This window comes from Staphylococcus rostri (assembly GCF_002902145.1).
GTDB lineage: Bacteria > Bacillota > Bacilli > Staphylococcales > Staphylococcaceae > Staphylococcus > Staphylococcus rostri.
Genome location: NZ_PPRF01000026.1, coordinates 1 through 49,027, shown reverse-complemented (window position 1 = coordinate 49,027; position 49,027 = coordinate 1). Strand labels below are relative to the sequence as shown.

Genomic DNA, 49,027 nt, shown 5'->3' with positions numbered 1-49,027 from the left:
GAAAATGATTTAACTGTATCAATTAACAATACGCTTAATATAAGAGTAACAATGAGTGCTAGGGCTAAAATAATTTTTTTCATATTCCATACCTCATAAAGATGAAAAATCTTTATCCTTTCAAAGTGTACACAAAACAAAGAATATAGAGATATAGCGCTATCTAAACCCAATAAAAGCAATAATGTTCTTATTTAGTTCGTAATTCTAACAAGCGTTATATCTCTATCTTGCGTATAAAATTGAAATACTTTTACGTAAATATCAAGTTTAATTATTTGTGATCATAATAAGTCTTATTGTTACTAAATGTTTTTTCGACAGAGCCTTTTGAAAAAACGCCCGCCTTTTTCCAGCCACCACTACCTACATAACCTTTGCCGTTAATTGCTGTACCTTTACCCATTTTTTTATAATGTTTATAGTGAGAAATTACTATAGACCCTCTAATACCTCTTATCCAGTACCCACCTGCTTTCGGACTCGTAGTAACCTTTCTTAACGCTGTACTATCTGTTGCAGTATTTTGATCAGGAATTTCTGAGCGTACTAATCCATTATAATTGTCCACGTTCTCTGAGCCACCGTTTATGCTTGTCACATCTGCATTTGCGATGCCGCCAACTGTTAATCCTGAAAGTCCAATTGTTAACACTGAAGCTAAAATAAAATTCTTTTTCATCTAAAAAACCCCTTTTTAAAGTTTATTTTTTATGAGTGAGTGTAATGGGCTGTAGCTTTCCCTTTAATTTTAGCTGTAGAAAATACGCCTGGCTTTTTCCAGCCCCCACTTACAACGTTGCCTCTGCCATTTACTAAATACGCCTGAGCAGATTTTGTATAATGCTTATAGCTAGAAATGGTATATCCACCTTTAGTACCTCTTATCCAGTACCCACCTGCTTTTTTGCCTTGTGTAATCTTTCTAAGCGCTGTACCATCTTGTGTACTCGGTTGATCTAAAACTTCTGATCGTACTAAACCATTATAGTTGTCCACATTCTCTGAACCACCATTGATGCTTGTCACGTCTGCATTTGCGATACCACCAATCGTTAAACCTGAAAGACCAATTGCTACTGCTGATGCTGCAATAACATGCTTCTTCATAATACTTTTCCTCCAAAGTTAGTTTTTGTAAACCTAAACTTAGAAAGCGCTTTCTTGATTTGGATTATATTTTAGTAATATTTAATGTGTCAAGTTATTCCAATATTATTTAATTATAATTTTTTCAATTATTTCTTTTTTTGTTGATTTTCTGCCATAAAAAAGACGCATACGTTGAACGCATACGCCTTGTATTGCTATTATTCTGTTTCTGTTGGTTTATCTATGTCAAAATGAATGGCACTGTCTTCAAGGTAACCATGTACGTGTGTGCCTTCTGGTAAGTTATCTTTAATCATTAGACGTGCTAATGGTGTTTCAACATGACGTTGTACAAATCGTTTCAATGGACGTGCACCGTATTCTGGTTCGTAGGCTGTTTCGCCCATCCATTTTTTCGCTTCGTCTGTTAAGTCTAAAGTAATGCGTTGATCCATGAGACGCATATTCAAGTTTGTTAAAATTTTATCGACAATCATTTGCATATCATCAACTGAAAGCGGACGGAATAATACGATATCATCCATACGGTTCAATATTTCAGGTTTGAAGTATGCATTCAAGCTTTGCATCACTGCTTTTTCCGTTTCTTCAGTAATTACACCTTCATTTTTTACATTTTCTAATAAGATTTGTGAACCGATATTACTTGTCATAATGATAATGGTATTTTTAAAGTCAACACTGCGTCCTTTAGAATCTGTTAAACGTCCTTCGTCTAAGATTTGTAATAAGACGTTGAAAACATCTGTGTGTGCTTTCTCAACTTCATCTAACAAGATAACTGAGTAAGGATTACGTCTTACTGCCTCAGTTAATTGACCGCCTTCATCGTGACCTACATAGCCTGGAGGGGCACCAATCAATCTTGATACGGCATGTTTTTCCATGTACTCACTCATGTCGATGCGAATCATATGTTTTTCAGAATCGAATAGTGTAGACGCCAATGATTTGGCAAGTTCTGTTTTACCCACACCCGTTGGTCCTAAGAATAAGAATGAACCGATTGGGCGGTTAGGATCTTTAATGCCCGCTCTCGCACGGACAACGGCGTCTGATACGAGATCAACGGCACGGTCTTGGCCAACAACACGTTGATGTAGAATATCAGACAAGTTCAATAATTTTTCTCTTTCTGTTTCAACAAGTTTAGATACTGGAATACCTGTCCATTGACTTACAATCTCGCCAATTTCTTCATCTGTGACGACTTCACGGATAATGCGGTCACCGTCTTCACCTTGTGTTTCTTGAAAAGCCGCTTCTAATTCTTTCAATTCTTTTTCAAGTTGTGGAATTTTACCGTGTTGTAAGACAGCTGCTGTTTCAAGGTCGTAGTTGTTTTCCGCATCTTCCAATGCTTTTCGACTTTCATCTAATTCTGCACGTTTTTCTTGAACTTTAGCAATTTTTTCTTTTTCTTGTTCTACACGTGCTTGTAACTGCGCTTGTTTTTCTTTTTCTTCGGCAAGTTCTTCTTGTAATTCTTGCAAACGTACGCGACTTGCTTCGTCAGATTCTTTCTTCAATGCATTCTCTTCAATTTCTAATTGCATCACGCGGCGATTTGCTTGGTCTAATTCTGTTGGATTTGAGCCCATTTCAGTGCGAATCGTTGCTGACGCTTGGTCGACAAGGTCAATCGCTTTGTCTGGTAAGAAACGATCTGTAATATAACGATCTGATAGTTCTGCAGCTGCCACTAATGCACGGTCTTGAATGCGTACGCCGTGGTGCACTTCGTAACGTTCTTTCAAACCACGTAATATTGAAATGGTATCATCAATGTTTGGTTCTTTAACATTAACTTTTTGGAAACGACGTTCTAATGCAGAGTCTTTTTCGATATATTCACGGTATTCGTTCAACGTTGTCGCACCGATGCAGTGTAATTCACCACGTGCTAACATCGGTTTCAACATGTTACCTGCGTCCATGGCGCCGTCTGTTTTACCTGCACCAACGAGCATATGAATTTCATCAATAAATAATAAAATGCGACCGTTAGAATCTTTGACTTCTTTTAATACGGCTTTAAGACGTTCTTCAAATTCACCGCGATATTTTGCACCGGCTACTAAGGCACTCAAATCAAGCTCAAATACAGTTTTGTCGAGTAATGAATCTGGGACGTCTTTTTTCACGATACGTTGTGCCAAGCCTTCAACAATGGCTGTTTTACCAACGCCGGGTTCACCGATTAGTACTGGGTTGTTTTTCGTTTTACGACTTAAAATGCGAATTGTGTTACGAATCTCTTCGTCACGTCCGATAACTGGATCCATATTGCCTTTACGGACTTCTTCTACTAAATCTCGACCGTATTTAGATAATGCTTCATAGTTTACTTCAGGATTTTGTGTTGTCACATGGTTTCCCCCTCTGACTTTTTTAATAATTTCTTCAATCACTTGTTCTTTATATTTCACGAATGATGCCGTTGTATCGTCAACTTCCATAGCTGCACGTAAGATGTGTTCCATTGAGATAAACTGGTCATCATATGCCTTCATATATTCTTCAGCTTTGTTAAATAATGTGTTCGTTTTTGGTGCTAAATATTGTCCATATTGTACGTTATCGCCTGACACTTTTGGGTACTGTGTCATTTTTTGATCATACGCTTTTGCCAATGCATCTGTATCAACTTCTGCACGTTCTAAGATTGTCTTAAATAAACTATCAGGTGTTTCAAGGACCGCTTTTAACACGGCTTCTACTTCAATGTTTGTTAATTTATATGTTTGTGTAGCTTCTATTGCTTTCTGTAAAGCATTTTGTATAGAATGCGTCATTTGATTAATATCCAAAATGCGTCACTCCTTTATTTTCAAAATAGGTCTTATTTGACTTTGACTTTCTTTGACCTTAATTAAATTATAACGCCACTATGTCATAAAATCAATAAAAAAGGATAGCAACAAATGAATTTTTTCATCTGTTTCGCTATCCTATTTTTGCGCTTATTTTATATTTTGTTTCATCGTCTTGATCATTTCGTCAATCAGTGCGTTGACCCCATCTGCTTCTAAATGAATGCCGTCGGGCGCGAAGTATTCCGTATGCCCTTGTGATCGCGCATGCCAATCGACAAGATGCACGTTCCCTCGCTCTTGTGCCGCTTTCTTAAATAGTTCATTCACATGTGGTTGGTAGTCGCGCGGTACGCTTGTATTCACTAAATAAACTTGCGCTTTTCCAAAAAGATCAAGTAATGTATCCAATTGCTCTTCTGTAAAGTCCCCATTCGTTCCAAGTTCTAATACGACAACATCATCTTTATCTTTATAGTCCGGGTAGTTTTCTCGTACCAATGGAATCGCCTGAACAAGTTGACGTCCAATCAAACCGTTAATACTCGCATTCGGCACTTGTTCTTTAAACGTATCACCAATGTCGACCATTACAGAGTCCCCGATTAACAATGGTTTCCAGTGCGCATACGGTGATGTTTGACCTTTCACTTCAAAACCATCTATTTTCATCGGGCCGAGTGGTGCAGGAACCGTGACGTATTTATCAATGTCATCTGTATTGATTGCTGTCGTATGCGTTTTTTCCTTCGACAAGCCGTTAAATACGCCTGACAAGATTAACACGGAAGGCAACAATAACACAATAACAAGCCATGCACGTTTGACGTTCAACGAGCCCCATTGTTTCAAGTGTCGGAAATCAAATATTTGGAAACCGTGGCGACGGAATGGCGTTTCGATAAAGCGGTATGAAAACTCTGCCATCAGCACCATCAAGACACCTTCCACAACATAAACGTATGTTGGAATTTGACCTTGTACAAAATGATGATGAATCAATACAATGATTGGATAATGCCATAAATATAAGCTGTATGAGCGCGAACCAATATACAAAAACAATGGATTTCCTAGCAGTTTGGCAAGCCCACCGTTAGGCAAGACTGCACTTGCGATAATGACCAGTGTCAGTATACTAATCAAGCCAAAACCACCATAGTATAACGCGTTTTGCGATTCATTCACATATCGGAAACAAATCAATAAGCCAACGAGCGCAATGCCCCCGATACCATCAATAATAGCGCGTGATTGTAATGCTGTTTGTGCACGCAACTTAAATGCCGGCCATACAAATGCAAGTACCACGCCAAGTAGCATCGTTTGTAAACGTGTATCAGTTCCAAAGTAAACACGCGCAACATTTCCTTGTGGTTCGTAAAGCACGCCCATTGTAACGATGGAAACGACAATCAAAAAGAACATGGTATATAAAATGGGTTTTACACGTTTGATAAAATACAACAAACCGAACAATATAATAGGAAAGAATAGATAAAATTGTTCTTCAATCGCAAGTGACCATAGATGTTTAAGTGGGGCCACTTCAAACTGTGCAAAATAGTCAACACCTTGCAAAATATACCACCAGTTGCTGACGTATAATAAAGCAGCGAATGCGTCACTACGCACAGATTTAATTTCTGTAGGTGCCATGATAAGCGTTAATATTAAGACGCCCATAATAAGAAAAATCACTGCAGGCAGTAATCGTTTCAAACGTCTTATCCAGAACGACACCAAATCAATACGCTGCGTGTTATGATATTCTGTTAATAATAAACTTGTGATGAGATAACCTGAGATGACAAAAAAAGTATCCACACCTAAAAATCCACCTGGTAACCATTGTGGATTAAAGTGATAAATAATAACTGCCAGCACCGCAATCGCACGCAAGCCATCAAGCCCTGGCATATAACGCGTTTCCAATTGCTGATGCGGTTGTTTCGTAAAATTCCACATGCTTATCATTCTCTTTTCATAGTTTTATCAACATAAATTTTAACTGTATTCGTCAACTTTAGCAATATCACAACGTATGCGCTTATAAAAAAGGACTGAAACTTTTTCTCCAAGTTCAGTCCTTTATATCGCCTATCCATATTTCATATGTGGCGCGCTTAGCTTACGCCCAATGCGATTTTCGCGTAACGTGACATCATATCTTTATTCCATGGTGGATTCCATACGATGTTCACTTCTGTTTCTTTAATTTCAGGTAGCTCACCTAATGCTGTTTTAACTTGATCCACGATTTGTGGTCCTAGTGGGCAACCGATAGATGTTAATGTCATCTCAACAGTACATAATCCATCATCGTTCAAGTCAACTTTATAAACAAGGCCAAGATTGACAATATCGATCCCAAGCTCAGGGTCGATAACGTTCTCTAATGCACCTAGAATGCTATCTTTTAATGCTTCTTCCATGCCTTTTCACCTCTTTTTATATAACTACTATCAATATATCAAAATCATTACATTTCCACAATAAAATGCTATGATATTGTTACACTGAACATTAGAATTTAGGAGAATAACATGAAAAAACATTTAATTTGTTTAGATTTAGATGGAACATTATTAAACGACAATAAAGAAATCTCTGACTATACATTTCGTGTCCTTAAAGCATTACAAGCACAAGAACATGCTTTAATGATTGCGACAGGACGTCCGTATCGTGCGAGTAAGTTGTATTACGATCAACTAGACATGGACACACCTATCGTTAATTTCAACGGCGCATACATTCATCATCCAAAAGATACAAACTTCCCTATCTATCATGAGCGTTTAGATGAAGGGATAGCGATGAGTATTATTGAAACATTGAAGAAAATGGATATTCAAAATATGATAGCGGAAGTCGGCGACCAAGTATATATTGACCGTCCAGACAATCGTTTGTTCGATGGCTTTAGTATGGGGAATCCTAATATTAAAGTGGGCGACCTTGAAACCTTGTTACATGAAGATCCGACAAGCCTATTGGTTGAGGCGGAAGAAACAATGATTCCGCGTGTCAAACAAGTGTTAACTCGCTTCTATGCTGAAAATATTGAACATCGACGCTGGGGTGCACCTTTCCCAGTGATTGAAATTGTCAAACGTGGTATTAGTAAAGCAGTCGGCATTGACATCGTTCGCAAACATCTCGGTATTGAACGCAATGAAATTATTGCCTTTGGTGACGAAGATAACGACCTTGAAATGATTAAATACGCAAAACATGGTGTCGCAATGGGCAATGCAATTTACGACTTGAAATATATCGCCAATGACACGACGTTATCGAACAATGAAGATGGTATTGGTGTCTACTTGAACGACTTCTTCAAATTAAACATTCCTAAATAACATACACTTTTAAGGAGGATGTAACATGACGAAACAGAAAATTATTGTTGTCGGAGCAGTTGCAGGTGGCGCAACAAGTGCGAGCCAGATTCGCCGACTCGACCCAGAAAGTGATATTACCGTTTATGAAAAAGACCGCCATATGAGCTTTGCGAACTGTGGTTTACCTTACTATCTTGGCAATGTCGTAGCTTCACGTGAGCAATTATTGCCAATGACACCTGAGAAATTTAAAGATAAGAAAAACATCACGGTGAAGTTACAACATGAAGTCATCGCAGTCGATACAGAACAACAAATTGTTAAAGTTAAAGATCACACAACCGATACTATCATTGAAGATCACTATGATATTTTAGTCCTAAGCCCTGGCGCACGTGCACGACGTCTTAACTTCGATGTACCACACCTCTTTACACTGCGTAATATGGAAGATACGGATGCGATTGAAAACTACATCACAACACATAATGTTCAGCGCGTTTTACTGATTGGTGCAGGTTATGTCAGCTTAGAACTATTAGAAAATATGTATGAACGTGGCTTATCTCCAACGCTCGTTCATCGTTCAGAAGCGATTAACAAGTTGATGGATCAAGATATGAATAAAGCTATTTTGTCTGAACTTGATGCACGTAATATTCCTTATCGTTTGAATGAGGAAGTCACTGCCATTGATGGGCATACGGTTACTTTTAAATCAGGAACTGTTGAAGATTACGATATGATCATCTCCGGTGTTGGTGTGCAACCCAACTCGGAGTTCCTACAATCATCGGGTATTACAATGGATGATAAAGGCTATATTCCAGTCAATGAACGTTTTCAAACGAACATTCCGAACGTCTATGCGGTTGGTGACATCGCGACAAATCATTATCGCCATGTCGACTTACCAGCCCACGTTCCGCTTGCTTGGGGTGCACATCGTGGTGCAAGTGTCGTTGCTGAACAAATCGCCGGCAATCCAGATGTTGTATTTGAAGGCTTTGTTGGTGCAAATATTGTTAAGTTTTTCGACTATACACTTGCAAGTACCGGCGTCGCACTTACAGACCTAGAAAACTTTGATTACGCGATGGTGGAAGTGGAAAATGGTACACATGCGGGTTATTATCCGAACAATACATCCGTTCACTTGCGCGCATACTACGACAAGCAAACGAGACGTCTTTTACGTGCAGCAGCTGTTGGTCAATCAGGTGTTGATAAACGTATCGATGTGTTATCCATGGCAATGATGCATCGTGCAACGATTGACGACCTAACTGCTTTTGAAGTTGCATACGCACCGCCATACAGTCATCCAAAAGATTTAATTAATATGTTGGGTTATAAAGCCCGTCCATAGAACCAAAATAAAAAGCGTCGAGATTGGGAACCGCTAATCGGTCACCTAACCTTGACGCTTTTATCATTAATGGAATAACGCTGTGATTGGTCCCCAAGGTAGAATTGTACCTAGAACCGCTGTAATAATCACAATAATCCATGTCCAAACAAACAATTTTCGACTTGATGCTTGTTTCTTTTTACGTGCAATCGTTACTTCCATTAAACCGATGATACTGAGACCACCGACCATTTTTAATGTCAATAACATATGGCTGGCATCTGCACTTGTAAAAGCTTTTGCGATGAGCCAGAAACCAGTAACCAACACGAACAGCATGAACAAACGTAATGTCATGTGTAATGGTTTAAATAATTGTGTTGGCCCTTGTTTATTTGAAAAGTTTTCATATGTCGCAAAGAACAATATCAATAGCACAATAAAACTAATAATGTGTAAGTTAATCAATACCATATAAAATATCCTCCTATTATAAATTGCCCTACATATCATAACATATCCCATTTGCGCAACGCATCGGAATGCTTGCAAATTTAGACAAAAATAAGAAGAGGTTCGGACATTAATAGAAACATTCAATTTAAGTATGCGTATTTATGTAAATGGCAGTAGCTGACTGGCGTGAAAATACGCTTTTACAAGCTTTTTTCACACCTACTCAGCCTTGCCGGGGTGGGACAACGGAATCTTTTTTGTTAAATGAGATTCCTGTCCCACTCCCTATTTCTCAATAAATGTTGTTAATGTACCGATATTATCGATTGTGACTTTCACTTCATCGCCAGGTTGTAAGAACTTCGGTGGGTTCATACCTGCACCAACGCCTGCTGGTGTACCTGTCGCAATAATGTCACCTGGGTGCAATGCAACATATTTTGAAATTTCTTCAATCAGTTCATCGATTTTTAAAATCATTTGTGATGTATTACCATCTTGACGAATTTCATTGTTAACTTTTGTCACGATGTTTACATTCTCAGGTGTTGGCAACTCATCTTTCGTTACGATATAAGGACCCATTGGGCAGCCACCTGTTAAGCTTTTTGATAAGAATGCTTGGTCATGTGCTTTTTGTGCTGTACGGTCTGTAATATCATTGATGATTGTATAACCGTAAACATAGTCTAATGCTAAGCCTTTTGGTATTTTCTCACCTGATTTACCAATAACAACACCTAACTCACCTTCATAGTCCAATGCGTCTGTGATGTCTTTATGGTTTGGAATTGTCGCTTCATCACCTGTTAATGATGATGCCGCTTTTGTGAAAACATATAAACGCTCTACACTGTGATCTAACTCTTCAGCATGTGCTTTATAGTTACGACCGAACGCGATCACATTGTTCGGTGGTGTCACAGGCGGTAAGAACTCAATGTCCGCATACTTCACTTTGTATTCGTCTGCACGACCACTTTCTTCTGCTGCTACTACAGCTTTACGAACTTGTTCTTGGAATTCTAAAGTTTGATTGTGTTGCAATCCTTCTAATAACGTCTTCGGTTGGAATTCTGCTTCGCCAAAGTCAGCGAATACTTTTCTTAAATCCCATGCCGCTTCTTCACGCTTTACTTTAACACCGTATGATGTTTCATCATTGTGTTTGAATGATAAAAATTTCATCCACTATCAGCTCCTAACGTATATCTTATTGTCATTATAACGAAAATTTTAGATAAATCACAAATTTTTGTCATTATCCGGATTAAATCGTAATCTCACCAAATTTAAAGAAATATAATGAGCCTGACACTTTTTGTTTTAATATCACTTCTAATGCCTTTTGATAATATTGCATTTGAATACGATATTTCTCTTTTAACTGTTCCGCAAGCGCTTCGTCTGTCATGCCTCTGCGTCGTACAAATACATCTGTTTTATAGTCCACGAAATAATACGCACCATTTTCTTCAAACACCAGGTCAATCATCCCTTGAATAATCGCATCGTCTTTTTCCGTTGGTTCGACATCATTTTGATTCACGATAAACGGCAACTCACGATACACGGCATCACTTTGTGCAATACGTAAGTACAAGTCGCTTTGTACGAAACGCTGCACTTCTTCTACATTAATATCTTGAATCGCCTCGGCATCGATAATAGCACGGTCCACCAATTGATCAATATAAGCATATAGTTCCCGCTCTGTTAGGCGTTCTGTTTTAAATGGTAAATGTTGCATAACTGTATGCATCAATGTCCCCACTTCTGCAGCCGTACGTTTTTGTTCTTGCATAAAGAGTGGACGGTTATACGTTATAGCACCTAAGCGATATTGACGCACGCGCTCATAGTTCGTATCTGCTTGTTCCATTTCCATTTGACGTTTCAATTCTGATACCGATTGTTTAGATGCTTGGGTAACCGCAGTCTTATGCGGATAGTCGAATAACAAACGTTCTTTAATTTGTGTCGCAGTGGATGTATCCAATGGCGCAGTTTCAAGGCGTTCTTGTAACATGGTCAATGACGGCGTTGCTTGTTCTTGCGTCTCATCTTCAAGTGGTAGGATATCTTGTGCGTCTACTTGTTGGACTAAGACAGTTGGTTTCAAATAGTTCGGCAAGTCCTCGATACGTTCCGCAAACTGCTGTTGTGCAACTAAATGCGTGGCAGTATGTTTACTTAACACGCTATAAATTAATTGGAATGCGTTACTTGCTGTAAATCGCTCAATCGTGCCAAGTCGATTGTCTGACACCGACCATGCTGTTAGCTTCTCAAGGGCGTGCTCATCATCTACCGTTCCAATTAAATATAATTGCTCTTTCGCACGTGTTAACGCAACGTAAATCAAACGCATTTCTTCAGATATTAATTCCTTCTGATTGATTAAGTCGATACTCATTGAAATCAGTGATGGATAGAATAAGCCGTGTTCCGTGTCGTAGTATTGTAAGCCGAGACCTTCATATTGGTTCAAGACGACAGGTTGATTTAAGTCGGATTTATTAAACTTTCGACTTAAGCCGGAATAGATAACAAACGGGAACTCGAGCCCTTTACTACTATGCACGGTCATCATTCTTACAACGTCATCATTTGGACCGATGACATTTTCTTCACCAAAATCTTTACCACGGTCAATCATTTCATCAATAAAACGGATGAATTGGAATAAACCGCGATAACTTGAATTGTCGAACTCTATTGCTTTATTGAACAAGCCGTGTAAATTGGCACGACGTCCTTTACCGCCAACAAGACCACTGAAATATTGCGTAATGTAATGATCGTTAAAGAACTTATCGATCAATTGATACACTGGATGTGACTGACTATAATTTCGATAGCTTTCTAAATCTGCTAAAAATCGTATCAGTTTATCTCTCAGTTCTGGTGTTGCTTCTGGCGTGTCAATATAACGCTGAATCGATTGATAGAAGTAATCTTCGTTCGGTGCTGTTACACGAATTTGCGCAAGTTCCGCCTCCGTAAATTGATAAATGACCGAACGCATTAAACCAACAAGGTAAATATCTTGAAGCGGATTATCAATCGTTCTTAAAAATGACAACATAAGACGGACTTCAGTTTGTTCAAAATAACCTTGTCTACTTTCCGCAAATAATGGAATATTGTTGTTTTTGAATACCTGCTGAATATTTCTAACATTGGCCCTCGATGACTCGAGTATGACAATATCTTTATACGTTGCCGGACGGTATGATTGTGTTTTAATATCGTACACTTGTTGTGTGTCGAGTATCGCCTTGACTTGTTGGGCAATCAAATGCGCTTCTTGTTCCCCTTTATCCATGTCATGCGCGCCATCTTTCAAGAGCGCTGTCAAACGAACAGGGTATTCGACATCATCAAACGGTGCACCTTCATACAAACTTGCCGCTGCATCATAATCAATCTCACCAACTTCTGGGTCCATCATATGTTTAAATAAATAGTTCGTTGTCGTTAGTACTTCTTTACGTGAACGGAAGTTTTGTGATAAATCGATGCGTTTTCCACTTGAATCGTCCGGTTGATTGAACGCTTCGTACTTACCGATAAATAAACTTGGGTCTGCTTGTCGGAACTTATATATCGACTGTTTTACATCGCCCACCATAAATAAGTTACCGTTTGATGCATCGCCCCTATTAATACTTCCAATAATGGCTTCTTGCACACGGTTAGTATCTTGATATTCATCGACTAATATTTCATCGAATTGTGCACGATAGGCGTCTGCAACAGGTGACGGTGTCCCATCTTCATTTAATAAAATGCGGAGTGTCAAATGTTCGTAATCGGCAAAGTCAATAATATTACGCGCACGTTTCGCCTTACTAAACTGATCCATCACATCTTTCGTTAGTTTGGATAAATAAGCAACACGCGGTGCCAAGTCTGCCAATTCTCGCTCTAAAGTCTCATCATCTCGACTTACAAATTCTTTTTGAACCGTTTCAATATATGATTTATAACGATCATAGTTCGCCTTGAACGCTTCATACGCCTCGTTTAATAGCGCATCATCTTTAACTTCTTTCGGTTTATTCGGCATACGCCCTAATTTAAAATCACGTAACTGCGCTTTATCTATCGTTGACTCTGCCAATAGCGCACGTAAAAAGTCACGATGTTCGTTAATAAATTTGACGTGCTTATCATAATGCCCTACGAGTTCCAATTGGGAATACGCTTGTTCCAATGCATCCTGTGCCGCTTCAACATACAATTGAATATATTGATTTAATATCGCCATATAATGTTGTTGAGACGCCTTATCACGATACGGTTCATCTAATGACGCTAACCATTGCGTTGGTTGTGGATTCGCCACACTAAAATAATACAACCTTTTCACAACGTCTCTAATCGACTTGTCACTTCTATCGGATGACAAATGTTCAGTCAACGTAATAAATTGCGGATCTAAAATATCGTAATGTTGTTCAAACACATCATCTACTACTTGTTCAAGTAATAAGATGTTTTCAACTTCACTTGCTGTGCGGAAGTTCGGATCGATGTCGAGTTGATCATAATGCTGTTGAATCAACTTCAAACAGAAACTATGCAGTGTTGAAATCTGTGCTTGATGAATTTTCGCACGTTGATTTTTCAAATGTTGATTTGTCGGATCTTCTAATGACGCCTGCTGAATACGCGCTTCAATACGATGTTTCATCTCACGTGCACTCGCATTCGTAAACGTCACAACGAGCAAACGATCGACGTCAATACCGTCACGTAAAATACGCTGAATAATACGTTCTACTAAGACGGCTGTCTTACCTGAACCTGCCGCTGCCGCAACAAGAATATCTTGATCTTTCGCATAGATACTTTCCCACTGCGCATCCGTCCACTGTACATCATTCGGTTTCGTTGGAATCATCGTGTCTCCTCCTCTTCTTCCACAGTCTCAAGGATTTCTAATGGTTTGATTTTTTCATCTACATGACGGTATTTCGCACTGTCAATTAAGCTATCCACATGGCACACCGATTGATATTGGCAGAAACGACATGGCAATGTATTGTCATACTTTAATGGCGCTACTTCTGTATGGCCATCCATAATTTGAGAAGCCGTCTGCACAAAGTTATCTTTATTACGCTGGATCAACTTATGAATAATTGGTTCATCTACCACTTTACTGCGCGAGCTAAAGCCACCATTTTTCTTCAGTGTGATTGGTACAACATCTGAGCCAAAGCCATTTTCCAAGCGACGATCATATGCATCCACAACATCTGGATCACTATTAAGCAACCCATCTAACTTATACGACTTAAAAAATTCCGTCTCATAATTATCTGGATTAACGGTGTCCCATGAACGTCTTTTATCTTTAAACTTATGCACATGCATATACAAGAAGCCACCCGGTTTTACTTCATCAATCAAACCGAGACGTTCTTTGTTTTGTAATGCAATATCCATATAAGTCATCATCTGCATTTGAAGGCCATAATATACCTTCACTAAGTCAAGTGAGGCACTTTTTTCAGATGACTTATAGTCGATAATATTCACGAAACTTTTACCATTCTTATTAAATACATCGATACGGTCTATTTGGCCACGAATATTAATTGGAATCCCTTGCGTCGTCTGAAGTGATTCAGCAAGGAGCTCATCATTAGAATGCGGCTTTTTACGGAATGACTTTTCAAAAGCAATCGGACGGAACTGTGAATGTTCAGACTGATGACGTAATGCTTGTAATGTTGCTTGTACAATGGCGCCAATACGTTGTGATAAATAACGATAGTACGACGTCGCATTCAACAGATTAAACTGCACTTTTGGCAAATAGATGTCTAATGCTTCTTGCGTCAATGTCTGAATTTGTTGTGGCGTTAACTGTTGGAAACTACCATCTACTTTTTCCGCAATATAACGTAAAACATCATGGAAAATCGTACCCAAATCAAAATTCTGCAATTCATATTTTGTACGTTCATTTAACTTTAAGCCGTGTGACGCATAATGTTTGAACGGGCAGCTATTATACCCTTCAAAACGTGACACACTCGCATTAATCGTTTTACCATACAACGCATATGTCAAATCTTGATCTAATTTCACCGTTTCATTGCGATAATCTAATGCTGTTGTTAAATGTTGCATCCCTTGACGTAATGCCGCTTCTTGCGACATCGTATCATACGCAACAAACCAACTATCCGCGATTGGCTGCCCTTCCAACCAGGCACGCAACGACTCGAATAAATGCACCTTTGTTTGATGCGGATGGACCATACGTCGCATCGCATCTTGTGCATTTAACTGCGCAATATTCCAAGTTGATACATTTGGTAAAATATTTTTCACATCATTCAAATATGGGCTACCTTCTTTTTCGGCACCCCCACTGTCCATCAAACTATAAGTCATCGTGAGTCGTTCACACGCACGTGTCATCGCAAAATAACCAACGAACGCTTCGTCCATTTGCAGCACATCGGCAGTTGGACTCAACTGCATACCTGTATATGCTTCAAACGCCTTTTTCTCATCATCAGACATCAGACTTGTACCGCTAATCGCTTGTGGTAATACACCGTCATTCATGCCGATTAAATAGACATGGCACTTATTGTCGACCTTCGCCAAATCCATCGTCCCAATTGTCACTTGGTCCATCGTTTGCGGAATCATTGAAAATTCCAAGCCGTTTAAGCCAACGTCCAGTAGTTCTAAAAAGCGCGTGTATGTCATATCTTGTTCTTCAAACACTGCGACAATTTCATCTAATATACGAATAAAACCGCGCCAAATTTGGTCGACTGATTCTGCTTGTTCATGCTGACCTTGCGTCTCTAACACATCGCGATGCGTCATCAATTGCGATGGCAGTTCAAACGCCTCTAACACTTCATACAATGCCGTCGCGTAATCTACCGCATGAGCGCCTTCGAGTAACTTCTGTTCCAAATGAACGAGCTTTTGGACGACAGATTCCTTCATTGAAATCACTCGTTGGAATGTCTCCGTCTCCGTTTCAGTCAGTGAACGATGACGCTTAATACCCATCGTCGTAAAATTCTCTAACTGGAAGTACTTGTCGTCAATCCAACGCTTACCATAGATGCCACGTTCCATCGCATAGTTTTCAAGTATATCCACTAAATAACGACTGTTCGGGATATTTTGAGTGAGGACATTCGTCTTAAACAATCGCATCATTGGTTCAAATTGCCAATTCGATTTCAACACTTCAATCATGCTGACGAACATTTCCATAATCGGGTGATGCACCATTAAACGTTTTACATCAATGTTATACGGGATGTCGTACTGCGCTAAAACCGACTCTAACAAATACACATAGTCTGGATTACGATACAAAATCGCAATATCACGGTAACGATAGTCATTGTCGTGCACATCCGCAATAATCTGGCGCGCCACTTCATTTACTTCTTCACGCATAGACGCCGCTTCAAAAATACGCACCGCTCCATCGTCCACTTGAGTCGCTTGTGGTTGTAACGCATCAAACTCTGCAGCTAACGCCGACATACTTTCATATTTAAAGCGGTATACCTCGTTAAAACGTTCAATTTCTAGCGTTTTACCTGTCTCAGTTGCGATTTCACGCAAATGCGTCAACGATTCAGACGGTTTACGGAACATACTTAACGGATCCGTATCACCATTCGTTGTTAACAGCACCGTCACTGATTTCGCATGGTTTACGAGCGCTTCAATCACTTGATATTCTTGTGTTGAAAAGTTATGAAAACCATCAATATAAATATCCGCACGACGTAGCCAATCCGACTGCGGAATCATCGTAATAAAACGCTGCATCAAACCTTCACCGGTCAAATAGTCTTCTCCCATACGTGCTTGTAAGTTTTCATAAATTAAGCTCATGTCGTGCAGCTTATCTTGTGTTCTTTTTGGTAACGCACCATTCACCGCACTATCTGCTACAACTTCTGGTGTGACCGCATATTTTTCAAAATCTTGAATTTGTTCGCGTACCTTTGTGCTGAATCCTAAATATTTCACTTGTGATTGATATAGTTTTAATTGCTTACGTACATCTTGTAAAATATTGTAAATCATCATCTCGATTGACGTAGATGACAAACGTGTTTCATGCACGCCACCTACTTCTTGAAAGACACGATGACTTAATCGTTCAAAGTGCAGCACTTCCGCACGTAAACTTCCTTTAAGCGCTGGATCACTGACAAATGCCTGTTCATATAAATACGTCCCTTGCATTGGCGTCACAACAACGATAGGGTCTCCCAGCGGTTGATTCAGTATTTTCTCTTTAATTTCATTCATCATCGCTGTGCTTTTACCAGTACCCGCTCTTCCTATAAATGCCCGAAACATACGACTCCCCCTGACTCTTAAATAGTGTTGCTTCTATTATATATGCTTCAAGACGATAACCAAAACTTTTCTTAGAGTTTTTTTAAATGAGGTTGTGAAAGGAGCAGTTAGCGGTTGAACAATCTTTGCATACGCATGAGATTTCTGTTCTTTAATAGAGATTATCTTTATTCTTTCCCTATTTCATTTACTCATTCATTTATATTAGTGGCAGTAGCTGACTGATGTCTGACTTCGCCCTTGGCTTGTCACACTTCTAGTCAGCCTTGCCTGGGCACTACTACGAAATCTTTGCTTACGCATGAGATTTCTGTTCTTTGATAGAGATTATCTTTATTCTTTCCCTATTTCATTTACTCGTTCATTTATATTAGTGGCAGTAGCTGACTGATGTCTGACTTCGCCCTTGGCTTGTCACACTTCTAGTCAGCCTTGCCTGGGCACTACTACGAAATCTTTACTTACGCATGAGATTTCTGTAGTGCTCCAAAAAAAGTCTAGCAAGTAGGCACACGCCACTTACTAGACTTCTGTTATTGTTATGATTGGTCTTCCGTATGATCTGGGTTAAAGTTCACCTTAAAGTCACTTACCGGCCAAAATCTCAATGATACTTTACCAACGATTTGGTCTTTATCAATCAATCCAATTGTACGGCTATCTTTGCTGACTTCACGGTTATCCCCTAACACTAAGTATTTATCTTCTGGTATTTGATATTTACCGTCACTACCTTGTAATTTCTGAGAATTTAAAGGTCCTGTGATTTCATCATAAGTTTTATGTTTTAAGTTATATGCAAGATACGGTTCATCTATCTTCTTACCATTTAAATATAACTGATCATTCTTGTATTCTACATGGTCGCCCGGCTTACCAATAATACGCTTTACATAATCATTTGATTCATCGGCATGGAACACAATCACGTTGCCATTATCCAAATGCCCTAATGTTTTACCAATCTTATTGACGATTAAGCGATCACCATCTTTTAATGTTGGATACATCGAATCACCCTGCACATTATACGGCTTGATAATAAATGTATATAAAAATCCAACAACGATTAGCGCTAAGCCTATCGAAATAATCCATTCCATTGTCTCTTTTCTCACGTTTGACACCTCTTTAATGATAAAAGTCGGGATGCATCTGTCGCACTATTGATGACACGCAAATTCGCACACCGATTCGACATATGTATTGGTGCTTATAAACTGTACACCCCATTGAACTCCGACTAAAACTGTACTTCTCATCTTATCATAAAAACAGATTAGAACGTTAATGTTTTCTATAGATGTCATATTTCAATATTGTAACAAAAACACATGATGCACGTTTCTATTATAATTATTTTTCAATAGTAGTTTTGATATTAAAGATTATTTGTTTCGTCTACTATGTGAATACTGACTATATAAAATGCACACGATGATTCATACCTTAACTCCCATATTAATACAATATATAAACTGCTGTCCAAACAGGTTCACTGAATTTTACATAACTTTTAATATTAAATTTATATCCCAATACACATGAGATATGGTATATTAAAAAAGCACTCTTCCCCAGAAGGAGGTGTATGTAAGTGACAATTATACTTTTTGCATTGTCCCTGGTTATTTGCCCTGTTATTACCGGCATCATTGCGAACTACTTATACGACAGGTTCAAATAATCACAAAAACCCCACAAAGCTTTGGACGGCTGTGGGGTTTTTATATGCAAATGACAATAATACTCTTATTACATATAGATTAGTATATTTATAAAGCATTGTCAATAGTTAGGCTACATTGCCATATTGACCACTCTGATAATTACATACCCAGTTGTTACTGGCAACATCACAAATCACTTATACGACAAGATAAAATAATAATCATCCCCCACAATGCTTTGGACGGCTGTAGGGGGTCATGCACTATGGGTCTTAATATTTTCTAATAACAGTACCACTTTGTTTCCTATATTAGTAAAACAACTAAACAATATAATTCATCTACACACATAATAGAACACACGCTACCGATATGGATAACGTGTGTTGTATATACATTATAAACGTGCTTCTAAGTCTTTTTTCTTATCTTCAAAACCTGGTTTACCAAGCAATGCGAACATATTTTGTTTGTATGCTTCTACACCTGGTTGGTTGAATGGGTTCACACCTAATTGGTAACCACTCATAGCGACAGCTAACTCAAAGAAGTATACAAGGTAACCATATGTTTCAGCATCTAATTTAGGAAGTGTAATCACTAAGTTCGCTACGCCACCATCAGTGTGTGCTAATAATGTACCTTCAAATGCTTTTGTATTTACTTCATCAACTGTTTTACCAGCTAAGTAGTTTAAGCCATCTAAGTCATCTGCATCTTTTTCAATTGTAATATTGTGTTTTGGTGTCTCTACTTTTAATACCGTTTCAAATAAGAAGCGACGACCTTCTTGAACATATTGTCCTAATGAATGTAAGTCTGTTGTAAAGTTTGCACTTGATGGATAAATCCCTTTCAAGTCTTTACCTTCAGATTCACCAAATAATTGTTTCCACCATTCATTGAAATATTGTAATGATGGCTCATAGTTAATTAACATTTCTGTCGTATAACCTTTGTTGTATAAAACATTACGGATCGATGCATATTGGTATGCGATGTTTTGTTCTAAGTCATCTGATGACAATTCTTCACGTGCTTTTGCCGCACCCGCCATCATTGCTTGAATATCGATACCTGCAACGGCAATCGGTAATAAACCAACCGCTGTTAATACAGAGAAACGACCGCCGACATCATCAGGTACTACAAATGATGCGTATCCTTCATTTGTCGCAAGTTGTTTCAATGCCCCTTTTTCTTTGTCAGTTGTTGCGAAGATACGTTTAACCGCTTCTTCTTTACCATATTTTTCTTCTAATAATTGTTTGAATAAGCGGAATGCCACAGCTGGTTCTGTTGTTGTACCAGACTTAGAAATAACATTCACTGAGAAATCTTTACCATCTAAGTAGTCGATTAATTCTTGTGTATAAGATGAAGAAAGATGATGACCAGCAAAAATAATTTCTGGTAAATCACTATCTTTTTTAAATGCAGGTGTCAACATTTCAATTGCTGAACGTGCACCTAAGTATGAACCACCAATACCGATAACGACTAACACATCTGAATGTGCTTTGATTTCTTCAGCTGCTGCTAAAATGCGTTCAAATTCTGCTTTATCGTAATCAACTGGTAGATCAACCCATCCTAAAAAGTCGCTGCCAGCCCCTGTGCCTTCATGGATTGTGCGATGAATCAGTTTCACTTGATCTTGTTGCTGCGATAATTCATGTTGTCCGAAAAATTGTAATGCCTTTTTGTAATCAAACTGGATATGTGTCATGCACTTTGCCTCCTAATTTAACTGAACTCATCTTTATTTTACTAACATATATTTGCAAATTCAATCAACTTAAATAGTCCGAAAAATTACGCTATTCGGTTATGTATATTTATTTAAATACTTGCATATTAAATCATAACGTGCTAATATATGACTTAAGCAAAAACAATTAAACACAGAGGTGACGGTTTTATGAAACAGAAGGTAGTATTAGCATATTCAGGTGGTTTAGACACAAGCGTGGCCGTGCAATGGCTCATCGAACAAGGTTATGATGTCGTTGCATGTTGCTTAGACGTTGGTGAAGGAAAAGATTTAGATGTTGTATATCAAAAAGCGTTAGATATGGGTGCGATTGAATCACATATCATTGACGCAACAAAAGAATTTGCAGAAGCATACGTTGGATATGCCATTAAAGGAAATCTTATGTATGAACAAACGTATCCACTCGTGTCTGCTTTATCACGACCTTTAATTTCAAAAAAACTTGTCGAAATTGCACATAAAACAGATGCAGTAGCGATTGCACACGGTTGTACTGGTAAAGGGAATGACCAAGTACGTTTTGAAGTGGCAATTAAAGCATTAGACCCTAGCTTAAAAGTCATTGCGCCAGTTAGAGAATGGGGCTGGAGCCGTGAAGAAGAACTGGATTACGCGAAAAAACACAACATTCCAGTACCGATTGGCAAAGATTCACCATACTCAATCGACCAAAACTTATGGGGTCGTGCTAATGAATGTGGTGTGTTAGAAGATCCATATGTGGCACCACCTGCTGATGCATTTGATTTAACAAGAGAATTAGAAGATACACCAGATGAAGCGGATGAAATTATTTTAACGTTCACTGAAGGTATCCCAACACATATCGATGGAAAAGCTTATGAATTAGATGACTTAATTTTATATTTAAATGACCTAGCTGGAAAACACGGCATTGGACGTATTGACCATATCGAAAACAGACTTGTCGGTATTAAATCAAGAGAAGTATATGAAGTGCCAGGTGCTGAAGTCATCTTAAAAGCACACAAAGGTTTAGAGACAATTACCCTTTCAAAAGATGTTGCACATTTTAAACCAGTGGCTGAAAAGCAATTGGCAGAACTTGTATACAATGGTTTATGGTTCTCTCCATTAACTGATGCGTTAAAAGTATTTATCGATCATACACAAAAATATGTAACTGGCGACGTACGTGTCAAACTATTTAAAGGCCACGCGGTTGTAAATGGTAGAAAATCTGACTATACGCTATACAATGAAAAATTAGCAACATATACAAAAGAAGATGCATTCAATCAACAATCAGCTGTTGGCTTTATCGACATTTTCGGCTTACCAACACAAGTGAATGCGATGTTACACGGAGGTTATGCAGATGAGTAAAAAAGCATGGGGCGGTAGATTTGAAGAAAAACCTGAAGATTGGGTAGATGCATTTAATGCGTCTATCCACTTCGATAAAAACCTAGTAGATGAAGATATTCAAGGTAGTATCGCCCATGCTACAATGCTTGCAAACCAAGGCATTTTGACGCAGGACGAGGCCTCAACGATTATTGCCGAACTCAAAGTCATTCAACAAGATATTCACGACAACAAAGTCCCGTTGCAAGAATCGTTAGAAGACATTCATCTTAATATCGAACATGAACTGATTCAACGTATCGGCGCTGTCGGTGGCAAGTTGCATACCGGACGTAGCCGTAATGACCAAGTTGCAACGGATATGCACTTATATACAAAAAAAGAAGTTCAAAACATCATTGAAAGTATCGCCGCTTTTCAACAAACGATTGTCAACTTGGCAGAACAACATGTCGATACGATTATGCCCGGCTACACACACTTACAACGTGCGCAGCCTATCTCATTCGCACATCACGTCATGACATATTTCTGGATGTTAGAACGTGATAAGTCAAGATTTACAGATGCGTTGAAACGTATCGACTTATCTCCGTTAGGTGCTGCCGCATTAAGCGGAACAACCTATCCGATTGACCGTCACGAAACACAACAGTTGCTTGGCTTTGGCGGTATTTATGAGAACAGCTTGGATGCGGTTAGTGATCGTGACTACATTGTTGAAACGTTACACAATATTAGCTTAACGATGGTACACTTATCACGTTTTGCTGAAGAGATTATCTTCTGGTCATCGGAAGAAGCGAAGTTCGTAACATTATCTGACGCCTTTTCAACAGGTTCTTCAATCATGCCACAGAAGAAAAATCCGGATATGGCTGAATTGATTCGTGGTAAAGTCGGACGTACGACTGGTCATTTAATGAGTATGTTGATGACGCTTAAAGGCTTACCACTTGCGTACAATAAAGATATGCAAGAAGACAAAGAAGGTTTGTTTGATGCGGTGCATACGTTAAAAGGCTCATTGAAGATTTTTGAAGGTATGTTAGCGAGTATGACAGTGAATACAGACAGATTGGCAACGACGGTTCGCCAAGACTTCTCGAATGCCACTGAACTTGCGGATTATCTTGTGATGAAAGGCATTCCGTTTAGAGATGCACACGAAATTGTCGGCAAGCTGGTACTATGGTCTATTCAACATGATATGTACCTGCTGGATGTACCATTAGATGTGTATCAAGCACAAGCACCAGAAATTGAAGAAGATATATACACATACCTGCAACCTGATGAAGCGGTCAAACGTCGTAAAAGTTATGGTGCTACAGGTCAAGACGCTGTGAAACACCAAATTGATGTTGCTAAACAATATTTATAAATAGATACAGGGGATAAGACACGCGCTTATCCCCTTTTCAATGCCTTATACAAATGTTTAACTGCCATTAGATTTATCTTTGTTCATCATCGTCATGAGATAGATAGCTCCTACTACAATGAACAGCGTCGCAAAAAGCCATTCTTGCTTAATGACAAATACAACACCTGCTACTAGAAAAATTAAACTGATGATTAACGCGAATGTGTTACGTTTCATCGTTTTCCCTCCAGTTATATGATTAAGGACTAAAATCTCGAATTGAATGCTTCTGTATAATATCCCACGTACTTTACTTATACATATTATATCATTTGCAAACTAACAAATACCATTCATTACATCATTTTCAAAAATGTGTCTGACTAAACACATTAACCACAATAGCTCTTAATTTCGTTAAGTTTTAGTAAAGTTCGTTAACTTTCTATGAAAACGCTTGCTTTCTATAACTATTTTCATATAGTTTTAAAGAGGATAATTATTCTAAGGAGGCGTTTTAATGAAAAATTCTTCAAAACTCTTACTTTCTACGGGACTGATTGCTTCACTACTCGTATCCCCTATTGGTGCTATCGATTCAGTCCATGCATGTCCTCAACATCACGCACATGGTCATCAACTAGCTTCTCCACTATCTCCAAGCAAGAATAACGTACTTAACAAAAAACATGTTAATATCGGTCATCGCGGTGCGAGCGGCTATGCACCTGAACATACTTTTGCGTCATATGATAAAAGTTTAAATGAAATGGGGGCTGATTATTTAGAAATCGACCTTCAAATGACGAAAGATGGTCACCTTGTTGCGATGCATGATGAGACTGTTGACCGTACAACTGATGGTACTGGTCGTGTAAGTGATTATACACTCGGGAACTGAAACAGCTCGATGCAGGCTCATGGTTTAACGATACACATCCCGAACTTCAAAACCCAGCTTATCAAGGTCAAGAAGTCCCAACATTAGATGCAATATTTGCACGATACGGTACAAAGGCGAATTATTATATCGAAACAAAATCGCCTGACGACTATCCAGGTATGGAAGAAAAATTGTTAGCATCGCTTAAAAAACATGGCTTAGACAAGAAAAATCATCTAAGCAAAGGAAAAGTGGTCATTCAGTCGTTCTCTCAAGAAAGCTTATTAAAAATGCACAAATTCAATGCGAACATCCCACTTGTACAATTGATGGATAAAGGGCAACTCCAGCAATATAATGACAAAGACTTATCATATATTAGTAGCTATGCGATTGGCGTCGGTCCAGATTATACAGATTTGACGGCAGAAAATACACAGCACTTACGTGAACTCGGTTTTCATATTCATCCGTATACTGTTAACGACCGTGATGCAATGACACGATTGAACGACTATGGTGTGACAGGTGTCTTCACTAACTATCCTGATATTTACCACGATCTGATCCAATAACGAAAAAGCAGAGGCGCACACAATCGGCGTCTCTGCTTTTAAATGTATTGTTTTATGCCCAGCCACGATATCTAGCCGCTTCAGCTGTACGCTTAATACCCACGATATACGCTGCAAGACGCATATCAATTTTGCGATTTTCTGATAAGCTATAAATCGTATCAAAAGCTGTCACAAGTTTTTCACGTAACTTTTCATTCACTTCTTCTTCAGTCCAATAGTAACCAGTATTGTTTTGAACCCATTCAAAGTAAGATACTGTTACCCCACCAGCACTTGCAAGTACGTCTGGTACTAATAAAATACCGCGTTCTGTTAAAATTTTCGTTGCTTCTGGTGTTGTTGGGCCATTTGCTGCTTCTACCACGATATCCGCTTTAATATCGTTCGCATTGTCAGCAGTAATTTGGTTCGCAATCGCTGCCGGTACTAAAATGTCACAATCAAGTTCGAATAATTCTTTGTTAGAAATTGTATCTTCAAACAAGTTCGTCACTGTACCAAAGCTATCACGACGATCTAATAAATAATCAATATCTAAACCTTCTGGATCGTGTAATGCACCGTATGCATCAGAGATACCTACAATCTTAGCACCTGCGTCATACAAGAACTTCGCTAAGAAACTACCTGCATTACCGAAACCTTGAATGACAATACGAGAGTCTTTGATTGTTTTGCCACGGCGTTTCGCAGCTTCTTCAATCGCAATAACAACACCTAATGCAGTCGAGCGGTCACGACCTTGTGAACCACCGAGTACAATTGGTTTACCCGTAATAAATCCTGGAGAGTTAAATGCATCCATTTGGCTGTATTCATCCATCATCCAAGCCATGATTTGAGAGTTTGTAAAAACATCTGGTGCTGGGATATCTTTAGTTGGTCCTACAATTTGTGAGATCGCACGCACGTAACCACGTGATAAGCGTTCTACTTCATGAATACTCATTTGACGTGGGTCACACACGATGCCCCCTTTACCTCCACCGTATGGAAGGTCAACGATACCACATTTTAACGTCATCCACATAGACAATGCTTTAACTTCTTCTTCATCTACATCTGGGTGGAAACGCACACCACCTTTAGTTGGTCCAACAGCATCATTGTGTTGTGCACGATAACCTGTGAAAGTTTTAACTGTACCGTCGTCCATTCTTACTGGAATACGTACTGTCAAAAATCTTAATGGTTCCTTGATTAATTCGTACATTCCATCATCAAAGCCTAATTTGTGCATCGCTTCTTTAATGATGCCTTGCGTTGACGTCACTAGATTATTTTTTTCAGACATGATCCATCTCGCCTCTTTTTCCTACTTTTGTTTTCGCTTACATGAGTATTGTAACATATGCCAATCTTTTTTAAAGCCTTTTGTCTCTAAGGTTTTTCATTGATTACTTAGTTTCTGAAAACACTTTCTTAACTTTGTCAATCGCATAGTCAAGTTCTTCTTTTGTAATCACCAATGGCGGTGCAAATCGAATTACTGTATCATGCGTTTCTTTACATAAAATGCCTTCTTCTTTCAAGCGTTCACAGTATGGACGTGCATTTTCATGCAATTCAACACCGATGAATAAACCACGACCGCGCACTTCTTTAATCGCTGGGTGCTCAATTTCAAGCAATGCATTTTTGAAATATTCTCCAAGCTCTTGAGAACGTCCTGGTAAATCTTCGTCCACGATAACATCTAATGCCGCGATAGAAGCCGCACATGCAAGTGGGTTCCCACCAAATGTTGAGCCGTGTGAACCTGGTGTAAACACATCTAACACTTCTTTGTCTGCTAATACAACTGAAATTGGGAATACACCGCCACCCAGTGCTTTACCTAAAATATACACATCTGGTTTGACATTATCCCAGTCTGTCGCAAATAACTTACCTGTACGACCTAAACCTGCTTGAATCTCATCAGCAATAAATAATACGTTATGCTCATCACATAGCTCACGGACTGCTTTTAAATAGCCTTCAGGTGGGATATTGATACCTGCTTCCCCTTGAATTGGCTCAATTAAAACAGCTGCTGTATTTTCATTAATTGTTTCTTTTAAGCTTTCAATATCGCCGAATGGTACGTTTTGGAAACCTTCTAATAATGGGCCATAACCACGTTGATATTCTTTTTCTGATGAAATCGATACAGGTGCCATCGTACGACCGTGGAAGTTACCTACCATCGCGATGATTTCTGCTTCATTTGGCTTGATACCTTTTACTTCATACGCCCAACGACGTGCCGCTTTTAATGCAGTTTCTACCGCTTCAGCCCCTGTGTTCATCGGCAGTGCTTTTTCTTTGCCTGATAACTTACAAATTTTTTCATACCATTCACCTAAGTTATCACTATGAAACGCACGAGATACAAGTATTACTTTATCCGCTTGATCTTTAAGCGCTTGAACGATTTTAGGATGACGATGGCCTTGGTTTACTGCAGAATAAGCAGCCAGCATATCCATATACTTTTTACCTTCTGGGTCTTTCACCCATACACCTTCTGCTTCAGAAATAACGATTGGCAGTGGTAAATAGTTATGTGCACCATAATGGTTAGTCAATTCGATAATTGCTTCAGATTTGTTTGTCACGCGTATTCTCCCCTTTACACTTTGGTTATATAAACAGAGGGTACATCATTCACAGTTAAAAACGTCTACATGGTCGATTCGTTTCAATCATTCTGTAAAGACATACCCTACTTTCAATCAAGATTGCTATGTTAGCTCGTTAATTTTTAAGTTCTGTTCTTATAAATGTTCAGAAACTGTGCGACCTTGCATGTGTAATACTAAGTAGTCTGGGCCACCAGCTTTTGAGTCTGTTCCTGACATTTTGAATCCGCCGAATGGTTGGTAGCCAACAACTGCACCTGTACAACCACGGTTGAAGTATAAGTTACCTACCATAAAGTCACGGCGTGCTTGTTCTAATTTCATTCTGTTGTTTGAAATGACGCCACCTGTTAGACCATACTCAGTATCATTTGCCACTTGGATTGCTTCATCAAAGTCTTTAACTTTTGTGAAACCAATAACTGGACCGAAGATTTCTTCTTGCATGATACGAGAGTTTGGATCTAAGTCAGCAAAGATTGTTGGGTGAACAAAGTTACCTGTTGATTCGTCAACGTTACCACCTGTTACTAAGCGACCTTCTTCTTTACCAATCTCAATGTATTTTTTGATTTTGTCTAAAGATTTTTGATCGATAACTGGACCTACATACGTATCTGGATCTGACGCGTTACCCACTTTAATTTTTTCAGTTTCTGCTTTGACGCGTTCTAATAACTCATCGTAAATGTCTTGGTGTGCAATGACACGTGAGCATGCTGAACATTTTTGACCAGAGAAACCAAACGCTGAGTATACAATTGCATCTGTTGCCACTTGAAGGTCTGCTTCACTGTCAACAACAAGTGCGTCTTTACCACCCATTTCAGCGATAACACGTTTGATATGATTTTGACCTTCTTGAATAACCGCAGCTTTTTGAATAATTTCTTTACCTACATTTTTAGAACCTGTAAATGAAATTAAGCCAACGTCTTTATTTTCGATTAAGAAGTCACCAATTTCACTTGATGAACCTGGAATCCAGTTTACAACCCCTTTTGGTAAACCTGCTTCTTCAAGTACTTCCATAAATTTATAAGAAATGATTGGTGTGTTTGATGATGGTTTTAATAATACAGTGTTACCTGTTACGACTGGCGCAACTGTTGTACCTGCCATAATCGCATAAGCAAAGTTCCAAGGTGAGATAACAACACTTACACCAACTGGTAAATAGTCGAATTGATTGTATTCACCTGGGCGACTGTTAACTGCTTTACCGTCTTTCAATTCAAGCATTTGACGACCGTAGTATTCCATGAAGTCGATTGCTTCAGCTGTATCCGCATCCGCTTCTTTCCATGGTTTGCCCCCTTCTTTAGATAACAACGCTGAGAATTCGTGCTTGCGTTTTCTAGTGATTGCAGCCGCACGGAATAACACATTCGCACGTACTTTTGGATCAACATTACGCCAAGTTTTAAATGCTTCTTTCGCTGCTTCTAAGGCTTTTTCTGCATGTTCTTGTGACGCTTTAGAAACATAACCAATTGTTTCTTCTCTGTTTGATGGATTATACACACGCGTTGTGTCGTCTGTGTATACACGTTCTCCTCCGATAATGAGTGGATACGTTTGACCTAATTCACTTTCCACTTTTTCAAGAGCGCGAAAATACGCTTTGCGGTTCTCCTCTTTCGTGAAATCTGTAAATGGTTCATGTTTGTATGGAATCATTCAAAAATCCTCCTTTGTTTTATTGAGAAAGCTTTATACTTATCATGACACAAAATAGCATCATTTGTAAAAGATTTTTCAGTCTTTACTGAATTATCTAATTATATCAATTTTTGATAAACTTCAGCGTCAATCTAAGTATATGCATCCATGATTATATCCATCATATAAAAGCGCTTTCATTTACAAGCATTATAGCCATAATTTAGACAAAATTGCAACTATAACAAGCTGTAATTACTAAAAAATTAGTGGCTATCTAGAATATGAACGTATCTTCATATCGTCATAGGTACTTTATTATCATGATTTCTCTCCTTTCTTACACAATCAAATCTTATTCATGCTGCTTAATTCTTTGTTTACTCCAATCAAAAAAAGGTTTCAATATTTAATTTTTGCATGGGTAAGAGATACTTTTAGCAAGGTAATACATCGGACTTTTATTTAATTTATGTGTTGTATAATTAGGATAAATTTCAGAAATATGCTATTATGAAGTTGTTAAATTTCAATCATATAAGGGGTTATGCATGTTGAAGAAACAGTATCGTGTCGGTCAACATATCAAGGTGCGTGTGACTGGTATTCAACCCTACGGCGCTTTTGTTGAAACCCCTGACAATACTGAAGGCCTTATTCATATATCTGAAGTCATGGATGATTATGTCCATAATTTAAAAAAACTTTTAACACCAGGGCAAATTGTCAAAGCTAAAATTATTTCTATTGATGATACCGGTAAGTTAAATTTATCACTGAGAGACAATGATTACTTTAAAAATTATGAACGTAAAAAAGTGAAACGTTCAGTATTGGATGAGATTAAAGAAACTGAGAAATACGGGTTTCAATCTTTAGCAGAACGGTTGCCAACTTGGGTGAAACAATCTAAAAGAAGAATTGAAGATACATCTAAGTAACACGTACATAAAGAGCCTAGGTGCCATTGAGGTGCACCTAGGCTTATTTTATGTACTGAAATGTCTGAAGTTGTTTTTGCGGCTGACTGTCCCATTTCAGATTTAAGTTCACTCGCCAAAACTTGTAACTCCGGAAAATAGTTATTTGCAAAGCAGAGGTTATGAGAGGAGCGGTTAGCGTTTGAGCAGAACCCGAGCAATGAGCAAAATTGCTTTTCAAATTTTGTCGAAGTGCGAAGTTCTGTCAAAAATGCTGCTCCTTGAACACCGTTTATCGAATTCCCAATATGCAAGTTTATTGTAGTCTGAACCCTAATGTTCTATCTTTTGGAATTGTATCATCTATCAACTGTAAAAATTCGTTATGGTCAATATCATCCAACTTCACTTTATCTAAATATTTTGTAATAGCTAAGAAAAGTGCATCAAATACGTCATGTTCAAAATCAAAATCTAATAGTAATAAGCTAATTGAATTTGTTTCTAATACATTATCATTGATTCTATCTGACAGTTCTCTAATTGCTTGGTATAGCAATCTAAAACTTTCTTTGTTTGTCAGCATGATGATTCCTCCCTTCTTAACGTCCTACATTATTCATTTCCCCACTTAAACAAACAAAACCCCAGGCACAGCTTTTACGCTATGTCTAGGGTTTATCTCATTAGTTCACTTGACACGTTTGTTGCAATTGAACCGCTTCTGTTGCTTTTTGTAAACATGCATCTTTGGGCAATGTAACTTCAAATGAAAACTGAAAAATCTGTTGAAATGCTTCTGCAATAGCAATGGGTTCACCGTAGTGATGTACCGCATCCATCATCTCATACACTTCTGCATCGCCTAACGTTAGATCATCAAAATTCATTGGATTCCATGCTGCCAACAGCTGGTATAACTGGATATTCAATTCATTATTGGACATGATGCACGCTCCTTACCACTTGTTATTCTCCATCAATATCGATTGACTCAATCACAACGTCATACATTGGTTTATCTTGTGCACCAACTCGAACGTTTGCGATGTCTTCTAAAGTGTCTTCACCTTCAATTAACTGACCAAATACTGTATGTTTTTGGTCTAACCAAGGTGTGCCGCCTTTTTCACGGTATGCTTCTGCAATCTCTTTCGGCCAACCGCCATCTTCTAATTGATCTGCCATTTGCGCAGGAATGTCTTTCATTTGAACGATAAAGAATTGTGAACCGTTCGTTCCAGGACCTGCATTGGCCATTGAAAGCGCACCATAAATATTGAACGCTTGCATTGAGAACTCATCTTCAAATGGACCGCCGTAGATGCTTTCGCCACCCATACCTGTCGCAGTTGGGTCGCCACCTTGAATCATAAAGTCATTGATAACACGGTGGAATGTTATGCCATCGTAGTAACCTTTTTTAGAAAGTTCTACAAAGTTTTTCACTGTTTTTGGTGCAATGTCTGGAAATAATTTTAATGTCATATCCCCTTTATTTGTGTGCATAACCACTTTAATTTCATTATCTTGTATTTCTTTTGTCAATTGTGGGTAGTTTGTCATTTTAATGCTCCATTCATGATAAAATTAAATATACTCATTATTTTAACACATTTAAGAAAGGATGGAATTAACATGCTTTATCGTTTTGCACATAAAACAGGCGTTTATGTTGTTGAGGTGGTAGATGACGCGAGTGATCAAGTGCTCGTTAAGGTTGTTCAAGTGATCAAACACCCGAGACAAGGCGACTTACATAGCCCCAATGAAGTAGAAGGCGTGTTCTTTCATGAGCGCAAAGCTTTGAGCTTATATGAGAAGCGCTATACATCACAGAGTAAGTTGAAACCTTTCGAAGGAGAACGCCAAGACTATACAGCATCATTGCAACAAGCACTGACAAAGTTAGAACGTGAAATGCAGGAAACTGATACACCATATACACGTGCTGCGTTACAATGTCTTGCTAATTTAAAGGTCGATTATGAACGTCAATATAAAGTTGCTTTTGAGTAAATATTTTCCCATTTCTACTTATTTAAAAGTGACTTAAAAATGCGTAACTATGCGACGTGCCATGATTTTCACACCTTTCATAATCATGTATAATAAGCATATCGCAGTATTTTTAAAGGAGGACAATTTATGAGTTGGTTACATATTGCGGTTGTCTTGCCGCTGATATTTGCACTGCTCATTCCTATCTTGTATCGCTTCTATAAGCGTATTCATTTAGGATGGTTTGTGTTACCGATTCCTTTTGTGTTGTTTGTATACTTTTTATCGTATATCAAACCTACTATGTCCGGACATTATACAGAACAGTCCGCTGCATGGATGCCACAAATCGGTATGAACTTTGACATTTATGTAGATGGGCTCAGCCTTTTATTCAGTTTATTAATAACAGGTATTGGTAGCCTAGTCGTACTCTATTCTATTAGTTATTTAAGTCAGACAGAACAGTTAGGTAACTTCTATTGTTACTTATTAATCTTTATGAGTGCGATGCTTGGTGTCGTTCTTTCAGATAACCTTTTAGTATTATATTTCTTCTGGGAGCTGACATCATTCTCTAGTTTCTTACTTATCTCATTCTGGCGTCATAAAGAAAAATCACTTTATGGTGCGATGAAGTCCATGATGATCACCGTCTTTGGTGGTTTATCGTTACTTGGTGGATTCATCTTACTTCACCAAGCATCAGGGACATGGCGTATTCGTGAAATGATTGAACACGTATCAAGCATTCAATCATCACCATTTTTCTTATTAGCGATGGTGTTTATTATTTTAGGTGCAATGACAAAATCAGCGCAGTTTCCATTTTACATCTGGTTGCCTGATGCGATGGAAGCACCTACACCAGTCAGTGCCTACCTTCACTCAGCAACGATGGTTAAAGCAGGTATTTATTTAATCGCACGTTTAACACCTATCTTTGCTGTATCACAAGGTTGGATTTGGACTGTCACAGCGTTTGGTTTGGTAACCCTTTTCTGGGGCTCACTCAACGCGACAAAACAACAAGATTTGAAAGGTATTCTTGCCTTTTCTACAGTATCGCAACTCGGTATGATTATGTCGATGTTAGGTATCGGTGCCGTAAGTTATCACTTTAACGGTGCAGAAAGTCAACTTTACCTTGCTGCGTTCAGTGCAGCGATTTTCCATCTCATCAACCACGCAACATTTAAAGGTGCGTTGTTCATGATTACTGGTGCGGTTGACCATGCAACTGGTACACGTGATATTCAAAAACTAGGCGGTCTCATGACGATTATGCCTATTTCATTCACACTATCTATCATTACCGCTTTAAGTATGGCAGGTGTACCGCCATTTAACGGTTTCTTGTCTAAAGAACAATTTTTAGAAGCGATGTTAACAGTGACTGAAGCAGGTATTTTCAGCTTAAATACTGTTGGCTTATTGTTACCAATTGTCGCTATTGTCGGTAGTATGTTCACATTTGTTTATTCATTTAAGTTTATCTCAGAGATTTTCTTAGGAGAACATAAGCCAGACAAGTTACCACATAAAGCACATGAAGCATCAATCTTAATGAATATTTCGCCAACAATCTTGGCTATTTTAGTTATCGCAATCGGCTTATTCCCTGGTCTTGTTTCAGCACCATTTGTAGAGCCAGCAGCCAAAGCCATTGCGAATGTTGATACGGTACATGCAGAATTTCATATGTGGCACGGTTTCACACCTGCATTTTTTGCAACATTATTAATTTACATTATAGGTGCTGCATTGCTACTCACATTCAAATATTGGGTACCGGTATTACGCAAGTTACCAAAAGCCCTTACGTTGAATCACTGGTATGATCAAACTGGTCGTTATACACCATACTATGCAACACAGATTACACGCACATATATGACAGGCTTTATTCGCAATAACTTAGTCATTATTTTCTCAATGATGATTATCATTACATTTGTGACATTGCTATGTGTACCTTTCACATTTGATTTCGTTAAGGTATCACCTATTCGTCTTTATGAAATGATTTCGGTTATTACGATTATTGTTGCTGCAACGATGATTATATTTGCACGTTCTCGTCTGTTCAGCATTATCATGTTGAGTGCGGTCGGTTATTCAATGGCGATCTTTTTCATCTTTTTCAATGCGCCTGACTTAGCATTGACACAATTCGTCGTTGAGACCATTTCAACAGCTTTATTCTTATTATGCTTCTATCATTTACCAAATATGAGTCGTTATAATGAAACAACGTCGTATAAAGTCGGCAATATCATTATTTCAATTGGTGTCGGTGCAGTGGTGACTGTTTTAGGCTTAATCGCATACGGTAACCGTCACTTTGACTCAATTAGTAGTTTCTATAAAGAACATGTTTATGACTTAGCACAAGGTAAAAACATGGTTAACGTTATCTTAGTAGACTTCCGTGGTCTCGATACATTGTTCGAGTCTTCAGTGCTTGGCATTGCAGGTATGGGTATCTACACGTTAATCAAATTACGTGCGAAACACAAAAATGGTTATGAAAGGGTGGAGAAGATTGAACAGGCAAAAAAATGATTTGATATCTCAGTATTCAGCACTTATTATCTTTTTCCTTATCATGATGTTCGGCTTTTCACTCTTTTTAGCTGGGCATTACACACCCGGTGGCGGCTTTATCGGGGGGCTGCTCGTTTCGAGTGCACTCGTTATTATCGCCGTTGCATTTGATGTGAAGACGCTACGTAAAGTTTTCCCATGGGATTTTAAAAAGTTAATCGCATTGGGACTTACATTCTGTGTCAGTGCCCCAATGTTAAGTTGGACGTACGGCAAAAACTTTTTTACACATACATCTTTTGATATTCCGCTTCCTTTGTTAGCACCTATGCATTTGCATACAGCTGTTATTTTCGACACTGGCGTGCTACTTGTAGTTGTCGGAACGGTCTTAACAATAATTCTAACGATTGGAGAGAATGAGTAATGGAAATTGTATTGATCCTTGTTTGTGGCTTTTTAACTTCTATTAGCGTTTACCTCATTCTGTCTAAAAGTTTGATCAGAATTATTATCGGAACAGCTTTATTATCACATGCCGCAAACTTATTTATTTTAACAATGGGTGGTTTAAAAACAGGTCGCGTGCCAATCTATGAAAAAGGTGTTACAAACTACGTCGACCCAATTCCACAAGCATTGATTTTAACAGCGATTGTTATTTCATTCGCCGTAACAGCATTCTTTTTAGTATTGGCATTTAGAAGCTATAAAGAACTCGGCACAGATAACGTAGAACGTATGAAAGGGGTGCCACAAGAAGATGATGAATGAGAACTTACTTGTAATGGTACTCGTCGTGCCGGTTATTACAGCAATCTTATTAATCTTTATCGGGTTACGTCCGTTTATTAAACGTTATGTCGCATTAACAGGTGCACTTGTGACGCTTGGCTTTGCATTGCTTAACCTTTACCACGTATGGCAACTTGGTCATCCGATTGTCCTTGAACTTGGGTCGTGGAAAGCACCTTATAGTATCGTCTTTGTCTTAGACTTGTTCAGTGCGATGCTCGTCACAACGAGTGTTATTATTACTATCTTGATTATTTTATTCTCATATCAGTCAATTGGACTTCATCGTGAAACGTACTACTACTATTTCACAGTAATGTTCATGCTGACTGGTATCAATGGTGCCTTTATTACAGGCGATATCTTCAACTTATTCGTCTTTTTCGAAGTATTTTTAATGGCATCATATGGCTTAATGGTAATTGGTGGTACAAAAATCCAACTTCAAGAAAGTGTTAAATACTTACTTGTGAACGTTGTATCATCTGCATTTTTCGTTATCGCAGTTGGTATTTTATACTCAATTGTCGGTACCTTAAACATGGCAGATATCAGTGTTAAACTGAACTCTGTCTATCAATCACATCCAGGTCTTGTGAGCATTGTCTTTATTTTATTCATCTTTGTATTTGCAACAAAAGCCGGTGCATTCCCAATGTACGTATGGTTACCGGGCGCATACTACGCACCACCGTTTGCAATTATCGCATTTTTCGGCGCATTGCTAACAAAAGTCGGTGTCTATGCAATTGCACGTACAATGAGTTTGTTCTTCCATGATACGTTGACATTCTCACACTACACGATACTTGCACTTGCCCTACTCACGATTATCTTCGGTTGTGTCGGTGCAGTTGGCTTTAGAGATACAAAACGTATTATTTTATACAACATTATGATTGCCGTTGGTGTCATCTTAGTTGGTGTTGCGATGATGAATGAATCAGGTGTTGTCGGTGCGATTTACTATACATTGCATGACATGCTTGTAAAAGCCGCATTATTCTTCTTAATCGGGATTATGTTTAAAATTACGAAAACAACTGATTTACGTGACTTTGGTGGACTGATTCACCATTATCCAGTACTTGGTTGGACATACTTTATTGCGGCGTTAAGCTTAGCTGGTATTCCACCGTTCAGTGGTTTTTACGGTAAGTTATATATCGTGCAAGCAACATTTGAACAAGGTTTCTATTTTAGCGGGATTATCGTCTTACTTTCTAGCCTTGTCGTACTCTATTCAGTTATGAACATTTTCTTAAAAGGCTTTTTCGGCAAAAGCTATGGATACGTCTATAATCCACACTTACATCATAGGGGACTACTCGCTGTATCCATTTTGGCTGTAGTTATTACAGTTGCATTCGGCTTATTCGCTGGAGAACTTTATCCATTCGTTGCTGAGGCTGCGAAGTCATTCTATCAACCAGACAGCTATATCAATAGTGTATTGGAGGTGAAGTAATATGGCAGTACAAATCGTTGTTAACATCGCATTAGCTATCTTTTGGTTATTCTTATCAGGTAGCTACACAATGAACTCATTCGTACTCGGTTACTTGTTTGCGATGGGACTCGTGTTCCTTATGCGTAAACTCTTACCAGGTCGCTTTTATGTTGTCACACTGTACAATGTTGTAAAGCTCGTATTCGTTTTTATCTCAGAATTGATCAAGGCGAATATCGGCGTATTGCGTATTATTCTTCAACCTCAGATTAAAAACGAATCGGCATTCTTTGTTTATGAAACTGATTTGAAATACAAATGGGAAGTTGCCCTACTTTCCAATCTCATCACACTGACACCTGGTACAGTTGTCATTGGTGTCAATGATGATATGAAACGCTTATACATTCATTGCTTAGACTTTTCAACGAAGGAAGAAGAAGTTGCAGCGATTAAAGGGTCACTTGAAAAAGCAGTAAGAGAGGTCGGTGAATACGATGAACTATGATATTTTTATTATTATTGCACTCGTGATTGTCGTACTCTCAATCTTAGCCATTCTTGTACGTGTAATTATCGGACCATCATTACCTGACCGTGTTGTCGCACTTGACGCTATCGGCATTCAACTTATGGCTGTTATCGGTCTGTTCTCGATTATTTTAGGAACGCGCTATATGATTGTAACGATCCTATTAATTGGGATTCTTGCCTTCTTAGGAACAGCTGTATTTGCGAAGTTTATGGATAAAGGAGAGGTGATTGAACATGACAGAAACGATCGTGATTAGTATCGGCCTCATCCTTGTCATCACAGGTGCATTGTTCAGTGCCCTTGCTGCAATCGGTATGTTACGCTTAGATGATGTTTATTCTCGTGCACATGCCGCGGGTAAAGCAGCAACATTAGGTACGATGTTATTACTCACTGGTACATTTATTTACTTTATCGGTAAAGAAGGCTATGTGAACTTTCATTTATTGATTGGGATTGTGTTCGTATTTATTACTGGACCTATCGCCAGTCACATGGTGTTAAAAGCAGCTTACAACTTAAAAACACCTGCTTCAAAGCGTTTAAAAATAGATGAAGTCAAAGAAGACCTAAAAGGAACAAAACTTTAATTGGTCAACACAAAAAAGCGTACAGTCAATTATGATTGTGCGCTTTTTCTTATGCTTTATTTAGGAATGAAAAAAAGAACAGCATTTCTGCCATTCTTTTTTTCATCAATATTTAGTTACGTGCTTTAATCAGTATCGTGCCGCGCATGACACTGACTAAGGCACCTGTTTCGTCTGTAATACGAATATCCCAAACGTGTGTTGTACGTCCATGGTGTAGGATACGTGCTTCAGCGTATACATAGCCATCTGTTGCTGACTTAATATGATTCGTATTCATTTCTAAGCCAACAGGTATGGCTTGTGTTGTATCTACAAGGTTTGCTGAGCCGATAGAACATGCTGTTTCACCCAATGCCATCGTTGCGCCACCGTGCAGATAGCCAAAAGGTTGTTTCACCTTATCAGTGACTGGCATGGTCATTTTGATATAGCCTTCACGTTGTTCTATCACTTTCATCTCTAACAATTCTACTAAATTAGTCATCGCGCTCCCTACTTTCACTCTGTATTATAATACAAGTGCTGCGATTGTTCCCATTATAATCAACGGGATATTGTAGAACACGAAGTTCGGGATACACGTGTCACGGATGTGATCGTGCTGACCGTCAATATTCAGACCTGCTGTAGGACCCAATGTCGAGTCACTTGCAGGAGAACCTGAATCACCTAATGCACTGGCTGTACCGATTAATGCGATTAATGCCATTGTGCTTAAGCCGATTGATTCGCCAAATGGAATAAACAGTGCTGAAATAATCGGAATCGTCGCAAATGAAGAACCGATGCCTAGTGTAACGATTAAACCGATGATATACATGAGTACAATGCTGATAAATTTATTATCCCCGGCAATAGTTGTAAGGCCTTCAACCAGCTTTTGCACGTCTCCTGTCGCGTTCATGACACCTGCAAAACCATTTGCGGTTAAAATAACGACCCCAATATATGCCATAATTTTAATACCGTCTACAAACTGGTCGTCCAAGTTACGCCAAGAATAAGCGCCAGATATAAAGAACACGAGTACCCCTGCTAATGCACCGAAAATCATTGAATCAATGACTGTTTGTACGATAAATGTTGCTAGAATCGCGACAACTGTTACACCGAGTACGTATGGTTTTAATTCTCTTGTTGTTGTTTCATCGTTTGTTTGAATAGCTTTATATTCACGTGGCTTGCGGTAATAAAACATGGCTAATACCAACCCGATGATATACCCGGTTGAAGGAATTAACATGGCCTTCCAAATCATCGAGAATTCAATTGGGTGTTGTGCTTTTTCAAATCCTTTTTGAATAATCTCTTGGAAAATGTGACCAAAACCAAATGGTAAAAGCACATACGGGAAACATAAGCCGAAGCCGATAATCATCGCAATGAGACGACGATCGATTTTCAATTCATTAAATAAGCTAATTAACGGTGGTATCACAATTGGAATAAATGCAATATGTACGGGAATCACGTTCTGACTCATAATACTTAGCACTAATAAGCTCACAATGATAATGCTCTTTACTTTAATACGTGACACTTTCGTATCTTCTGCACGAATAGCACGAATTACCTTTTGAACGAGGTAATCTGTAATGCCACTGTATGAAATTAGCGCCGCAAATCCCCCTAGTAATGCGTAGCTCAGTGCCACTTCTGCACCGTCTGTAATGTTTGATGTAAACACTGAAATTGTTTTTTCTACTGATAAGCCGGCAATAATTCCGCCCATCAGTGCACTAATAAATAAACTAATGACGACATTAAGACGACATAAGCATAAAATAATCATTAGTAATACTGCAATTAACACAGCATTCATTCCGCCCACTCCTTTAGTTCATTATCGAGTTAAAGTATCGTGCGTTCAATATAACAATTGTACGTCATTAAGTCAATACGTCCTAGCAAAATATTTGAAATTCTTGTTCAAAAAAAGAGCAGGACAGGAATCTTATGTTTCTAAAAAATTCCATTGTCCCACCCCTGCAAGGATGCGTAAATGTATAAAACTGTAAAACGCATTTTCATACTAGTCAGCTACTGCCATATACATAAAATTTCAGGCTTAATTTGAATGTTTGTATTAATGCTCAACCTCTGTCTATAAATTTACTTGTTGTTTTGTGACATTAACCAACTAACAATTGTCGGAATCATGTAGCCTGTTGGTCCTTTTGGTCCTTTGTAAGAAGCTTTTGTCGTTGTCGCAGGTCCTGCAATATCGACATGTAAATGCGGTGTTTGACCACTAAAATGTGTCACAAATGCCGCTGCAAACAATGCTTTACCGTGGGCATTCACGTGATTCGTTAAATCAGCAACATCAGACGCTTTAATATTACGACGCTCTGTTTCTGTAATTGGCAATTCATATACAGATTCATCCACTTGATATGCTGTATCCAAAAGACTTTGTAACACATCACGCTCTACATTTTTATTGAATATCGCTGCTTTATCTTCTCCAAGTGCGACAATCGCCGCACCTGTCAATGTCGCAAAGTCAATAATGAGTTTCGGCGCAAATTGGTTCGCATAAAACGACGCATCCCCAAGCACTAAGCGACCTTCCGCATCCGTATTAGGGACTTCTACCGTTTCACCACTTAGCGCTGTAAATACATCATCTGGCTTCATCGCATTGTCAGCAATCATATTTTCAGCTGCTGCAATCACCGCAACTACATTGACTTTTAATTGTAAGTTGGCAATCGCATCGATCATCCCAATCACATTAGCAGCACCACACATATCAAACTTCATAGTTGGCATACCTGTTTTTGACTTGATAGAATAACCGCCCGAATCATATGTAATCCCTTTACCGACTAGCGCGATAACATCGTCTGATTGCTCGGGATTCCCTTCATACTTTAATGTAATCAAACGTGGCGGATTTACAGAGCCTTTTCCTACTGCATGAATTAATCCAAAGCCTTCTCGTTGCAGTGTTTGGTCATCTTTTACTGATACCTCAACTGACGTCTCCGCAAAATGTTCTGTCACTGTTGTCGCTAAATAATCAGGTGTTAAAATATTCGGCGGCATATTACCTAACGTACGCGCGTAGTTAATCGCTTGTCCAATGTTGCGTCCTGCTTCTACCACATCTTGATAAGTCCCATAGTCGTTCTGTGATGACCATTCCACTGTCAATTCAAATGGTGCTTTCTTATCTGAACTATAGTTATCAAACTCATAAGTTGCTTGTTCCAACTGTAATCCCATTGTTTGGAAAATCGCATTTGCATCAGCAGTTTTTGCTAAAAATGTCTGTGCATGTAATTGAATATGTGTAATGCGTTCTTTTTGTAAATATTGGAATAACGCACCCCATATTTTTAAATAATCGCGTTGCTCTCGTTGATTATGATTGCCGATACCCACTGTTACAACTTTGTTTTGGGCGTCGTTAAACGTCACAGGTACGATTGAAATTGCACCAAGATGACCTTTAATAAACTTTTGTGCTTTTAATGATTTGAGTGCCTCCAGTAATGTCGTATCATCAATTGCCCCATCCACATATTGATTAAACTGGTCAGGTACCCCTATTACATGAACGATGGCTTGTTCTGTTTCTTTAACCATAGCATTTTCCCCTTTCATCTCTAATGCTTTCATTGTAACAAATTTCATAATGTCTACTCCATTGGCTCGCATTTTAGCCGATTCAGAAACCCAAAAAAGGACACATGCGTCATGCACGTGCCCGATTTCATATGAAGTGATACTAATTTATTGTGAAGTCTTAGAATTTACCTTTTTTGTAAGCTAAACCTAAACCACCGATTTTGAAGATAGCGCGTGTATCAATAACACGTTTCATAAATGCTGCTTTCTTACCAGTGATTTCACGGCCATAAACGATACCAACACCATCATGACGACCTAAAGAACATACTGTACCACGGTCAACATATGTGAAGTTTTCAGTTGGTTCACCTTTTAAGATATGCGCAATGTTTGTTGCTGTTTTTTCACCTTGTTGCATTGCGATTTGTGCAGTTGTTGGTAATGGACGGTCTCCACCTTCAGGGATGAATGCAGATACATCACCGATTACGAAAATATCATCGTAGCCTTCGATTGTTAAATCTTGTTTTGTTACGATACGGCCACGTTTAACACCTTCGAATGATTTTTCCATTAAGTGGCTACCACGAACACCTGCAGCCCATACAACTGTATTTGCTTCTAATTGTTGTTCTTTATCGTCAACTTTAACAACGAAACCTTTTTCGTTTGCCGCAACGATTGGTGTACCTACTTTGAATTCAACACCGCGTTCTTCTAAGTAGCTCACCGCGTGGCTTACTAACTCATCTGAGAACATTGGTAACATTTTTGGTGCTGCCTCAACACAAGTAATTTTCACTTTGCTTTGATCCACACCATATTTGTTCGCTAATTCAGGAATACGATCTGTTAATTCACCTAAGAATTCAACACCTGTGAAACCTGCACCACCGACTAAGATAGCTAAATCTTTGTCATCTTTTGTTTTTGAAGCCGCATAGTTTGCGAATTTGTCTTCAATGTGACGTGAAATTTGACGTGCTGTGTGAACATTTTCGATTTGGAAAGCGTGTTCTTTCATACCTTCAATACCGAATGTTTCTGATTCGAAACCTAATGCAACAACTAAAATATCGAAGTCAAAGATACCACGTGTTGTTTCAACTTTTTTCGCATTGCGATCAATTTTTGTTACTTCTGCAGTTACAAATTCAACGTGTTTTTTAAGGACACTTTGAATTGGATATAATAAATCTTCATAGCTGATTGTACCAGCTGATGCTTCATGTAACCAAGTTGATTCATAGTGATAATCATTTTTGTTAATTAACGTAATTTGCGCGTCTTCTTCTGAAAGTTGTTTTTGAAGTTTTGCAACAGTTTGTAGCCCTGCATAACCAGCACCTAAAACAAGTACTTTTTTACGTTCTGCCATTCTTCTTCACCTATTCCTTCATAAAATTATTAATACATTTGATACTGTATACCCACATTTATTTATCAGTACACAAAATTGTAAAATATAGTCATCTATTAGTTTATAGTTTTTTATTAGTGAATTCAAGCTTTCAAGCAATTTCTTTCACATTTAATACAGACATTTTTTCGAATCTACAAGCTGGATGAAAGCGTTTTATTTACCGAAAAAAAGAAATGGAAACAATCATTCGGATGTCATTTTCCGATAAGATTATTTCCATATGAACGTCATACGTTTATTAGTGTATATTCTCTAACATTCTTCAGGTGTGCCAGCGACTTTATCAGTGCGGAATGAACTACCGCAACCACAAGAAGCAATCGCATTTGGATTATCGATTTGGAAACCGCCACCCATTAATGATTGTTTGAAATCAATTGTTGTACCGTTTAAAATTGGCGCATCTTCTGGATCAACAAGCACTTTTAAACCGTAAAATTCAAGCACTTCATCTTTTTCGCCAGGTGCCGCTTCAGCCGTCATACCATATGTTAAGCCTGTACAGCCACCACCATTTACTTTTACTTTCAAATAACCGTCTGGCATATCATTTTGCTTCAACATATCCTTCACTTCATATGCTGCCGCTTCAGTTAATGTTACTGTAGACATTCAAACTCCTCCTTAAAATAACCACGTTTCTTCTATATGTGCATAAATATTTTGTAACAATTCATCAGATGTATCGCCTTCTACAAGGTCACCATTGACGAGTGCATAGAGGCCTGAACTGCATACACCACAATTTTGCAAACATCCATAGTCTAATACATCAACATTTGGATCCTTATCCAATATTTCAAATACCGCTTGTGAACCTCTCGCTAAATTCGAAATACAGAACTCGACAATTGGATTCATCTTACACCCTCTTCTACCGATTTAATGGTGTCATTATATCAAAATTTGCAGTAAGTCGCTATGTTGTGGCTCATGCAACTACTGCACGTTTATAATTTTAAAAATTACTGCGTTGACTTGCTTCCTATGATTGTAAGCCCTTCAAAAAAAGTCTATAATTAATTATGAACAATTATCAAACTTTTATGTTATTAAGAGTGATTCGTTTACATACAAAGGGGCATTGATCATGTAGCGTATCATTCAATCTTCATGGTTAAAGGGGAGTCCAGAGATGAAAAGTTTAGTTTTACTAGGTGGCGGCTATGGGAATATGCGTATTCTTTCTAAAATATTGCCTGACGCACTGCCGAAAAATTATCGTGTCACGTTGATTGACCGCATGCCGTATCACGGTTTGAAAACAGAATTTTATGCGTTAGCTGCAGGTTCAAAATCTGACAAGGAAGTTCGTGTTAGCTTTCCAAAAGATGAACGCATTAATACGGTATATGGTGAAATCACAAATATTGATCTTGATAGCCAAATTATTTCTGTCGGTCAGACACGTGTAGACTATGATGAACTTGTCATTGGTCTTGGATGTGAGGATAAGTATCATAATGTACCAGGTGCCAAAACACATACATACAGTATTCAAACTTTGGCAGCTGCACGTAAGACATATCATGATATTTCTGAATTGCCGAGTGGCGCACAAGTAGGTATCGTGGGGGCAGGTTTGAGTGGTATTGAACTGGCAAGTGCGCTGCGTGAAAGCCGCGATGACCTTGATATCTTTTTATATGACCGCGGTGATCGTATTCTTAATCAATTTCCTGAAAAACTAAGCAATTATGTCAAAAAATGGTTTGATCAACATAACGTTACAATTGTACCGAATTCTAATATTGTGAAGGTAGAACCGGGGACATTATACAATAAAGATACGAAAAATGAGCATGACTTAATCGTTTGGACGGCAGGTATCCAACCTGTGTCACTCGTACGTAACTTACCAGTCGATTTAAGTCGTAGTAATCGTGTCATGGTTAATCAGTATCATCAAATTCCAACGTATCCAAATGTTTACGTTGTAGGCGATTGTGCGAACTTACCATTTGCGCCAAGTGCACAACTTGCGGAAGAACAAGCAGATCAAATTGCGGATGTCTTGAAAACATTATGGGAAGGCAAACCGCTACCGGATAAAATGCCTGAAATTAAAATTCAAGGTTTCTTAGGTGCCTTGGGCGAAAAGAAAGGCTTTGCTTATCTCATGGATACGACTGTCACAGGACGTCTCGCCTCTATCTTGAAATCAGGTGTCCTTTGGTTGTACAAACATCATAACGGCTAGAAGTAAACGAAAGCCTGTGGCACAAACAACGCCACAGGCTTTCTATCTATGTTATTAAAATACTTGTTCTACCTCAATCACACCTGGGACCTCTTCCACAAGCGCACGCTCGATACCTGCTTTTAACGTAATTGTACTACTTGGACACGTTCCGCAAGCACCTAACAATTGAAGCTTCACAATTCCATCTTCAACGTCAACTAATGCACAGTCACCACCGTCACGTAGTAAAAATGGACGTAACTTCTCAATGACCTCTGCGACTTGATCATACATTGTTGTATCTTCAGTTGGCATATACAATGCCTCCTTTCAAGGTAAATGGTTCATATTCTTTCTTTTTCTTATTATAATAGAAATGGTATTGAAAATCTATTGTATTAACTAGGGGGACAAATAAATGACGAAAGTAAGTGTAGTTGTATATGGTGCTGAAACAGTATGCGCAAGCTGTGTGAATGCACCAAGTGCGCGCAACACATATGATTGGTTACAAACGCTACTGCCAAAGAAATATCCAGAACTTAATTTTGTATTCACATATATTGATATTCATAACGATACGGATAATTTAACCGATCACGACGAACAATTTATTGAACAAATTAACAATGATGAATTATTCTATCCACTTATCACAATGAATGATGCTTATGTGGCAGATGGTTATATTCAACTCAAACCACTTAAACGCTATATGACTGAAACATTCGGCATCACTGATACAACAAATTAATCATTAAGAAAACGGCAATATCTCCTAACAAAATACGAGATACTGCCGTTTCACTTATTTCGCAAATACTTGATTACGTGCTGGTTTTCCTTGTACAACATCTTCAATATTTAACACGCATGCTTGTACCATTTGATCACGTGTTAAAACGGTTGCGCTACCAATATGCGGTGTAATAATCGCATTTGGCAATTTTAGCAATGGATGGTCCATACGAATCGGTTCGTCTCTTACAACGTCCAAAGCACAACCAGCGATTTCGCCAGTTTCTAACGCCTCAACTAAGTCTTCTTCTACAACAATATCACCGCGACCAATATTGACAAAAATCGCATCGTTTCGCATCATTTTAAAGACATCTTTGTTGAATTTATTTTGTGTTTCAGGCGTTGATGGCGCTGTACACACGATAAAATCACCCTCACGAACAAGCGTCTCAAACGATGTGTAAAACGCACCAAGTTCATGTTCCGCTTTGGTATTACGTGAACGGTTATGATACAGAATGTCCGCATTAAAGCCTTTCAAACGGCGCGCTAATGCTCTGCCAATCTCTCCCATACCAAAAATACCTACTTTGGCACGATAAATGTCTTTTCCAGCTAGAAGATACGGACCCCAGCTCTCCCATTTACCTTCTCTCACATAATCAATCGCTTCAGACAAACGACGTGACGCGGCCATCATCAATGAAAAGCCCAACTCCGCTGTCGTTTCTGTTAAAACGTGCGGTGTATTTGAAATAACAACTTCACGCTGATTTGCTTCAACTAGATCAATATTGTCATAACCTACCGCCATATTCGCTACAATTTTTAAATTCGGTGCTTGTTCAAACAAAGCACGATCAATTGTCTCACTTAACGTTACAAGCAATACCGTTTTGTCCGCTGCCGCTTCTAAAAACGTCTCTCGTGGCATTGGTGTCAAATGATGATCCCACATCTCCACTTCGCCCATTAATTCTAAGCGTTGTTTAAACTTTTCTGGAATTCGACGTGTTACTAAAATTTTCTCCATGTCATCACTGCCCTTTTTCTATTTCATTCAATAGCACGGTTAAATTTTCAATACTATATGTCGGTGGGACGTCTTTTGCTAATGCTTCTTCTTTCGATGTCACACCTGTTTGAACATGAATTGTATCAATCCCAATGTTGATACCTGACATAATATCCGTGTCATATAAATCACCAATCATCGCAACTTCTGATTTATCTAGCTGTAATAAATCTAACGCCTTTTGCATAATTGGTGTTTCAGGTTTACCGATAAAAATCGGCTCAGTTTTTGAAGAAACCGTCACAACGCTTGTTAAAGAACCATTGCCCGGTAAAAAGCCTTGTTCTTTCGGAATGGATGGGTCTTTATTCGTTGAAATGAAAGTTGCGCCACGTTGTACTGCCAAAGTCGCTTTCGTTAACTTTTCATAGTTAATTTGTTCGTCCAAACCAACGACAACATAATCAACCTCAATGTCATCTTTAACATCTAGACCTGCACCTGTTAATGCTGACTTTAACCCTGTGTCACCAATCATATAAACAGTTGCGCCCGGTTTTTCACTACTAATATAATCCGCAGTCGCCATAGCTGATGTTACGACTTCTGCTGGACGTGCTTCAATACCAATCGATGCGAGTTTTTCTACGACATCTTCTGGTGATTTTGTTGAGTTGTTCGTTACATATAAATGCGGGATGTCGAATCGATTTAAACCATCGATAAATGCAGCTGCACCTTCAATGGGCTGACTCCCTCTGTATAGCGTACCATCTAAATCTATTAAATATGCTTGATAGGTTTTCATCTATTGTTGCGCTCCTTTGCCAAATGCTGTTACAGGTACATTTTCATTTTCTAAAAAATGCAAGACTTCTTGAATGAATTGTTGATAATACGGTACCGCTCGATCAAACAATGGTATTAACGACGTACTGTCCAACGTATCATAAAGATGTACAAATTGACGGCGTACATCAATTGTCTCATGTAAGACTGCTTTCGTTTCTTCAGATATTGCCCCTTCTAACGCCAAAATATCAACAACGTCTTTGTAGTTACCAGGATCACGTAAAATAAACGCGTCGATAATCATATTACCAATATCAACAGATGATTCAATCAACATCTGTGCTACACGTTCAAACGCATAGTGATTGTCTTTAACTGATTCATAATCTTCCGTTAATTGTTGTAAGTATGTGAGTTTTTTTGATAGTTGTTCTTTATCTACAAAATACATACACGTCACCTCTATTCTTCTCTATCATATCACAATTTTGCATGGGACTTCATTTCTCGCTATACTTGCACTAAAGGATTTTTAAAGGAGTCGCTAAAAGATGATAGATATGTTTTTATATGATGATATAGAACCTTCACAAATACGTTTCGTTGGGTTTATCGGGGAAGAAAGTCGCTATGACCTTGTACTACTGCAAACAGATCGACACTATGGTAAAACACTCGTATTGAATACGCAAACGAACAAATTCGGTATTATTGGGACTGATGATTTGGAAGAAGAAGGCTACATTGCATACATTTTAGGTGTGAATGAAGCGGAAGGCGAAGAAATTACCGAATACCTGCGTGATGTTATTGCGTAGAAGATAGATTGGTTAAAGTGGAATATCTTTTCTTAATGATATTAGTAGATGGTAAAACGTCATATTAGCAGTCTAAAATTGGCAGCATATAAAGTATGACGTTCTTACTTTATACTTTTTTTAAACTATAAATAATAACAAGGTTAATATCCTTAACATTCTAAAAATGAAACACATAGAAATTTCTTAATCATTATAGTTTTCGCTTTTTAAAGGTAGCTGAATATTCTTTTTAATATCCTTAAATATATCTATATAAACATTGTTATTAAAATTAATTGCATTCTCTATAAT

The 49,027-nt window shown here is 38.4% G+C and carries 43 protein-coding genes and 2 pseudogenes; 17 read left to right on the top strand and 28 right to left on the bottom strand.

Annotation, left to right across the window (positions count from 1 at the left end; genetic code table 11):
• Positions 1-274 precede the first annotated feature (274 nt).
• The 5 genes from CD122_RS04880 to CD122_RS04860 all read right to left on the bottom strand — a co-directional run bounded on the left by CD122_RS04880 (position 275) and on the right by CD122_RS04860 (position 6,361).
• Complete coding sequence (locus CD122_RS04880) at positions 275-682, bottom strand: lactococcin 972 family bacteriocin (protein WP_103357880.1); 408 nt, start codon at positions 680-682, stop codon at positions 275-277.
• Positions 683-711: 29 nt separating this feature from the next.
• Positions 712-1,110 (bottom strand): hypothetical protein, encoded by a 399-nt coding sequence (locus tag CD122_RS04875; protein ID WP_103357879.1) that lies wholly within the window; start codon positions 1,108-1,110, stop codon positions 712-714.
• Between the two features lie 200 nt (positions 1,111-1,310).
• Entirely contained in the window at positions 1,311-3,923 is a 2,613-nt protein-coding gene (gene clpB, locus CD122_RS04870) for an ATP-dependent chaperone ClpB (RefSeq protein WP_103357878.1), read from the bottom strand.
• Positions 3,924-4,076: 153 nt separating this feature from the next.
• Positions 4,077-5,894 carry an acyltransferase family protein gene (locus CD122_RS04865; RefSeq protein WP_169926462.1) on the bottom strand — a complete coding sequence of 606 codons (1,818 nt, stop codon included), beginning with the start codon at positions 5,892-5,894 and terminating at the stop codon, positions 4,077-4,079.
• A gap of 158 nt (positions 5,895-6,052) precedes the next feature.
• Positions 6,053-6,361, bottom strand: coding sequence for a metal-sulfur cluster assembly factor (locus tag CD122_RS04860; protein ID WP_103357877.1), 309 nt, complete (start codon positions 6,359-6,361; stop codon positions 6,053-6,055).
• A 111-nt stretch (positions 6,362-6,472) separates the two neighbouring features.
• Here CD122_RS04860 and CD122_RS04855 point away from each other — a divergent pair, with 111 nt between their 5' ends.
• Together CD122_RS04855 and CD122_RS04850 are read left to right on the top strand one after the other, a co-directional pair.
• The gene (locus CD122_RS04855) at positions 6,473-7,291 is read left to right on the top strand and encodes a Cof-type HAD-IIB family hydrolase (RefSeq protein ID WP_103357876.1); all 819 of its coding nucleotides are present in this window, start codon (positions 6,473-6,475) and stop codon (positions 7,289-7,291) included.
• Between the two features lie 25 nt (positions 7,292-7,316).
• Positions 7,317-8,642 carry a CoA-disulfide reductase gene (locus CD122_RS04850; protein WP_103357875.1) on the top strand — a complete coding sequence of 442 codons (1,326 nt, stop codon included), beginning with the start codon at positions 7,317-7,319 and terminating at the stop codon, positions 8,640-8,642.
• Between the two features lie 66 nt (positions 8,643-8,708).
• Here the strand turns inward: CD122_RS04850 and CD122_RS04845 are convergent, their stop codons facing one another.
• The 6 genes from CD122_RS04845 to CD122_RS04820 form a co-directional block, all read right to left on the bottom strand.
• On the bottom strand, positions 8,709-9,092 hold the full coding sequence (locus CD122_RS04845) for a YisL family protein (RefSeq protein WP_169926463.1): 384 nt from the start codon (positions 9,090-9,092) through the stop codon (positions 8,709-8,711).
• Between the two features lie 273 nt (positions 9,093-9,365).
• Entirely contained in the window at positions 9,366-10,268 is a 903-nt protein-coding gene (locus CD122_RS04840) for a fumarylacetoacetate hydrolase family protein (RefSeq protein ID WP_103357873.1), read from the bottom strand.
• An 82-nt stretch (positions 10,269-10,350) separates the two neighbouring features.
• Positions 10,351-13,989 carry a helicase-exonuclease AddAB subunit AddA gene (gene addA, locus CD122_RS04835; RefSeq protein WP_103357872.1) on the bottom strand — a complete coding sequence of 1,213 codons (3,639 nt, stop codon included), beginning with the start codon at positions 13,987-13,989 and terminating at the stop codon, positions 10,351-10,353.
• On the bottom strand, positions 13,986-17,453 hold the full coding sequence (addB, locus tag CD122_RS04830; RefSeq protein WP_103357871.1) for a helicase-exonuclease AddAB subunit AddB: 3,468 nt from the start codon (positions 17,451-17,453) through the stop codon (positions 13,986-13,988). Before addB ends, addA begins: the two co-directional genes overlap by 4 nt.
• A 539-nt stretch (positions 17,454-17,992) precedes the next feature.
• Positions 17,993-18,571 (bottom strand): signal peptidase I, encoded by a 579-nt coding sequence (gene lepB, locus CD122_RS04825; RefSeq protein ID WP_103357870.1) that lies wholly within the window; start codon positions 18,569-18,571, stop codon positions 17,993-17,995.
• A 949-nt stretch (positions 18,572-19,520) separates the two neighbouring features.
• Positions 19,521-20,852 (bottom strand): glucose-6-phosphate isomerase, encoded by a 1,332-nt coding sequence (locus CD122_RS04820; protein WP_103357869.1) that lies wholly within the window; start codon positions 20,850-20,852, stop codon positions 19,521-19,523.
• A 192-nt stretch (positions 20,853-21,044) separates the two neighbouring features.
• Between CD122_RS04820 and CD122_RS04815 the strand changes: the two genes are divergently transcribed.
• Positions 21,045-22,247 carry an argininosuccinate synthase gene (locus CD122_RS04815; RefSeq protein WP_103357868.1) on the top strand — a complete coding sequence of 401 codons (1,203 nt, stop codon included), beginning with the start codon at positions 21,045-21,047 and terminating at the stop codon, positions 22,245-22,247.
• On the top strand, positions 22,240-23,613 hold the full coding sequence (argH, locus tag CD122_RS04810) for an argininosuccinate lyase (RefSeq protein WP_103357867.1): 1,374 nt from the start codon (positions 22,240-22,242) through the stop codon (positions 23,611-23,613). The genes CD122_RS04815 and argH overlap by 8 nt, the downstream gene beginning before the upstream one ends.
• Positions 23,614-23,670: 57 nt before the next feature.
• Here argH and CD122_RS11880 read toward each other — a convergent pair whose 3' ends face one another.
• The gene (locus CD122_RS11880) at positions 23,671-23,832 is read right to left on the bottom strand and encodes a hypothetical protein (protein ID WP_169926461.1); all 162 of its coding nucleotides are present in this window, start codon (positions 23,830-23,832) and stop codon (positions 23,671-23,673) included.
• A gap of 283 nt (positions 23,833-24,115) precedes the next feature.
• On the opposite strand from CD122_RS11880, the pseudogene CD122_RS04805 reads away from it, so the two are divergent.
• A pseudogene (locus CD122_RS04805) lies at positions 24,116-25,053 on the top strand (glycerophosphodiester phosphodiesterase).
• Between the two features lie 52 nt (positions 25,054-25,105).
• On the opposite strand, the gene CD122_RS04800 reads toward CD122_RS04805, so the two are convergent.
• The 3 genes from CD122_RS04800 to pruA all read right to left on the bottom strand — a co-directional run bounded on the left by CD122_RS04800 (position 25,106) and on the right by pruA (position 29,360).
• Entirely contained in the window at positions 25,106-26,350 is a 1,245-nt protein-coding gene (locus tag CD122_RS04800) for a Glu/Leu/Phe/Val family dehydrogenase (RefSeq protein WP_103357866.1), read from the bottom strand.
• Between the two features lie 103 nt (positions 26,351-26,453).
• Positions 26,454-27,656 (bottom strand): ornithine--oxo-acid transaminase, encoded by a 1,203-nt coding sequence (locus tag CD122_RS04795; protein ID WP_103357865.1) that lies wholly within the window; start codon positions 27,654-27,656, stop codon positions 26,454-26,456.
• Positions 27,657-27,815: 159 nt separating this feature from the next.
• Positions 27,816-29,360, bottom strand: a complete 1,545-nt coding sequence (pruA, locus tag CD122_RS04790) for an L-glutamate gamma-semialdehyde dehydrogenase (RefSeq protein ID WP_103357864.1) — start codon at positions 29,358-29,360, stop codon at positions 27,816-27,818.
• A gap of 533 nt (positions 29,361-29,893) precedes the next feature.
• Here pruA and ygs point away from each other — a divergent pair.
• The gene (gene ygs, locus CD122_RS04785) at positions 29,894-30,283 is read left to right on the top strand and encodes a S1 domain-containing post-transcriptional regulator Ygs (protein ID WP_373694252.1); all 390 of its coding nucleotides are present in this window, start codon (positions 29,894-29,896) and stop codon (positions 30,281-30,283) included.
• Between the two features lie 83 nt (positions 30,284-30,366).
• Here ygs and CD122_RS12585 read toward each other — a convergent pair.
• From CD122_RS12585 to CD122_RS04770, 3 genes and pseudogenes are all read right to left on the bottom strand, one after another.
• Positions 30,367-30,848: pseudogene (locus CD122_RS12585) on the bottom strand (hypothetical protein); the annotation flags it as partial.
• A 100-nt stretch (positions 30,849-30,948) separates the two neighbouring features.
• On the bottom strand, positions 30,949-31,209 hold the full coding sequence (locus CD122_RS04775) for a DUF1871 family protein (protein ID WP_103357862.1): 261 nt from the start codon (positions 31,207-31,209) through the stop codon (positions 30,949-30,951).
• A 22-nt stretch (positions 31,210-31,231) separates the two neighbouring features.
• Positions 31,232-31,828 carry a peptidylprolyl isomerase gene (locus tag CD122_RS04770; RefSeq protein WP_103357861.1) on the bottom strand — a complete coding sequence of 199 codons (597 nt, stop codon included), beginning with the start codon at positions 31,826-31,828 and terminating at the stop codon, positions 31,232-31,234.
• Positions 31,829-31,900: 72 nt separating this feature from the next.
• On the opposite strand from CD122_RS04770, the gene kapB reads away from it, so the two are divergent.
• The 8 genes from kapB to CD122_RS04730 all read left to right on the top strand — a co-directional run bounded on the left by kapB (position 31,901) and on the right by CD122_RS04730 (position 38,180).
• A complete protein-coding gene (gene kapB, locus CD122_RS04765; protein ID WP_103357860.1) occupies positions 31,901-32,281 on the top strand; it encodes a sporulation phosphorelay system protein KapB in 381 nt (126 codons plus the stop codon).
• A gap of 129 nt (positions 32,282-32,410) precedes the next feature.
• Positions 32,411-34,828, top strand: coding sequence for a Na+/H+ antiporter subunit A (locus CD122_RS04760; protein WP_103357859.1), 2,418 nt, complete (start codon positions 32,411-32,413; stop codon positions 34,826-34,828).
• A complete protein-coding gene (locus CD122_RS04755; protein WP_103357882.1) occupies positions 34,791-35,237 on the top strand; it encodes a Na(+)/H(+) antiporter subunit B in 447 nt (148 codons plus the stop codon). Before CD122_RS04760 ends, CD122_RS04755 begins: the two co-directional genes overlap by 38 nt.
• On the top strand, positions 35,237-35,584 hold the full coding sequence (mnhC1, locus tag CD122_RS04750; protein WP_103357858.1) for a Na+/H+ antiporter Mnh1 subunit C: 348 nt from the start codon (positions 35,237-35,239) through the stop codon (positions 35,582-35,584). Before CD122_RS04755 ends, mnhC1 begins: the two co-directional genes overlap by 1 nt.
• Positions 35,574-37,073 (top strand): Na+/H+ antiporter subunit D, encoded by a 1,500-nt coding sequence (locus CD122_RS04745; protein WP_103357857.1) that lies wholly within the window; start codon positions 35,574-35,576, stop codon positions 37,071-37,073. Before mnhC1 ends, CD122_RS04745 begins: the two co-directional genes overlap by 11 nt.
• Position 37,074: 1 nt before the next feature.
• Entirely contained in the window at positions 37,075-37,563 is a 489-nt protein-coding gene (locus tag CD122_RS04740) for a Na+/H+ antiporter subunit E (protein WP_103357856.1), read from the top strand.
• Positions 37,553-37,846 (top strand): Na(+)/H(+) antiporter subunit F1, encoded by a 294-nt coding sequence (locus tag CD122_RS04735; RefSeq protein WP_103357855.1) that lies wholly within the window; start codon positions 37,553-37,555, stop codon positions 37,844-37,846. The genes CD122_RS04740 and CD122_RS04735 overlap by 11 nt, the downstream gene beginning before the upstream one ends.
• Entirely contained in the window at positions 37,824-38,180 is a 357-nt protein-coding gene (locus CD122_RS04730; RefSeq protein WP_103357854.1) for a Na+/H+ antiporter subunit G1, read from the top strand. The genes CD122_RS04735 and CD122_RS04730 overlap by 23 nt, the downstream gene beginning before the upstream one ends.
• Before the next feature lie 112 nt (positions 38,181-38,292).
• Here the strand turns inward: CD122_RS04730 and CD122_RS04725 are convergent, their stop codons facing one another.
• From CD122_RS04725 to CD122_RS04700, 6 genes are all read right to left on the bottom strand, one after another.
• Positions 38,293-38,667 carry a PaaI family thioesterase gene (locus CD122_RS04725; protein ID WP_103357853.1) on the bottom strand — a complete coding sequence of 125 codons (375 nt, stop codon included), beginning with the start codon at positions 38,665-38,667 and terminating at the stop codon, positions 38,293-38,295.
• 24 nt (positions 38,668-38,691) lie between these two features.
• Complete coding sequence (locus tag CD122_RS04720) at positions 38,692-40,005, bottom strand: Na+/H+ antiporter family protein (RefSeq protein ID WP_103357852.1); 1,314 nt, start codon at positions 40,003-40,005, stop codon at positions 38,692-38,694.
• A 290-nt stretch (positions 40,006-40,295) separates the two neighbouring features.
• Positions 40,296-41,777 carry a leucyl aminopeptidase family protein gene (locus tag CD122_RS04715; RefSeq protein WP_373694272.1) on the bottom strand — a complete coding sequence of 494 codons (1,482 nt, stop codon included), beginning with the start codon at positions 41,775-41,777 and terminating at the stop codon, positions 40,296-40,298.
• 160 nt (positions 41,778-41,937) lie between these two features.
• Entirely contained in the window at positions 41,938-43,140 is a 1,203-nt protein-coding gene (locus tag CD122_RS04710) for an NAD(P)/FAD-dependent oxidoreductase (protein WP_103357851.1), read from the bottom strand.
• Between the two features lie 297 nt (positions 43,141-43,437).
• Entirely contained in the window at positions 43,438-43,797 is a 360-nt protein-coding gene (locus tag CD122_RS04705; RefSeq protein WP_103357850.1) for a HesB/IscA family protein, read from the bottom strand.
• 12 nt (positions 43,798-43,809) lie between these two features.
• Positions 43,810-44,046: a YuzB family protein gene (locus tag CD122_RS04700; protein ID WP_103357849.1), complete on the bottom strand. Its 237-nt coding sequence runs from the start codon at positions 44,044-44,046 to the stop codon at positions 43,810-43,812.
• Between the two features lie 274 nt (positions 44,047-44,320).
• Between CD122_RS04700 and CD122_RS04695 the strand changes: the two genes are divergently transcribed.
• Positions 44,321-45,385, top strand: a complete 1,065-nt coding sequence (locus CD122_RS04695; RefSeq protein WP_103357848.1) for an NAD(P)/FAD-dependent oxidoreductase — start codon at positions 44,321-44,323, stop codon at positions 45,383-45,385.
• A 54-nt stretch (positions 45,386-45,439) separates the two neighbouring features.
• On the opposite strand, the gene CD122_RS04690 is transcribed toward CD122_RS04695, so the two are convergent.
• Positions 45,440-45,682: a NifU family protein gene (locus CD122_RS04690; protein ID WP_044360536.1), complete on the bottom strand. Its 243-nt coding sequence runs from the start codon at positions 45,680-45,682 to the stop codon at positions 45,440-45,442.
• Positions 45,683-45,785: 103 nt separating this feature from the next.
• Here CD122_RS04690 and CD122_RS04685 point away from each other — a divergent pair, with 103 nt between their 5' ends.
• Positions 45,786-46,121: a YuzD family protein gene (locus tag CD122_RS04685; RefSeq protein ID WP_103357847.1), complete on the top strand. Its 336-nt coding sequence runs from the start codon at positions 45,786-45,788 to the stop codon at positions 46,119-46,121.
• Positions 46,122-46,175: 54 nt separating this feature from the next.
• Here CD122_RS04685 and CD122_RS04680 read toward each other — a convergent pair whose 3' ends face one another.
• Genes CD122_RS04680 through CD122_RS04670 form a run of 3 tightly spaced genes read right to left on the bottom strand, consistent with a single transcriptional unit; the run spans position 46,176 to position 48,366 of the window.
• Entirely contained in the window at positions 46,176-47,141 is a 966-nt protein-coding gene (locus tag CD122_RS04680; protein WP_103357846.1) for a 2-hydroxyacid dehydrogenase, read from the bottom strand.
• A gap of 4 nt (positions 47,142-47,145) precedes the next feature.
• On the bottom strand, positions 47,146-47,931 hold the full coding sequence (locus CD122_RS04675) for a TIGR01457 family HAD-type hydrolase (protein WP_103357845.1): 786 nt from the start codon (positions 47,929-47,931) through the stop codon (positions 47,146-47,148).
• Positions 47,932-48,366, bottom strand: coding sequence for a DUF86 domain-containing protein (locus tag CD122_RS04670; protein WP_103357844.1), 435 nt, complete (start codon positions 48,364-48,366; stop codon positions 47,932-47,934).
• Between the two features lie 100 nt (positions 48,367-48,466).
• On the opposite strand from CD122_RS04670, the gene CD122_RS04665 reads away from it, so the two are divergent.
• On the top strand, positions 48,467-48,733 hold the full coding sequence (locus tag CD122_RS04665; protein WP_103357843.1) for a DUF3055 domain-containing protein: 267 nt from the start codon (positions 48,467-48,469) through the stop codon (positions 48,731-48,733).
• Positions 48,734-49,027: the final 294 nt, after the last annotated feature.

What these genes read in the sequence shown, in the direction of transcription:
- CD122_RS04880 (WP_103357880.1), bottom strand. Translation starts at nt 682, where the DNA reads ATGAAAAAGAATTTTATTTTAGCTTCAGTGTTAACAATTGGACTTTCA.
- CD122_RS04875 (WP_103357879.1), bottom strand. Translation starts at nt 1,110, where the DNA reads ATGAAGAAGCATGTTATTGCAGCATCAGCAGTAGCAATTGGTCTTTCA.
- CD122_RS04865 (WP_169926462.1), bottom strand. Translation starts at nt 5,894, where the DNA reads ATGTGGAATTTTACGAAACAACCGCATCAGCAATTGGAAACGCGTTAT.
- CD122_RS04860 (WP_103357877.1), bottom strand. Translation starts at nt 6,361, where the DNA reads ATGGAAGAAGCATTAAAAGATAGCATTCTAGGTGCATTAGAGAACGTT.
- CD122_RS04855 (WP_103357876.1), top strand. Translation starts at nt 6,473, where the DNA reads ATGAAAAAACATTTAATTTGTTTAGATTTAGATGGAACATTATTAAAC.
- CD122_RS04850 (WP_103357875.1), top strand. Translation starts at nt 7,317, where the DNA reads ATGACGAAACAGAAAATTATTGTTGTCGGAGCAGTTGCAGGTGGCGCA.
- CD122_RS04840 (WP_103357873.1), bottom strand. Translation starts at nt 10,268, where the DNA reads ATGAAATTTTTATCATTCAAACACAATGATGAAACATCATACGGTGTT.
- addA (WP_103357872.1), bottom strand. Translation starts at nt 13,989, where the DNA reads ATGATTCCAACGAAACCGAATGATGTACAGTGGACGGATGCGCAGTGG.
- addB (WP_103357871.1), bottom strand. Translation starts at nt 17,453, where the DNA reads ATGTTTCGGGCATTTATAGGAAGAGCGGGTACTGGTAAAAGCACAGCG.
- CD122_RS04820 (WP_103357869.1), bottom strand. Translation starts at nt 20,852, where the DNA reads ATGACACATATCCAGTTTGATTACAAAAAGGCATTACAATTTTTCGGA.
- CD122_RS04815 (WP_103357868.1), top strand. Translation starts at nt 21,045, where the DNA reads ATGAAACAGAAGGTAGTATTAGCATATTCAGGTGGTTTAGACACAAGC.
- argH (WP_103357867.1), top strand. Translation starts at nt 22,240, where the DNA reads ATGAGTAAAAAAGCATGGGGCGGTAGATTTGAAGAAAAACCTGAAGAT.
- CD122_RS11880 (WP_169926461.1), bottom strand. Translation starts at nt 23,832, where the DNA reads ATGAAACGTAACACATTCGCGTTAATCATCAGTTTAATTTTTCTAGTA.
- CD122_RS04800 (WP_103357866.1), bottom strand. Translation starts at nt 26,350, where the DNA reads ATGTCTGAAAAAAATAATCTAGTGACGTCAACGCAAGGCATCATTAAA.
- pruA (WP_103357864.1), bottom strand. Translation starts at nt 29,360, where the DNA reads ATGATTCCATACAAACATGAACCATTTACAGATTTCACGAAAGAGGAG.
- ygs (WP_373694252.1), top strand. Translation starts at nt 29,894, where the DNA reads ATGTTGAAGAAACAGTATCGTGTCGGTCAACATATCAAGGTGCGTGTG.
- CD122_RS04775 (WP_103357862.1), bottom strand. Translation starts at nt 31,209, where the DNA reads ATGTCCAATAATGAATTGAATATCCAGTTATACCAGCTGTTGGCAGCA.
- CD122_RS04770 (WP_103357861.1), bottom strand. Translation starts at nt 31,828, where the DNA reads ATGACAAACTACCCACAATTGACAAAAGAAATACAAGATAATGAAATT.
- kapB (WP_103357860.1), top strand. Translation starts at nt 31,901, where the DNA reads ATGCTTTATCGTTTTGCACATAAAACAGGCGTTTATGTTGTTGAGGTG.
- CD122_RS04760 (WP_103357859.1), top strand. Translation starts at nt 32,411, where the DNA reads ATGAGTTGGTTACATATTGCGGTTGTCTTGCCGCTGATATTTGCACTG.
- CD122_RS04755 (WP_103357882.1), top strand. Translation starts at nt 34,791, where the DNA reads ATGAAAGGGTGGAGAAGATTGAACAGGCAAAAAAATGATTTGATATCT.
- mnhC1 (WP_103357858.1), top strand. Translation starts at nt 35,237, where the DNA reads ATGGAAATTGTATTGATCCTTGTTTGTGGCTTTTTAACTTCTATTAGC.
- CD122_RS04745 (WP_103357857.1), top strand. Translation starts at nt 35,574, where the DNA reads ATGATGAATGAGAACTTACTTGTAATGGTACTCGTCGTGCCGGTTATT.
- CD122_RS04740 (WP_103357856.1), top strand. Translation starts at nt 37,075, where the DNA reads ATGGCAGTACAAATCGTTGTTAACATCGCATTAGCTATCTTTTGGTTA.
- CD122_RS04735 (WP_103357855.1), top strand. Translation starts at nt 37,553, where the DNA reads ATGAACTATGATATTTTTATTATTATTGCACTCGTGATTGTCGTACTC.
- CD122_RS04730 (WP_103357854.1), top strand. Translation starts at nt 37,824, where the DNA reads ATGACAGAAACGATCGTGATTAGTATCGGCCTCATCCTTGTCATCACA.
- CD122_RS04725 (WP_103357853.1), bottom strand. Translation starts at nt 38,667, where the DNA reads ATGACTAATTTAGTAGAATTGTTAGAGATGAAAGTGATAGAACAACGT.
- CD122_RS04720 (WP_103357852.1), bottom strand. Translation starts at nt 40,005, where the DNA reads ATGAATGCTGTGTTAATTGCAGTATTACTAATGATTATTTTATGCTTA.
- CD122_RS04715 (WP_373694272.1), bottom strand. Translation starts at nt 41,777, where the DNA reads ATGGTTAAAGAAACAGAACAAGCCATCGTTCATGTAATAGGGGTACCT.
- CD122_RS04710 (WP_103357851.1), bottom strand. Translation starts at nt 43,140, where the DNA reads ATGGCAGAACGTAAAAAAGTACTTGTTTTAGGTGCTGGTTATGCAGGG.
- CD122_RS04705 (WP_103357850.1), bottom strand. Translation starts at nt 43,797, where the DNA reads ATGTCTACAGTAACATTAACTGAAGCGGCAGCATATGAAGTGAAGGAT.
- CD122_RS04700 (WP_103357849.1), bottom strand. Translation starts at nt 44,046, where the DNA reads ATGAATCCAATTGTCGAGTTCTGTATTTCGAATTTAGCGAGAGGTTCA.
- CD122_RS04695 (WP_103357848.1), top strand. Translation starts at nt 44,321, where the DNA reads ATGAAAAGTTTAGTTTTACTAGGTGGCGGCTATGGGAATATGCGTATT.
- CD122_RS04690 (WP_044360536.1), bottom strand. Translation starts at nt 45,682, where the DNA reads ATGCCAACTGAAGATACAACAATGTATGATCAAGTCGCAGAGGTCATT.
- CD122_RS04685 (WP_103357847.1), top strand. Translation starts at nt 45,786, where the DNA reads ATGACGAAAGTAAGTGTAGTTGTATATGGTGCTGAAACAGTATGCGCA.
- CD122_RS04680 (WP_103357846.1), bottom strand. Translation starts at nt 47,141, where the DNA reads ATGGAGAAAATTTTAGTAACACGTCGAATTCCAGAAAAGTTTAAACAA.
- CD122_RS04675 (WP_103357845.1), bottom strand. Translation starts at nt 47,931, where the DNA reads ATGAAAACCTATCAAGCATATTTAATAGATTTAGATGGTACGCTATAC.
- CD122_RS04670 (WP_103357844.1), bottom strand. Translation starts at nt 48,366, where the DNA reads ATGTATTTTGTAGATAAAGAACAACTATCAAAAAAACTCACATACTTA.
- CD122_RS04665 (WP_103357843.1), top strand. Translation starts at nt 48,467, where the DNA reads ATGATAGATATGTTTTTATATGATGATATAGAACCTTCACAAATACGT.